This is a genomic window from Pseudogracilibacillus amylolyticus (SeqCode) (assembly GCF_051918545.1).
In the GTDB taxonomy this organism is placed as follows: Bacteria; Bacillota; Bacilli; order Bacillales; family Amphibacillaceae; genus Pseudogracilibacillus.
Genome location: NZ_JBPPZG010000001.1, coordinates 10178 through 67848, shown reverse-complemented (window position 1 = coordinate 67848; position 57671 = coordinate 10178). Strand labels below are relative to the sequence as shown.

At 34.5% G+C, this 57671-nt stretch carries 48 protein-coding genes and 3 pseudogenes (1 of these 51 cut by a window edge); 38 read left to right on the top strand and 13 right to left on the bottom strand.

Annotated elements, in window-relative coordinates:
- From ACPYKA_RS00300 to ACPYKA_RS00270, 7 genes and pseudogenes are all read left to right on the top strand, one after another.
- Positions 1-40, top strand: partial view of an Nramp family divalent metal transporter gene (locus tag ACPYKA_RS00300; RefSeq protein WP_479540416.1) — the 3' portion only. The gene continues 1226 nt to the left of window position 1, outside the view; only the last 40 of its 1266 coding nucleotides appear in the window; the start codon falls outside the window, past its left edge; it ends in the stop codon at positions 38-40.
- 277 nt (positions 41-317) lie between these two features.
- Positions 318-1463, top strand: a complete 1146-nt coding sequence (locus ACPYKA_RS00295) for a M20 family metallopeptidase (RefSeq protein WP_479540415.1) — start codon at positions 318-320, stop codon at positions 1461-1463.
- Between the two features lie 414 nt (positions 1464-1877).
- On the top strand, positions 1878-2618 hold the full coding sequence (gene pxpB, locus ACPYKA_RS00290; protein WP_479540414.1) for a 5-oxoprolinase subunit PxpB: 741 nt from the start codon (positions 1878-1880) through the stop codon (positions 2616-2618).
- Positions 2596-3365: pseudogene (locus tag ACPYKA_RS00285) on the top strand (5-oxoprolinase subunit PxpA). Before pxpB (ACPYKA_RS00290) ends, ACPYKA_RS00285 begins: the two are co-directional and overlap by 23 nt.
- Positions 3352-4311 carry a 5-oxoprolinase subunit C family protein gene (locus ACPYKA_RS00280; protein WP_479540413.1) on the top strand — a complete coding sequence of 320 codons (960 nt, stop codon included), beginning with the start codon at positions 3352-3354 and terminating at the stop codon, positions 4309-4311. Before ACPYKA_RS00285 ends, ACPYKA_RS00280 begins: the two are co-directional and overlap by 14 nt.
- A gap of 163 nt (positions 4312-4474) precedes the next feature.
- A pseudogene (locus ACPYKA_RS00275) lies at positions 4475-5452 on the top strand (homoserine dehydrogenase); the annotation flags it as partial.
- Between the two features lie 179 nt (positions 5453-5631).
- Positions 5632-5811: a class II aldolase/adducin family protein gene (locus ACPYKA_RS00270; RefSeq protein WP_479540430.1), complete on the top strand. Its 180-nt coding sequence runs from the start codon at positions 5632-5634 to the stop codon at positions 5809-5811.
- A 641-nt stretch (positions 5812-6452) separates the two neighbouring features.
- Here the strand turns inward: ACPYKA_RS00270 and ACPYKA_RS00265 are convergent.
- From ACPYKA_RS00265 to ACPYKA_RS00240, 6 genes and pseudogenes are all read right to left on the bottom strand, one after another.
- A pseudogene (locus tag ACPYKA_RS00265) lies at positions 6453-6824 on the bottom strand (fumarylacetoacetate hydrolase family protein).
- A gap of 154 nt (positions 6825-6978) precedes the next feature.
- A complete protein-coding gene (locus ACPYKA_RS00260) occupies positions 6979-8178 on the bottom strand; it encodes a CaiB/BaiF CoA transferase family protein (RefSeq protein ID WP_479540412.1) in 1200 nt (399 codons plus the stop codon).
- The gene (locus ACPYKA_RS00255) at positions 8175-9107 is read right to left on the bottom strand and encodes an HpcH/HpaI aldolase/citrate lyase family protein (RefSeq protein WP_479540411.1); all 933 of its coding nucleotides are present in this window, start codon (positions 9105-9107) and stop codon (positions 8175-8177) included. The genes ACPYKA_RS00260 and ACPYKA_RS00255 overlap by 4 nt, the downstream gene beginning before the upstream one ends.
- Entirely contained in the window at positions 9104-9787 is a 684-nt protein-coding gene (locus ACPYKA_RS00250; protein WP_479540410.1) for a FadR/GntR family transcriptional regulator, read from the bottom strand. The genes ACPYKA_RS00255 and ACPYKA_RS00250 overlap by 4 nt, the downstream gene beginning before the upstream one ends.
- A gap of 53 nt (positions 9788-9840) precedes the next feature.
- Entirely contained in the window at positions 9841-10056 is a 216-nt protein-coding gene (locus ACPYKA_RS00245) for a hypothetical protein (protein ID WP_479540409.1), read from the bottom strand.
- Between the two features lie 76 nt (positions 10057-10132).
- Positions 10133-11485 (bottom strand): TRAP transporter large permease subunit, encoded by a 1353-nt coding sequence (locus tag ACPYKA_RS00240; RefSeq protein WP_479540408.1) that lies wholly within the window; start codon positions 11483-11485, stop codon positions 10133-10135.
- Positions 11486-11822: 337 nt separating this feature from the next.
- Between ACPYKA_RS00240 and ACPYKA_RS00235 the strand changes: the two genes are divergently transcribed.
- From ACPYKA_RS00235 to ACPYKA_RS00180, 12 genes are all read left to right on the top strand, one after another.
- The gene (locus tag ACPYKA_RS00235) at positions 11823-11993 is read left to right on the top strand and encodes a hypothetical protein (protein ID WP_479540429.1); all 171 of its coding nucleotides are present in this window, start codon (positions 11823-11825) and stop codon (positions 11991-11993) included.
- Positions 11994-12624: 631 nt separating this feature from the next.
- Complete coding sequence (locus ACPYKA_RS00230) at positions 12625-13674, top strand: ABC transporter ATP-binding protein (protein WP_479540407.1); 1050 nt, start codon at positions 12625-12627, stop codon at positions 13672-13674.
- The gene (locus ACPYKA_RS00225; protein WP_479540406.1) at positions 13675-14697 is read left to right on the top strand and encodes an ABC transporter ATP-binding protein; all 1023 of its coding nucleotides are present in this window, start codon (positions 13675-13677) and stop codon (positions 14695-14697) included. It begins immediately after the preceding gene.
- Positions 14694-15494, top strand: coding sequence for an IclR family transcriptional regulator (locus tag ACPYKA_RS00220; protein ID WP_479540405.1), 801 nt, complete (start codon positions 14694-14696; stop codon positions 15492-15494). The genes ACPYKA_RS00225 and ACPYKA_RS00220 overlap by 4 nt, the downstream gene beginning before the upstream one ends.
- Positions 15495-15497: 3 nt before the next feature.
- Positions 15498-17078 carry an ABC transporter substrate-binding protein gene (locus tag ACPYKA_RS00215; protein WP_479540404.1) on the top strand — a complete coding sequence of 527 codons (1581 nt, stop codon included), beginning with the start codon at positions 15498-15500 and terminating at the stop codon, positions 17076-17078.
- An 86-nt stretch (positions 17079-17164) separates the two neighbouring features.
- A complete protein-coding gene (gene nikB / locus ACPYKA_RS00210; protein WP_479540403.1) occupies positions 17165-18097 on the top strand; it encodes a nickel ABC transporter permease in 933 nt (310 codons plus the stop codon).
- A gap of 62 nt (positions 18098-18159) precedes the next feature.
- A complete protein-coding gene (locus tag ACPYKA_RS00205) occupies positions 18160-19002 on the top strand; it encodes an ABC transporter permease (protein ID WP_479540428.1) in 843 nt (280 codons plus the stop codon).
- Positions 19003-19010: 8 nt separating this feature from the next.
- The gene (locus tag ACPYKA_RS00200) at positions 19011-22010 is read left to right on the top strand and encodes a M14 family metallopeptidase (RefSeq protein ID WP_479540402.1); all 3000 of its coding nucleotides are present in this window, start codon (positions 19011-19013) and stop codon (positions 22008-22010) included.
- A gap of 3 nt (positions 22011-22013) precedes the next feature.
- On the top strand, positions 22014-22613 hold the full coding sequence (locus ACPYKA_RS00195; protein WP_479540401.1) for a pyroglutamyl-peptidase I: 600 nt from the start codon (positions 22014-22016) through the stop codon (positions 22611-22613).
- Positions 22614-22623: 10 nt separating this feature from the next.
- Positions 22624-23322 (top strand): 5-oxoprolinase subunit PxpB, encoded by a 699-nt coding sequence (gene pxpB, locus ACPYKA_RS00190; RefSeq protein ID WP_479540400.1) that lies wholly within the window; start codon positions 22624-22626, stop codon positions 23320-23322.
- Between the two features lie 19 nt (positions 23323-23341).
- Positions 23342-24103: a LamB/YcsF family protein gene (locus ACPYKA_RS00185; protein ID WP_479540399.1), complete on the top strand. Its 762-nt coding sequence runs from the start codon at positions 23342-23344 to the stop codon at positions 24101-24103.
- Position 24104: 1 nt separating this feature from the next.
- A complete protein-coding gene (locus ACPYKA_RS00180; protein WP_479540398.1) occupies positions 24105-25019 on the top strand; it encodes a 5-oxoprolinase subunit C family protein in 915 nt (304 codons plus the stop codon).
- 616 nt (positions 25020-25635) lie between these two features.
- On the opposite strand, the gene ACPYKA_RS00175 is transcribed toward ACPYKA_RS00180, so the two are convergent.
- On the bottom strand, positions 25636-26958 hold the full coding sequence (locus ACPYKA_RS00175) for an MFS transporter (RefSeq protein WP_479540397.1): 1323 nt from the start codon (positions 26956-26958) through the stop codon (positions 25636-25638).
- Positions 26959-27210: 252 nt separating this feature from the next.
- Here ACPYKA_RS00175 and ACPYKA_RS00170 point away from each other — a divergent pair, with 252 nt between their 5' ends.
- The 4 genes from ACPYKA_RS00170 to ACPYKA_RS00155 are packed head-to-tail and all read left to right on the top strand — an operon-like array spanning position 27211 to position 31288.
- Positions 27211-28158, top strand: a complete 948-nt coding sequence (locus tag ACPYKA_RS00170; RefSeq protein WP_479540396.1) for a sugar-binding transcriptional regulator — start codon at positions 27211-27213, stop codon at positions 28156-28158.
- A gap of 26 nt (positions 28159-28184) precedes the next feature.
- On the top strand, positions 28185-29183 hold the full coding sequence (locus ACPYKA_RS00165) for a 2-hydroxyacid dehydrogenase (protein WP_479540395.1): 999 nt from the start codon (positions 28185-28187) through the stop codon (positions 29181-29183).
- 13 nt (positions 29184-29196) lie between these two features.
- Positions 29197-30669 (top strand): FGGY-family carbohydrate kinase, encoded by a 1473-nt coding sequence (locus ACPYKA_RS00160; protein WP_479540394.1) that lies wholly within the window; start codon positions 29197-29199, stop codon positions 30667-30669.
- Positions 30659-31288, top strand: coding sequence for a class II aldolase/adducin family protein (locus ACPYKA_RS00155; protein ID WP_479540393.1), 630 nt, complete (start codon positions 30659-30661; stop codon positions 31286-31288). Before ACPYKA_RS00160 ends, ACPYKA_RS00155 begins: the two co-directional genes overlap by 11 nt.
- Positions 31289-32181: 893 nt before the next feature.
- Here ACPYKA_RS00155 and ACPYKA_RS00150 read toward each other — a convergent pair.
- Positions 32182-32955: an FGGY-family carbohydrate kinase gene (locus ACPYKA_RS00150; protein ID WP_479540392.1), complete on the bottom strand. Its 774-nt coding sequence runs from the start codon at positions 32953-32955 to the stop codon at positions 32182-32184.
- 52 nt (positions 32956-33007) lie between these two features.
- Positions 33008-33496: a hypothetical protein gene (locus tag ACPYKA_RS00145; RefSeq protein WP_479540391.1), complete on the bottom strand. Its 489-nt coding sequence runs from the start codon at positions 33494-33496 to the stop codon at positions 33008-33010.
- 611 nt (positions 33497-34107) lie between these two features.
- Here ACPYKA_RS00145 and ACPYKA_RS00140 point away from each other — a divergent pair.
- From ACPYKA_RS00140 to ACPYKA_RS00100, 9 genes are all read left to right on the top strand, one after another.
- On the top strand, positions 34108-35757 hold the full coding sequence (locus ACPYKA_RS00140) for an alpha amylase family protein (protein ID WP_479540390.1): 1650 nt from the start codon (positions 34108-34110) through the stop codon (positions 35755-35757).
- A 408-nt stretch (positions 35758-36165) separates the two neighbouring features.
- On the top strand, positions 36166-37503 hold the full coding sequence (locus tag ACPYKA_RS00135; protein ID WP_479540389.1) for an ABC transporter substrate-binding protein: 1338 nt from the start codon (positions 36166-36168) through the stop codon (positions 37501-37503).
- A gap of 316 nt (positions 37504-37819) precedes the next feature.
- Complete coding sequence (locus tag ACPYKA_RS00130) at positions 37820-38728, top strand: carbohydrate ABC transporter permease (protein WP_479540388.1); 909 nt, start codon at positions 37820-37822, stop codon at positions 38726-38728.
- Positions 38729-38740: 12 nt separating this feature from the next.
- Positions 38741-39562 (top strand): carbohydrate ABC transporter permease, encoded by an 822-nt coding sequence (locus tag ACPYKA_RS00125; protein WP_336258463.1) that lies wholly within the window; start codon positions 38741-38743, stop codon positions 39560-39562.
- Positions 39563-39593: 31 nt separating this feature from the next.
- Entirely contained in the window at positions 39594-41282 is a 1689-nt protein-coding gene (locus ACPYKA_RS00120; RefSeq protein WP_479540387.1) for an ROK family protein, read from the top strand.
- Between the two features lie 39 nt (positions 41283-41321).
- Positions 41322-42842: a DUF4127 family protein gene (locus ACPYKA_RS00115; RefSeq protein WP_479540386.1), complete on the top strand. Its 1521-nt coding sequence runs from the start codon at positions 41322-41324 to the stop codon at positions 42840-42842.
- Positions 42843-42888: 46 nt separating this feature from the next.
- Complete coding sequence (locus ACPYKA_RS00110) at positions 42889-43593, top strand: N-acetylmannosamine-6-phosphate 2-epimerase (protein ID WP_479540385.1); 705 nt, start codon at positions 42889-42891, stop codon at positions 43591-43593.
- A complete protein-coding gene (locus ACPYKA_RS00105) occupies positions 43580-45166 on the top strand; it encodes an FAD-dependent oxidoreductase (protein ID WP_479540427.1) in 1587 nt (528 codons plus the stop codon). The genes ACPYKA_RS00110 and ACPYKA_RS00105 overlap by 14 nt, the downstream gene beginning before the upstream one ends.
- A gap of 28 nt (positions 45167-45194) precedes the next feature.
- Positions 45195-45908 carry an alpha/beta hydrolase gene (locus ACPYKA_RS00100; RefSeq protein WP_479540384.1) on the top strand — a complete coding sequence of 238 codons (714 nt, stop codon included), beginning with the start codon at positions 45195-45197 and terminating at the stop codon, positions 45906-45908.
- A gap of 224 nt (positions 45909-46132) precedes the next feature.
- Here the strand turns inward: ACPYKA_RS00100 and ACPYKA_RS00095 are convergent, their stop codons facing one another.
- From ACPYKA_RS00095 to ACPYKA_RS00080, 4 genes are all read right to left on the bottom strand, one after another.
- Entirely contained in the window at positions 46133-47062 is a 930-nt protein-coding gene (locus tag ACPYKA_RS00095) for a PfkB family carbohydrate kinase (protein WP_479540383.1), read from the bottom strand.
- On the bottom strand, positions 47059-48399 hold the full coding sequence (locus ACPYKA_RS00090; RefSeq protein ID WP_479540382.1) for a purine-cytosine permease family protein: 1341 nt from the start codon (positions 48397-48399) through the stop codon (positions 47059-47061). Before ACPYKA_RS00090 ends, ACPYKA_RS00095 begins: the two co-directional genes overlap by 4 nt.
- Positions 48400-48410: 11 nt before the next feature.
- A complete protein-coding gene (locus ACPYKA_RS00085; RefSeq protein WP_479540381.1) occupies positions 48411-49400 on the bottom strand; it encodes an ADP-ribosylglycohydrolase family protein in 990 nt (329 codons plus the stop codon).
- A 164-nt stretch (positions 49401-49564) separates the two neighbouring features.
- Positions 49565-50272, bottom strand: a complete 708-nt coding sequence (locus tag ACPYKA_RS00080) for a GntR family transcriptional regulator (protein WP_479540380.1) — start codon at positions 50270-50272, stop codon at positions 49565-49567.
- 498 nt (positions 50273-50770) lie between these two features.
- Here ACPYKA_RS00080 and ACPYKA_RS00075 point away from each other — a divergent pair, with 498 nt between their 5' ends.
- From ACPYKA_RS00075 to ACPYKA_RS00050, 6 genes are all read left to right on the top strand, one after another.
- A complete protein-coding gene (locus ACPYKA_RS00075) occupies positions 50771-51475 on the top strand; it encodes a DUF5986 family protein (RefSeq protein ID WP_479540379.1) in 705 nt (234 codons plus the stop codon).
- A gap of 20 nt (positions 51476-51495) precedes the next feature.
- Positions 51496-52659, top strand: coding sequence for an XRE family transcriptional regulator (locus tag ACPYKA_RS00070; RefSeq protein WP_479540378.1), 1164 nt, complete (start codon positions 51496-51498; stop codon positions 52657-52659).
- A gap of 512 nt (positions 52660-53171) precedes the next feature.
- Complete coding sequence (locus ACPYKA_RS00065) at positions 53172-54152, top strand: hypothetical protein (protein ID WP_479540377.1); 981 nt, start codon at positions 53172-53174, stop codon at positions 54150-54152.
- Positions 54152-54403, top strand: a complete 252-nt coding sequence (locus tag ACPYKA_RS00060; protein WP_479540426.1) for an ABC-three component system middle component 6 — start codon at positions 54152-54154, stop codon at positions 54401-54403. The genes ACPYKA_RS00065 and ACPYKA_RS00060 overlap by 1 nt, the downstream gene beginning before the upstream one ends.
- On the top strand, positions 54384-56060 hold the full coding sequence (locus ACPYKA_RS00055; protein ID WP_479540376.1) for a DUF2326 domain-containing protein: 1677 nt from the start codon (positions 54384-54386) through the stop codon (positions 56058-56060). The genes ACPYKA_RS00060 and ACPYKA_RS00055 overlap by 20 nt, the downstream gene beginning before the upstream one ends.
- Before the next feature lie 539 nt (positions 56061-56599).
- On the top strand, positions 56600-57671 hold a 1072-nt coding region (locus ACPYKA_RS00050), incomplete at its 3' end, for a DUF763 domain-containing protein (protein ID WP_479540375.1).

Sequence of the window (57671 nt, the reverse complement as noted above, 5' to 3'; positions counted from 1 at the left end):
GGCGGTTCGAGTATTTTTACAACTGTTCGGCATAATTTGAACCCTATAATTTATAACAGGAGAAAAGGTTTTTCTGTTGTCATAACAACCTATGAGCCGCTAAATTTACCAGGGTGTTCGTTCTATGAGATCTAAAGAATTTTAATTTGCTGCCTTTATAAATTCCATAAAATACCAAGTATATTTTCATTTAATATTATTTAATCTTAATGCCTTTATAATGTGAAGCGAAAGCAGGGGAGAAAGGATGTTATTCCTGTAACTATTATAGATATCATTTCAAAATTGTATATACTTTTGGAAGAAGGGGTGCTATTATGCATAATAAAATTATTGAAAGTATTGACAGAGAAGAAATTATTGATTTGTTAAGTTTTTTCGTTAAAACTCCAAGTATAAGTGGAGATGAGGCAAAGCTTGCTGAAATTGTGGCGGAAACTTGTACTAAGCTCGGTCTTGACACGAAAATTGATCGACATGGAAACGTTATTGCTATTTTCAAAGGGAGTAAACCAGGGCCACGCATTGCTTTAAATAGTCATTTGGACACGGTAGGTTATGGTGAAGGATGGATCAAGGATCCATTAGGGGCTGAAATAGAAGGTGATAAATTGTATGGTCGGGGAAGTTGCGATTGTAAGTCTAGTATGGTTTGTCATATACTGGCAATTAAGGCTTTAATAGAATCAGGGGTAGATTTAGCTGGAGAGATCGCCATTACACATGTTATTGAAGAAGAAGTTCAAAATGAAAAACGTAAAGGAACATATAAATTGCTGGAAGATGGATTTACGGCCGATATGGCAATCAATGGAGAAGCAATTGATATGAAGATTGGCCTAGCTTGTGGAGGTATGGCTGAACTAGTGATTAATACTTTGGGAAAGAGAGCTCATGGAGCCACCCCTGAGGCTGGTATAAATGCCATTGATCAAATGGTTAAAGTCATACAGGAGTTAAATAAAATAAAACCAGGCTTTCATAAGTACACAGGGAACGGTTCACTTGTTCCAGGTGTAATAACGGGTGGTGAAAGATCAAGTGTAGTCCCGGATGAATGTTCCTTAAAGGTCTCCCGATTTCTTGTTCCAGGTGAGAGTGGCGAGGAATTTTTAAAAGATGTTAAAAAAATTCTACGTAAGTTAGAATCAGAAGATCAAAATTTTAAAGCAAATGTTGAATTAACATACACATCAAAACCTGCTCTTTCGGATGAAAACGAAAAAATTGTAAAGAGTATGGTTGATGCCTTTGAAACACTAAACATTCCTTGGGAATTCGGGGGAACACCTCAACATGACGATGCAGACTATTTAGTGAACAAAGGAAATATTCCTACTGTTATTTTTGGTCCAGGAAAAATTTTGGTAGGTCATATTCCGGATGAATATGTAGATATAACTGAGGTGGTTACAGCTACAAAAATTTATGCATTAACTTTGTATAATGCATTAAAAGTCTAGACAATACGAATAAACTAAGAGGACAAATTTTTGTATGTACAATGTAACAGTTTCACATCAAGCTTTACCCATTCATAGTTTATCAGAAGTTTAAACTATTAAATTAATTTCCTTCAATGAATTATCAATGAGTAAATACTCAAGTTACAGAATAGATAAGTGGGATATAGTGGTTCCTAATTATTAATTTTACTAAAGTAAAAATACTCGAATTTGATATCCTAACTTTTTGTTTTTAAAATTTAATGCTCGTCCATATCATCTTAATATCTTCCTGTTTGCTATCAATGACCGTGTTTATCAATGTGTCTGACCAAATTCTTGTGGAAATATCATTGCAACCAAGATAGTATCGTCGTTTTTTAACATTCCTATTTAGAGGGATATTAATTTTAAAAAGGGTGTGTGGAATTATTGAATATTGACTTTCAACCATTAGGAGATATGGGAGTTCGTGTTCAGTTTTGTGATAGGGTCTCTCCAGAGTTAAATAGAAAGATTCAAGGTTTTTGTAGGATTCTGGAAAGTGGAAAAGTAAACGGCATCCAAGAGTACGTTCCAGCATACGATTCTGTTACGATTTATTATTCGCCTGAACAGATTAATTATCCCACACTATGTAATGCACTGTTTAATATATCCAATTATGATTTTTCATTGGAGACGGAGCAGAGAAATTTAGTATTTATACCAACATTATATGGAGGAAAATACGGTCCCGATCTTGAAAAAGTTGCCAGCCATAATCAAATAACAGAGCAAGATGTCATTAATATTCATACAAATACGGATTATCTCATTTATATGATGGGATTTCTTCCAGGTTTTCCTTATATGGGAGGATTGTCTGAATCTATTACAACTCCGAGATTTGCAAAACCAAGGATGAAGGTGCCTAGTGGGGCAGTTGGGATTGCTGGAGAGCAAACAGTCATCTATTCAATGGATTCACCCGGGGGAGGAAATTTAATAGGAAGAACACCTGTTAAATTATTCGACATGTCGCATGAAGAACCCTTTTTATTTCAGGCTGGGGATAAGGTTCGTTTCGTGTCTGTTTCTGAAGGTGAATTTCATTCAATTGCAAGAAAAGTAGAAAATCATACGTATAAAGTCAAAAAGGAAGTGTTCAATGTTGGAGAAAAATACAATTGATCTAAACTGTGATTTAGGAGAAGGCTATGGTGTTTATACAATTGGATCGGATGAAGAAATACTAGATGTTGTCACATCTGCGAATATAGCCTGTGGCTTTCATGCTGGAGATTATAATGTAATGTACAAAACCGTTAAGATGGCCAAGGATAAGCAAGTTGGAATTGGGGCACATCCTGGCTTTCCTGATTTACTGGGCTTTGGCAGACGTGTGATGCACATTGACCCTGAAGATATATATCGGCTCACGGCTTATCAAATTGGTGCATTAAATGCCTTTTGTCGAATTCATCATGTTCCTATGCAACATGTTAAAGCACACGGAGCCTTAGCTAATATTGCAGCAAAAGATTCACAGATAGCAGAAGCAATTGCAAAAGCGGTGGGTGAAATTAATAAACATTTGATATTATTCGGTTTGTCTGGAAGTGAATTAATTCGTGCTGGAAAAAATATGGGTTAAAGACAGCCTCGGAAGTATTTGCTGATAGGACATATCAACCTGATGGTTCTCTGACTTCAAGAACGGAGAAGAATGCGATGATTACTGATGCGGATCAAGCGGTGAAACAAGTTCTAAGTATGATAATCGATGGAAAGGTAACCTCGGTGGATGGGACAGATGTTTTAGTTGAGGCAGACACAATTTGTGTACATGGGGATGGCCCCAATGCACTTGAGTTTGCAAAACAGTTAAGAACTCAATTGTCACGGGAAGGAATATTAATCAAACGTGTCGGGGATTAAAGCGGATCGGCAACCATTATTTAAAGTAATAAAACCGGGGCTACTTACAACCATTCAAGATCTTGGAAGATTTGGCTTTCAAAAATACGGAGTTGTAACATCAGGGGCAATGGATCCTTTTGCTATGCAGGTAGCAAATATTTTAGTTGGAAATCAAAGGGATGAGGCATGTATTGAGATAACAATGGTAGGTCCTGAATTTATTGTTATGTCGGATTTTACAATGGCTATTACTGGAGCTGATTTTAATATAAGGGTAAACGGTGAACCAATATCTATGTGGAAATCAATTCAGTTAAAAAAAGGTGATCACCTAGTTTTTGGATCTGCAAGATCTGGGATAAGATCATACTTATCCGTTTCCGGGGGGTTTGATGTTCCCATAGTCATGGGAAGCAAATCAACGTATATTAGAGCAGGAATTGGAAAAGCAATTACAAAGGGTGATAAACTTTTTGGTTTTGTAGCGAAAAGAAAAGCAGGAGTAGGCATATTCTATACGGAGATTCCAACATATCGTAAAGAAGTTGAGGTGCGAGTTGTGAAGGGGCCTCATACGGATAGATTCACCAAGGAAGGACTAAACAATTTTTTTAATGAAATACATACGATTAGTCCACAATCTGATCGGATGGGCTACCAGCTGGAGTCGCAACCTATTACTCACCAGAACGGTGCAGACATATGGTCAGATGCAATCCCTTTTGGTGGTATTCAAGTACCAGCAAGTGGAAAACCTATTATCTTAATGGCCGATAGGCAGACAACTGGAGGATACACCAGAATTGCCACTGTAATTTCGGTTGATATCCCGAAAGTTGCACAGCTTATTCCGGGAGGAAAAATTCAATTTAAAGAGGTTGATGTTGATGAAGCGCAAAATTTGCTTAGTGAAAGAGAAAGTTTTTTAAAATGTATAGAGCATTTTGTAAGAAGCCAATTATAATGTTTGTGAAATTAACTATTTTCCAAAGGGGAAAGGGAAACATTTTAGTTCCTTTATTTTGGGAAATTAATGTTAGGTGGGATAATTATGAATGTAAAGCTTGCTTTATTAGGATGTGGAACTGTAGGTGTCAATTTTCTTAAATTAATTCAAGAAAAAAAAGAATGCATTGAGGAATCGATACAATCTAGAATTATCAATGGTAGGTGTGGCGGATTCTACAGGTATAGCAATGGATGAGCTGGGGCTTGATATAGACCTACTAATAGAAACAAAAGAAAAACAAAATAAAATCGGCTTATATCCAAAAAAGGGTAAGATAGGTGTTTTAGGAAGTGAGATATTAGATAAGGTGAAGGTGGATGTCGTAATAGAAGCAGGGGTAAGCGATGTAGAAACTGGTGGATTGAGTTTAGAATATGCCAAAAAGGCATTAGAGCAAGGCATTCATGTTGTCTTTGTAAGTAAAGGAGCCCTTGTTCACAGTTATCAGGAATTAAATCAATTAGCTTCAGAAAATAATGCAGAAATTAAATTAAGTGGTGCAACAGCGGCCGCACTACCGACTGTAGATGTGGCTTTACAAAGCTTAGCCGGGACCGAAATTGAATTAATTCAAGGTATATTTAATGGAACGACTAATTATATCCTAACGCAAATGGAACAGAATAAAGTGTCTTATCAAGAGGCTTTAAAACAAGCCCAAGAAAAAGGGATTGCTGAACCTGATCCAACTAATGACGTAGAAGGCTTTGATACAGCATCCAAAATTTTAATTTTAGCAAATGCAGTTATGGATGCTGATTTAACCATAGAGGACATTGAGATAAAAGGGATTACTCACATAACTGCGGAACAAATTGAATCCGCAAGGGAAAATGGACAGGTGATTAAATTAATTGGAACGGTTAAAAGGGAAGACAACCAAATAAAGGCAGTCGTAAAACCAGAAAAATTGAGTGCAGAACATCCTTTGGCAAGTGTCAATAATTCAGAGAAAGGAATTTACTTAGTAACAGATACAATGGGTGAACTGACAGTGACCGGTGGTAGATCTGATCCAAAAGCAGCAGCTGCAGCGGCCTTGAAAGATACAATTTTGTTAATGCAAAATCGAATGATTCAAAATTATATAAGTTAAATAGTCTTTTATTGTGATGATAGTAAAATTATTATAAAAGATCTTATGTAGCTAATGATTGGTCTAAATTAGCTATATGTTCAGATTAATCAACAACATCACATTTATTTGTTGAACGTATCTATTGCAGAAATAGAATATGTTGATTGTTATCATCCAGAGAATGAGATGTTAGGGAGATAAATTGGAGAGAAAGCCCAATTATTTTAAGGAATCATGGTATTGTTGTTTTTGATAAGAGCTTTTATGAAGCAATAATACGCTTGGAAACATTGGAAATGACGATCAAGATGAATATTGTTTCTAAGGCATCGGATTATGGAATTAAAGGACGAATGAACGTAATCAAACAGTTTTAAATCATGGGCTAATGGATAGTGGAAAATGTGCCATAGACTATATTTGCAATAGATGAGAAATACAGTGATGCATCATGTGGGGGACGGAAACAAGAATGTCAATAAAAAACTTTGCAGGGGGAATTGCCTCCTACAAAGCTTTTTTATTTGGCTCTAAAATATATGTTAGGGTATAGAGGAAATTTGAAAAATTATGAGGCAATTTAGAATGAATTAACAATCAGTAAAAGTAATCATAAGAAATGCCTTTGGCTTTTGAAGATTTGATTGATTTAGATTGAGAGTCTTATATCATCAATATAAAAATATTTGAGTCGCATAATTAGGAGTGGGCCTAAAATGCTTACTCTAACATTTGACTTAGAACTTTTTATTTTATGTCCACTTTTGATAACTTTCAGGTCTCAATGGTTCCAAAATTGAGCATATTGATTTCAGAGTGATTGGGAGGTAGATAGAAAGTAGACGAGTGTGGATTGGAAATCTCGTCTACTTGAATATTAGATAATAGAATATTATTTAATTTTTATTTTTATTTTACAACCACCTAGTTTTTGTGTTCCCCAATATAACGCCAACTCATCATTGTCATGTAATGCATTAAACCCAGAAGGTGTTCCTGTGAAAAGGATATCTCCTTTTTAAAATCCAAGGTTATTGCCGACAAAATGAATTAATGTTTCTAAATCGAATATCATTTGACTAATATTGCCTTCTTGTACTTTAGAATTGTTGATCAGCAAAGAAAAGTTCTTTTTCCTTGTTTCCATTTCATATTGGAAGGGGATGAATTCTCCTAAGATTGCTGAATTAATAAAACCTTTGGATAATAACCATGGATATCCTTTTACTTTTAGATCCTGTTGCATATCACGAAATGTTAAATCTAGTCCAACAGTCATTTCCTGAATAAGAGTTATCTATCGGTTCCTCAGGGTATAATCTTTTGCAAGTTTAATCACTAGTTCTGATTCGTAATGAATCGTACCTTTATTGGCAGGTAGTTCAATTATCTTATTATCAGCCTTAATAACAGCATGTGTTGGTTTGCTAAATATGACGGGATTCTCTGGATCATATTATTTAACTCTTTTATATGCTCTATATAATTTCGACCAACGCAATAAATATTATTAATTGTATCCATAGATCCTCCATTTTTATATTTTAAATGATGTTATTATTTTGCAGTTCTTTAATTTCTTCGTCAGATAATCCAAATAAATCTTGCAATATCTCTCTATTATGCTCACCTTTATGAGGTCCTGTTGTTCTCACTCTACCTGGAGTTCTCGAGAACTTGGCAAATACGTTAGGAATATTCATCCTACCTAATTCATCGTCTTCAATATTTACAAAGGAACCTCGTTCTTTGTAATGAGGATCTTCATAGATTTGACTAACATCATACATTGGACCAACAACAGCACCACTGTCATTAATAATGGTAACGACCTCTTTCATTTCACGCTGTCCAATCCATTCGCTTAATATCTCATCTAATTCTTTAACATTTTTTAAACGTGATTTATTTGTTTTGAAACGTTCATCCTGGATCAATTCTGGTCTACCAATTGCTTTAAATAAGTTTTCAGCAATCGACTGTGTGCTTGCCGATAATGCAATCCAATTACCATCCTTTGTTTGATAGGCATTTCTAGGCGCTGTTTGTAAACTGCTATTTCCAACCCTTTCAGAAATAATTCCTAATTGATCATAGGCTATTAATTGAGGTTCTAAAAACCGCATTAATGGTTCATATAATGAAATGTCAATACATTGTCCAAGCTGTTTTTCATTTTTAGAACGTTCAAAAAGTGCAATCATAATGGATAACGCACCGAATACACCACTTACTCCATCAGCTAGGGGTATACCTGGTAAAATGGGTGGACCAGATTTTGCGCCATTAATGGATGTGAATCCACTCATCCCCTCAGCTACGGTACCAAAGCCTCGACGATTAGAATAAGGTCCATCTTGTCCAAATCCAGAGGTTCTTAGCATGACTAATTTTGGATTTAATTTTGCAAGTTCTTCATAACTTAAGCCCCAACGTTCCATAGTTCCAGGTCTGAAGTTTTCTATTATAACATCAAATTGATGAATATTATCTTTTATGATTTTTTGCCCCTCAGGTTTTCCTAAATCTAAGGTAATACTCTTTTTATTTCGGTTTAAAGACTTCCAAAGTAATGGAATATTATCTTTTTGTTTACCATATCTTCGTGCATGATCACCATAAACAGGATGCTCTACTTTAATGACCTCGGCGCCAAAATCAGATAAATGTGTTGCAGACCAAGGTGCTGCTAACATCGTAGATATATCGAGTATCTTTACTCCTTCTAAAGGTAATTTGCTCATTCTTTTAATGTCCTTTCTCTCTCTTCCTTTTTTAAATATTCATACTTAGTTACAACATTATGCCTCGCAATGATCTTTTTACTTTGCTCATAGTGAGGATAATCAATCATTTTTCCTTTATAAGAACTAGATGCTCTACCTTTTCGAACGGCATCATCAAATATATTGATAATTTCTTTTGCTTCTTTTATTTCATCCATACTATAGTGAAAAGATTCATTTAACAGTTCTACTTGATTAGGATGTATACAGCTTGACCCAACAAATCCTAATTCAAAAGCTTTTCGTGCATGCTTTTTATAACTTTCTAAATCGGTATAATTCGAGATACTTCCAGCCGTCCCCATTGGTAGAACGTTATTTGCTTTAGCGGCTATCAAAAGTTGCATCCGAAAGAAGTTTAATGCTTCCGTGGTTTGTTCATTGATCATAAAACCCATGTCTGTAGCGAGATCTTCCATTCCTATTGAAACTGTATCAATTCTATTGGAGCTTTGTAATATTTCATTAATATTCTGCATTCCTTTAGCTGTTTCAATAAGAATGCTTAACCTAAATGCACCTTTTTTAAGGTTTCTTTCTATTTCTAATTCTGTTATAAAATCATCAATATTCTTTATCATTTTTTTACTTTCAACTTTAGGTAGAACAATGCCCGTTACCCCTTCAGATACAGATTGTCTGATATCTTTATATAGTAAATCATTGTCTGCATTAACACGGATATAAACTGAGGTAATATACATTGATAATTGCTCAATTGCTTCTGGAATTAAAGAGCGAGCGTATTCCTTTTCGTCTTCTGGTATGCTATCTTCTAAATCTAATACAATTAGATCTGCGTTCCTATAAATGGCCTTTTGGATAAATTTACTTACATTTATAGGAATAATTAATCTAGATCGCATTACTTTTGACTGTAGATTCAATTGTATTGTTTCTCTCCCATTCTTTGTTTGATTTTGGAGAAGTGAGTAGCCATTGCCTGTTTTGCTTTATCTGCATCTCTTGCTATTAATGCATTTAAAATTAATGTATGTTCTTTATGAGCCTCGATGACGTGTTGTTTATTGTTAAAGCTAATTTTTCTAGCTTCTTTAATGAGGTTCAAATTTAATTTCATAAAGTTTACAAGTACATTATTTTTACTAAATTTAGCTAAAGAATAATGAAAAATAAAATCCGTATTTTCGTCTGTTAGTACACCGTTTTTATGCGCCTTTTCAAGAATTGCTTTTAGATCATGTAAATCTTCATCTTCAGCATTTTTACAAACTAAATCAATGATTCCCATTTCAATAATTTCTCTAGCTTCTATTAACTCCAATATTGCCGCTTGTTTTATCTCGGCAAGAAGTCGATTTTCAGTTTCAAAAGTTCGATTGATTTCTTTAACTAATATTCTTCCGCCACCTGGCTTGGTTTCTAAAACCCCTTGTGATTCTAAAATTCTAAAGGCATCTCTTAATGTACCTCTTGAAACATTTAATTCTTTTGCTAATACTCTTTCAGAAGGGAGCTTTTCCCCAATTAAAAACTCACCTTGTTCTATTTTATTTTTAAGAATAGTAATTACTTGTTCGTATAATCTCGTATATTCAATCTTCATAATTATAGTATCCTCCTAGGAACAAATGATACTATAATTATACCAAATCGCTTTTATTCATCCACTTTTAAATAATGCAAAACAAAACCTAAAATAGCAGCTATTGAACTAAGGGTAAATGCAATCGTCGAGAGATATTCGCTACTTTTGATGATTAATGCACTATTTTGAATCATAAGTCCAATCACTTGTCCAAGGACTAATAAAATTCCGATTAGGATAAAGCCCATTAGGCTCAATAAAAAAACTTGTTTAATAATCTTCTGCATTATTTTTACTCCTTTAAAACTTAATTTTATTTGTTAAGAAGCTCTGTACATAATAGTTTTCTAATTAGTTATTATTTTAGTGAGGAATTGGCAACAATCCGATAGCAATTAACCAACCCAATAATGCAACAGGAATGACATAGTAAAAAATCAAAGGGACGAAAGTCTTAACGGGATCAACGCCGGAAATGCCACTAGCAATAAAAATTGGCGCTCCACCTGGAGGAGAAGCTCCTTCAGTTGAAGAAAAGACCAGAATTGCCACAGCTGCAACTACAGGATTAATACCTGCTGCAACAAGTGTACTAAATGCAACTGTACCGATTGCGGTCACTGTTGCCGTCGCTGTTAATGGAGTAGCCACTAGAACAATTAAAACCCCAACTAATAAAGCAACCAACCATTGAGATAGATCGAGAGAGTTCATTAAGTTACCTAATTGTTCAGGTAACCCAAGTTGTTTTAAGATTTCACTCGCAGAAAAGGAAAATAGTAAAATAACTCCTATTACACTGAAACTTTTTGTAGAACCATCTAAAAACTCTAACCAACCTTTGAATGACTTGGGTATTGTTTTCCAACTTACAATAATTGTAATAATACTAATTAAAATTGGTACCCAAATAATGATTGAGATTGCATCGATAGCTTCCTCTCCTAATAAATTAGGGCGAGATAATATTTCGGATAAAGATCCAATCGTTACTAATACAGGTACCAAAATCCCAATGAAAATTAGAAGGGATGTCCAACCTTGTTTAATGGATTGCGAAATATTCATGATGCTTTCTGGTGAAACTGCTATAACATTATCTTGTTTCGAAAACCACCAAACAAGAAATAGTCTATACGCTAATGTGTAAAATCCTGCAAAGAATAGTGAAACATATAATTGTCCTTCTGTAACTAAAGAACTTACCGACGCAGCGCCCAGAAGGATGAACATTGAACTGTTGGGTGGAAATGAAATTCCCATTCCTGCATTTCCTGCTGCAATTGTAGCAGATCTATCTTTTTTCCAACCGGACTTATTCATCCAGGGAATTGTGATAGCACCAACTGTCGCCGTATTTCCAGATCCAGACCCAGAAATCATTCCAAATATTGCCGAAGCAATCGTATCTACATACGCTGCTCCACCCGGTAATCGTCCAACAAGTGAATTTAGAATATTAATTAAATTATTAATTAATCCGGTTCTTTCAATCAAATAAGCCATGAAGACAAAAGACATTGCTGCAAACAATACATTATGTGTGGCTCCAAATATAAAACCGTCCCATAATAATCGAAATACATCTTTTCCACCAAATAAAGCGGTTGCAATGTAACCCACAATCATTGCTTCGCCGATGTTTCTCTTAATAACAACAACCCATGCAATTATAATTAGAATGTAAACCAATAAAGCCCATGTTGCTATACCCAATATATTTTCCTCCTTTAATCTGGATAACTGGATTAACCAGTTTTGTAATAAGAGTATAATTTAAGAAAACTTTAATGTCAATAAAGATTTTCAGTTTTTCTTAATCTCCCTTTTAAACGATATTTTATCGTCATTATGAAAATAAAGATGCAATTTTCACTGAGTTAAAGCAAGAAATGTTAAAAAGTTTTGCTCAAGCAATACGTTATCCTTACAAAAACAAAAATCATCTAGATACACTTTCCATAAACAAGGTCATTTTATTCGATCATATTAAGGATAATGCTGATTTTTATAAACTTTTCAAAAACCACAAGCAGCCTCACAATTTCATCCAATATTTATTAAAACAATTTATCAACTTTTAAAAACAGACATGATTCATATAGTCGATCTGCAAGATGTTGATCCTAATCTATACGTTACTTTACGTACATATGGTGTATGGGGATTAATTATCAATTGGATTGAGGAAGACTTTATGACCCCCAAAAAACAGATGACCTAACAGTTAATCGAAATTTCAAATTGTAAATTATCTAGTATACTTAGGATCGTGTTATCTTAATTTATGTCCAATAAAATGACGAACAGGAATGGACCTTATGCTTGCCACATAATCTGATAAGCTATATATACACTCCCGTTTTTACTAGCCGGTTTAGTATAATATTGTACAATGAACAAATAAGTACTCACAATACTATTTTTCCTTCAAGAGGCTGGGAAATGACTAGCCAAAAATAGTAAAATAAAAAGGTTCCAAGCAATAAAAAAATTTGCTTGGAACCTTTGTTGTGGTTTTTTCCCATCGCTCCAACACCTTAATTTTTATTTACTTGAGTTTTGTCTCATCCTCTTTTTTAAAAGATACAATATTAACGACGGTGATCTTAGATCGTTTCTTTCATAGAAGTCTAATGAATACCAAGAAAGTATCAGAGTGAGATATAGGAGAGCTTTTTGGTCATACGTGGCCGAATAGACTAGTTTTTAAATCTTACTATATATCTATATATCGTATAAATTAATTTGTGAATGAACGATAGCAGTTACTGTTTGCTAGAAAAAGATAGGTAATAACTTGCCATATCACTTTACAAAGTTATGAAAATCATTTATTATATTCACAATAAAATATGGAATGCCATTCCGAAATATGGAATCGGAAAGGGAGTGATAATTTGAATCCGCTTTTAAATGTACATGATCTAGAAGTCTCCTTATCTACTGATGATGGAGATATAACTCTAGTTAATCAAGTATCATTTTCAATAGAAAAAGGGAAAACACTTGGTGTTGTTGGTGAGTCTGGGTGCGGGAAAAGTCTTACGTCCTTATCTTTAATGGGTCTTTTACCGAATAATATAAGTATAGAGAATGGTAGTATCGAATTAGAAGGACGTGAAATTACGACTTTGCCTAGAAATGAACAACGCAAGTTAAGAGGTAAGGATATGGCTATGATCTTCCAAGAACCAATGACTTCTTTAAATCCAGTGTATACGATAGGCAGTCAAATCGTTGAGTTAATCAGAAACCATGAAAAAATAACTAAAAAGAAAGCGCTTCACAGAGCGGTTGAGATGCTTGAATTAGTTGGAATTCCTAGGCCGGATGAAGTAGTTCAAGAATATCCTCATCAGTTATCAGGTGGTATGCGGCAGCGTGTAATGATCGCAATGGCACTTTCGAATAATCCAAGCTTATTGATTGCTGATGAACCGACTACCGCGCTTGATGTAACGATACAAGCTCAAATAATGGAATTAATGCAATCGTTACAAGAAAAAATGCATATGTCGATTTTATTAGTTACTCATGATTTAGGTGTAGTAGCGGAGATGTGTGATACAGTAATTGTTATGTATGCTGGTGAAGTTATCGAGCGGACAACAGTTGATGAATTATTCGAACAGCCTAAACACCCTTATACACAAGGACTATTAGCATCATTACCGAAGCTTGACGAAGAACAGGGAGAACTTTCATCTATATCGGGAACAGTTCCGTCACCTAAAAATATGCCAAAAGGATGCCGCTTTGCTGCAAGATGTCCACTGGCTTTCGACTTGTGCTATAAGCAATCACCCCAAGAATTCAAAATTAATGAAGAGTCTAGTGCAAAATGTTGGTTATTCAAGGATCAAGCCGTTAGACAGAAGGTACCTGAGAAGGAGGAAGTATGATTGAATCAAGAAGTTATTTTAAAAGTTGAAAAATTGAAGAAATACTTCCCGATCAAAGGTGGAGGTCTGCTTGGAAATAAAGTTACCAAGGATGTAAAGGCTGTAGATGATGTATCATTTGAGGTGTATAAAGGTGAGTCATTTGGAATTGTTGGAGAATCTGGATGTGGAAAAAGTACTACGGGAAGAGTGTTGCTTAGATTATTAGATCCAACAAGTGGAACAGTATATTTTGAAGGGAAAAACTTAGCAGATATTCCTGATAAAGAAATGCGTAAACTCCGTAAAGATATCCAAATCGTATTCCAGGATCCATTTGCCTCTTTAAACCCTCGTATGAAAATTAGAAAGGTAATCGAGGAACCTTTACTCAACTTTAATCTTGTAAAAGATAAAAAAGAATTAAATGCGCGTGTTGAAGAAATTATCGAACAAGTTGGTTTAACAAAAGAGCAAATTGACCGCTATCCTCATGAATTTAGTGGGGGGCAAAGACAAAGAATTGGAATTGCTAGAGCACTAGCTTCGAATCCTAAATTAATTATTGCAGATGAACCCGTATCAGCTTTGGATGTTTCCATTCAGTCACAAATATTAAATTTATTAAAAAAGTTGCAAAAAGAATACGGATTTACATATATTTTTATTTCCCATGATTTGAGCGTAGTGAAACATTTCTGTGATCGAATCGGTGTAATGTATTTAGGGCGTTTAGTAGAAGTAGCCGATAAAAACGACTTATATGCAGAGCCGTTACATCCATATGCAAAAGCATTATTATCTGCAATTCCTAAACCGGATCCAAAATCGAAAAAAGATAGAATAGTTCTAAAGGGAGATGTACCGAGTCCTTCAAATCCACCAACTGGTTGTGCTTTTCACCCAAGATGCCCTTTTGCAATGGATGTTTGTCGAGAAGTTCGACCAGAATTAATTCAACGAGAGGGAAAAAGAGATGTGGCATGTCACTTAAATGAGATAAGTTCTTCATCTCAAAATATACCAGAGGAAACATCGATATGAGTAAAACATTGAGAAAAGCATTAAGTATACTAACGTTATTTAGTGAAGATAAGCCCCTTTGGACATTGGATGAAATTGTGGAAGAATTAGAAATTCCTAAAACTACTGTGTTTAGGTTATTGAAACCCTTTGAAGAAACAGGGCTACTTCAAAAGGTGTCTTTTCATCAAAATGGTTACACGATCCAAGGAAATGTATATCAACTAGGAATTCGTTTTTTAGAATTAGGCCATATCGTTAATAGTCAATATGAAGTTAGAAATATTGCTCTACCATATATGAGGAAGCTAAAAGAAAAATTAAAAGAATCTGTCCAGCTAGTTGTAATGGATGCCGATGAGGCGATTTATATTGAAAAAGTTGAAAGCGATAATATGGTAAGGCTGTATACGAAAATTGGAAGGCGCGCACCTTTATATTTAGGCGCATGTCCTCGTATATTGCTCTCGTTTTTACCAGATAAAGAGATTGAAAGAATTATTTCAAATGATCTTAATTTTGAGAAGAAAAGTAAACTATCTTTGGATGAATTATGGGATTCTATCCATACGACTCGTCAAAGAGGATTTACATATAGTACCTCTGAATTAGAGGAAGGTACCGCTGCATTTGGAACACCGATATTTAATGGGCGTGAAGAAATTGAAGCGTCCTTAAGTATAGCAAGCTTTTCGGCCGTATTAAAATTGGACAATTACTCTGAATATATCTACCCGATGTGGGAAGTGTCAGCGGAAATATCAAGAAAACTCGGTTACAGGAAACTGTATCCATATCTAAAAAACATAGGGGGATAACAAATGTTAGCAAAAAGAAAATTGTCAAATACATTATTTTTGGTCTTAATTATTTCAATATTTACATTAGCAGCATGCGGAGGAGGTAGTGGAGGCAAAGGAGCTGATAAAGAAACCAATAGCTCTGCCGAAAGTAAATCAGAAAAAAATGAGATAGCTATTGGTGTACCAGGAGATCCACAAAACTGGGATCCAATTGCCACATTTTTACTTGATTGGAGTACTATTGCTACTTCTGTATTTGAAGGGTTAGTTGATCGAACAAATGACTTAGAAATTCAACCAGGTTTGGCTGAAGAATGGGAGTATATTGACGATAATACGCTACAGTTCAAATTAAGAGAAGGTGTAGAATTCCACAATGGTGAACCATTTAATGCAGAAGCCGTTAAATTTACTTTTGATCGTCTTTTAGGTGAAGAGGGGGCAAAAGGCCCGCAACAAGCAAACTACGAATCAATTGAAAGTGTAGAAGTTGTCGATGACTATACGGTTAACTTTAACTTAAAAGAGAATGATCCAGTATTATTAACGAAACTGGCAGGGTATGGGGCTGTAATTGTTCCACCTAAATATATTGAGGAACATGGTGCTGAGCATTTTAGTATGAACCCAGTAGGAACCGGACCATTTAAAATGACTAGCTATAAACAAGATCAGGAAACGGTTCTTGAAAAGAATGAAAACTACTGGAAAGATGGAATACCAAAACTTGATAAAGTTACATTTCGAATTATTCCTGAAGCTTCAACTCGATTAGCGGAACTTCAAACAGGGGACATCGATATTATGAAGCGTGCGGAAGTAAGTCAGGTTGATGCCATTAAAGGTGATGATAAATTAGAGTTATTAGAAGTGGGAACTCCAACTGCTTATTCTTTACGTTTTGATGTATCAAAAGAACCTGTTGATGATGTTCGTGTCCGGCAAGCAATTAACTATGCTATTGATAAAGAAGCAATCATTGATGAAATTTTACAAGGATATGGAGATTTAATTACTAGTTTCCAAAGTGAACTTTCTTTTGGTTATAACGATGATTTAGAGCCGTATCCTTATGATGTAGAAAAAGCAAAAGAACTAATCAAAGAAGCTGGTGCTGAGGGAAGCACACTTGACCTTTATGTACCTGGTAATGATGGAATATTTAAAGAAATTGCACAAGTTGTTTCATTTTATTTGGAGGAAATTGGATTAACAACGAATATTGAAACTGCAGATAGTAACACATTTAATACAGAACTAATTCCTAATGGAAATGCCGGTCATATGTATCGCATGGGCTGGGGAGGATGGACACTCGACTTCGACAATACGGCATACTTAATGTATAAAGAAGGTGAGTTTTGGAATCCAAGCTTCCAAGATGATAAAGTTGATGAATTACTTGATAAGCAACATACATCAATTAATCAAGAAGAACGTGAGGAAATCTTTAATGAATTAACTGAACGATTACATGAATTAGCAATAGAAGTAAATCTTTACTCAGTTGTTGATTTATATGCTGTAAATAATCATGTAGAAAATTTCCAACCACCACACGATGACCGTATAAGATTAGAGGAAGTAACTACTAAATAATGATAAAGGGATAGGTGGTTAATAACCTATCCCTTCTTATTCATTTATTAAGAAAGTAAATTTAGTTTCTGAAGGGAGGAAGAGCAATGCTTTCATATATTATTCGGAGAATATTTCATAGTGCCATTGTTGTGTTGGTTATTTCACTTATTTTATTTTTCTCAATTAGGTTAACTGGAGACCCTGTATCAGTCATGTTTGCAGCGGGTGAGCCAACAAAAGAAGCTGTGGAAGCTTTACGGACTGAACTTGGTCTGGATAAACCAGTATTTGTACAATATGGAATATTTATGATGGATCTAGTGACTTTTAATCTTGGAGTATCATTTCGAACTGGACAGCCTGTTATAGAAATGATAGGAGATAGACTAGGAGCAACTTTATTGCTTGCAGTTGGTGGTGTGTTGATTGCTATTTTAATTGCATTTCCAGTTGGCATTTTGTCTGCAGTAAAACGAGGTAAAAGTATTGATTTTTTTGGTAGAATTTTTTCTTTAATCGGTCTTTCTTTTCCTAACTTTTGGTTAGGTATTATGTTTATTATTATTTTTGCTGTCCAACTAAACTGGTTTCCTGCTTCAGGGTATGGTGGTTTTAAACATTTAGTATTACCTTCATTTACACTAGGATTAATTTTATCAGGAATCCTAGCAAGACTTGTTCGTTCATCAATGCTAGAAGTTTTAAATCAACAATATATTTACACAGCTCGCTCAAAAGGATTGAAAGAGTGGATTGTTATCATTCGACATGCATTTCGTAATGCATTAATTCCTACCATTACATTCCTTGGAATTCAATTTGGATCATTATTGGGTGGAGCAGTAATTATAGAGCAAGTGTTTTCGTGGCCTGGTGTCGGTCGGATGATTATCGATGCGATTAACCAGAGAGATTATCCGGTAATCCAAGGCGGAGTCATTATCTTGGCGTTGCTAATGGTTTTAATTAATTTAATAGTTGATATTAGTTATAGCTATCTTGATCCACGAATTAAAGTTGGAGGGAGTGATAAATAGTGGCATCTCATGCAGAACAAAGTATAAATACTGTAAAAAAGAAAGATTCAAAATTCAAAAAAATGTTTAAGTTTATAAAGAAAAATCCTACTGGAATTCTAGGGATAATACTTGTTTTTATAAGTGTAACTTGTGCATTATTCGCCACTTGGATTGCACCAATGGATCCAATGGAATCAACATTAACTCATAGACTTAATCCTCCAAGCTGGGTTGGAAGTGGAGAAGATAGCGAATATTTTCTAGGAACGGATCAAATTGGTCGTGATTTATTAAGTAGAATTATCCATGGAGCAACAATTTCATTAAAAGTTGGTGTTTTTGGAGCACTTTTAGCCTTAGTCATTGGAACGATATTGGGTCTATTGGCCGGATTTTTCGGTAAATGGCTAGATGATTTTATTATGCGTGCTGCTGACGTTCAACTTGCTTTTCCGTTTATTCTATTTGCCATTGTCATTATGAGTGTGTTGGGTACAGGGATATGGAAAATTATTATTATTTTAGGATTAACATATTGGGTTGGTTTTGCTAGATTAATTAGAAGCCAGGTTATATCACTAAGAGAGCTTGAATATATTCAAGCGGCTAAATCTGTTGGGGGAACGAATTTCCAAATTATTATGAAACATATTTTACCCAACATAGCCTCATCCATTTTAGTATTAAGTACGTTATATATAGCTGAGTTTATTTTACTTGAAGCATCGTTAACATTCCTAGGCCTAGGAGTAGATCCAACAATTCCGTCTTGGGGTGGTATGTTAGCTGATAGTCGTAATTATATAGAATCTGCTTGGTGGACAGTAACATTTCCCGGACTTGCTATTATGTTTACCGTGCTAGGTTTTAATTTACTGGGAGATTGGCTACGTGACAAATATGATCCTAATCTTAATGTGTAGGTGATATTATGATAGATTTAAGAAAGCTTTGGGAAAATGGTGGACTAATAGCTGACCAGAATAATGATCAAATCTGTGATCAGGTAAATGTACAAATCAAATTAAATGAGGAAGTTTGCCCCAAAGGTTTGATTGACTTTTGTGCAAGACTCGGTTTTGAAACAACTAGTCTGTCCTTTGACTTTTTACATGAGAATGGGCGTTATGAGCATCAATTAACATTTAAAAAAGAGGAAGTAACTGAAGTTAAGTGGAATACGAATGGATTAAATATATCATATGAAAATGAGGAACAACTTTCTGATTTATTACGTTTTCTTGCTGGTAAATGGCATTACCATTTTATTGAAGAAGATACAGCTGTAAAGAAAATTGTACTTCGTAATAAAATAATTTATATATATGACATGAATGATAATGAGTTGAGTAGCTGCACAGCACCGTTTTCTACTAATGTAGATAGTAGTAATAGAAGTTATCAAATTGAGAGTTTAACCGAGATTTGGAATGATGTAGGTTTTTTGCGGGAATCTAAACCAAGTCCTGAGAATAAACAAAGTATTACATTTAACGTTAGTCATGACTTTCATCATGAAGTTTGGAAGGAAATTTATTATGGAGCAGCAAGAATTGGAATGGAGGCTACTTCAATAGATTTTCCGTTGACTGGTGAACATTCTCGAAATGTCATAACATTTTCGTTCCAACTAAATGATTCAGCAGGATCTATTGAATTGTTGGAAAATAATGTTGTTTTCTCTGGTAAAGAAGATGCTTTGACTCGCGCAATCTCGTATTTTTTTAGAGAAAAACACTGGTCATTTGGTGGACATTTTGCATGCTGGGAAAAGAATTTTAATATTTTAACTCATCGTGAGGAAGAACTATTACATTATTCTTGGGAAGATGCAGGAGAGGTTTCAGAGATATATGAACGAATTCAAGATTCTAATGAATCTTTACATAATAAATCGTCTATAGTAATTTATGTTTCGGAATCGAAAAAGAATCGTGACGAGATGAAGAAAATAATATGTGAAAAATATCCCAATGCCGAGATAATAATTCGTTCATCGTTTAAGCCAGGATATTTTTGGATTATTGAAGAAGTTTTACCCAAGATAAAAGCGCTTGATATTGGTTCAATATTAATTAAATGTCAAAAAAGTAAAACGGATAATGGATTAGAACTACCAATTCGTTGGATTCAAGAGTTATATCCAATTGATGAAGTATTAGCAAAAGAATTACTTATCGATAGCGATAATATTCAATTTGAATTATGTGATTCATTGAATTCAACATACAATATAATTGTAAAAGATGTGGACGGTAAAATATTACTTGATGAATCAATTGTTATTCCTGTTTCAAAAGTACCATATGTTGAGAATGGCAAATATAGCTATCCGACAACAAGTTATTTATCTATACAACAAGACGATTTCTTTGTTGAACATTATATTCAGACAGATCGAGAAAGATTTTATACGTATTATTTAGAAGAGATTTTACCTAAGCTATGGGATAAGGTAAAAGATTGTACTGACCATGAATCTGGATTTACAAAACCTCTTTTTGACCGAATCGAAATAGAGGTTGAGATGAGCGAAGAGGAAGTAAAATTACCAGTCGATGAAGAAAGAATTTCATCACTTGAAGCATTACATGAAGATCTGTATTTTAATACGTTAGATTATTTTGCAGAAAAAGGAAAAGAAACGATTGGGAAAGGTTATGAATCACCTGGAGGAGTTTATCCTTTCTTAAAAGTAAAAGAAAAGGGAGAACCGAAAGCAAAAATAACGGCGTATAAGTGGATGGATCAAAATAGAGAAAAGGCTTTAACGAAGAAATTAATATTTGATGACGATAGCAGAACACCTGATGAAGTAATGTACCATTTTGATGATGGAGAAGAAATTCAACTAGTACAAGTTCCAAAAAAATTCCAAATTGATTCAATTCCTGATTATATTCATCAACCTAAAAAAGCACATATTTATCCTTGGTTAACTGACTATTCTTATCGAGGAAAACCAATCTTTGTTTATGAATTTTTTAATCAGATAGTTGATGAATACTACTCAGCAAGTAAACTATCTGCATTTAAGCCGACGGTCTTAATTGAAACAGGGCATCATGCAAACGAAGTTTCAAGTATGCCGGCGATCGTTGAGTTGATGGATGAAATTGTTACGGAACATCCGCAAATTATGAAACATATTAATTTAGTTGTCATTCCATGTGCAAACCCAGATGGTGCGGAACTCCATCATCTTATGACGAAGGATAATCCTGAATGGAAGCATCATGCGGCTAGATACAATGCTGTAGGACTAGAATTTACAGATGTTCGATATAAGGAGAGTGTATTTGGAGAAGCAAATGTTGTTCCAAAAATTATGAGCAGATGGGCACCAGATATTGTTATTGATGACCATGGAATACCTAGTCATGAATGGACGCAACCTTTTGCTGGATATCATATTCCTCCGCGTTTTAATATGTCGTTTTGGATTCCAAATTCATTCATTTATGGAATTGCTCAGAAACTCGATGAAGAGAAATACCCAAAACATGCAGAAGTTTTAAATGAAATAATTGGTTCAATTTATGAGAAAATAAAGTCGACCGATATACATGAGGCAAATAAATACTGGATGAAGCGATATACAAAATATGGTAGACGTTTCATTCCGGAACTTTTCCCGATTGAAGCAGAAAATGACTTTATCTTTTACAAATGGCATACTGAAGTAGATGCGCAGTCTAGAAGGGAAATAGGTCGTTATCCTGAATGGGTAAGCGCTGATATTATTTCGGAAGTAGCGGATGAAACCGTGTATGGAGACGTTTTAGAACAATGTAAAAAGGCTCATCGCCTCTTTGATCTTGGTGCAATAGATTGGATTAAAAAAGATAATCAAAAAATAAAGAAAATCTTCGATGAAGGTAATATTACTATAAATAGAAAGAGACCTTTAAATATAGTAAAGGATGAATGAAGAATGAAAAAATTATTACTAACTGGATTTGAACCATTTTTAGAGTATCCAATAAATCCCACAATAAAAATTATCGAAGAATTAGATGGAAATGTAATAAATAATTACCAAATTATTGGGAGAATACTTTCAGTCGATTTTCGGAAAAGTGGTCAACAATTGCTACATGAAATATCCAATATAAATCCAGATGCAATTATATCTTTAGGTGTAGCAATTGGTCGATTTAAAATTACTCCAGAGAGAATTGCGATTAATTGTAACGATGGTGAACCAGATAACTCCGGTTTTACTCCGAATGGTGAAAAAATTTTTATGGATGGACAAGATGGCATATTTACAACTTTACCGATTGATAGCATGATAGATAGATTAACAGAAGCAGGGTTACCATCAGAAATCTCAAATTCAGCTGGTACCTATTTATGTAATAATGTCATGTATCACGGGTTATACGATAATCTAAAGAGGAAGGCAAATCGTCCTGTAGGTTTTATTCATATACCAGCGTCACATGAATTAGCTATAAAAAATAAAAGGATTCCTAGCTTTTCCCATGACGATTTGGTAACAGCAGTTGAAATATGTATTAAATGTTTGTGAGGCGAATGTTATGAGTGAATTTTCATTGTATCCCAAGGGTGATAGAGCTATTACAATCTCTTTTGGCAATTTAATAAATAAAGAAATACATTTAAGAGTAAAAAAGGCTTTTCACCGTTTAAAGCAGAAAAATGAAGATTCTATCTTAGATATCGTTCCTACCTATACGACAATAACAATCTACTATGATTGGTTAAATACTTCATATTTTGAAATGAAAGAATGGATAGAAGATTGTCTAGTAAATTATGATGCGGATGAAATTGTTTCAGAAGATTTAATTGTTGAAATACCAGTTTGTTACGGGAATAAATTCGGACCAGATTTATCACGTGTTGCAGAACAAAATTATATGACAGAAGAAGATGTGATTGATAAACATTCTTCACCACTTTATTTAATTTATATGATGGGGTTTCTTCCTGGTTTTCCATACTTAGGTGGACTAAAGGAGGAATTAGCAACTCCAAGATTAAAAAAACCGAGAATAAATGTAGAAGCCGGAAGTGTTGGGATTGCTGGTAATCAAACAGGTATATATTCTATTACATCACCAGGTGGTTGGAATATTATTGGTAAAACCCCGATTCAAATATTTGACCAGAATAAGAAAAAACCATTTTTATTAGAACTAGGAAATTATATAAAGTTCGTACCAATTACGATTGATGAGTATTATGCCTTGGTGAGTAAGAGTAAATTTACTTAGATTTGAAAGGAAAGACAGTATGAAAAGAATAGATATTAACGCTGACATGGGAGAAAGTTATGGGGATTTTAAAGTAGGTGATGATGAAAAGTTAATATCTGAAGTTACTTCAGCTAATATCGCATGCGGTTATCACGCGGGTGATCATAGTACAATGGCCAATACAATTAAACTAGCAAAGTCAAACGAGGTAGGTATTGGAGCACATCCCGGATTTAACGATCTCTATGGTTTTGGTAGGCGCTCTTTACATTTATCTTCCGAAGAAATTTACCAACTTATGGTATATCAAATTGGAGCTATCCAAGCATTCTGTAAAATTGAAAACATACCTTTAATTCATGTAAAGCCTCATGGAGCACTCTATAATATCGCAACAGAGAATGCAGAAGTTGCCGAGGCGATTGCAAAAGCAGTATATGATACAGATGCTAATCTAATTTTATTTGGATTATATGATAGTGAATTAATAGCCGCAGGAAAAAGATATGGGTTAAGGGTAGCACGTGAAGCTTTTGCGGATCGCGCCTATACAGAAGATGGAAAACTAGTTTCACGTAAAAGCGCTAAGTCTATTTATTCAGATATTAATGATATAGAAAAACAAGTGTTAAATATTGTGACCAAAGGAGCGGTAACTACTATAAATGGAAAAGAGATTGAAATGAAAGCTGATACTATATGTTTTCATGGGGATAATAATTCCGTTTACAACCATGTGAAATATATTAAGACGCTTTTATTAGAAAAAGGTGTGCATATTAAAAATGTAGGTGAGTAACTTGTCTGAAGTATTATTTAAAGTAGAGAAGCCAGGCCTTTATGCAACGATTCAGGACTTGGGGCGTTTTGGTTATCAACAATATGGTGTTCCAATATCTGGGGCAATTGATCGTTATGCCCATCGAATGGTTAATTATATCTTAGGAAACAATAAAAACTTCGCAACAATTGAAGTGACCCTTTTTGGTACTGAGCTTCTTGCTTTAAAAAACCATACTATTGCTATTGCGGGGGCTGACTTAACCGCATTGATCGATAATGAGAGGGCCCCATTATGGGAAGCCTTTGAAATTCGTAAAGGGCAAAGAATAATATTTAAAAAACCTAATAAGGCTGTAAGAGCTTATTTAGGTGTAGCAGGTGGCATTGCATCTGAGTCTATACTTGGAAGTTGTTCAACATATGAAAGAGGAAAAATGAATAGGCGCTTAAATAAAGGTGATATCATTTTTGCGAAATCAAATAATGCTTCCAATATTGGATTAAAATTATCGTCTGAATGGATACCAAAGTATGAGGAACATATTGAATTAAGGGTTCTGCCGTGTCATAACGAATTATATTTTACAGAAGAATCAATTAAGTTATTTTATGAACAAACATATACTTTTAAAACCGGGGATAGAATGGGATGTATGATAGTTGGTGAACAGCCTCTTGAACATAGAACACAAGCAGATATTGTATCTGAATCTGCCACTTTTGGTACGATTCAAATCCCTTCAACTGGTCAACCAATTATACTTTTAGCTGATAGTCAAACTACGGGAGGATATGCAACTATTGGTACAATAATTACAGTTGACTTGTGGAAAATTGCACAACTCCCTCTTCGTGGAACAATCAACTTTAAAAAAGTAAACTTGGAAGAAGCGCAGTATTTACTAAAGAATTGGTATAAAAAATTGGTGTAAATTTGTATTTTAATAATCCTGCATTTCAAGCCTGTGGATAACTAATATTAATCACAGGCTCTTTTGTGGTTGAAAGACAGATAGTTACAAAAATGGGTGCATGGAAAATTATGGTTAATTCTAATAGGTTGAGAAGGATTTTGATACTTTGTATCGAATGGTCGTTGTAAGGAACTATATAAAAGTGTTGATTTATGCTTATAGTTTCTTTCAATTTTTACGATAAGGGGGAAAATAAATGGGATCGAAGAGAATTGAAATAGGGAAAGAGTATGTAATTATAGCGATGAAATCTGATTGAATACAGCATTTTGGCTCTTACAATAAAGCTTTCTTTGGGATCAAATATTGCTTTACCAACATTCATATTGATTTGAATACATGGAAAGCGTTGAAGGATTAATCAGGTTGATTTTTCCCAGTGCCTCAGTCATTTGCTTTGGTCCAAACAATTGATGAAGTTTTTAAATCAAATGATGCAAGATGATATCTGGAGATAGCGATATCTTAGAAAAGAACAATGCCACCCTTGTTGATGGATGGCATTGGAAGTTATATCACTTTAGCTTTTCAAATTGATTAGTATAATATATTATATGGGTTGGAATGGCAAGGACTATTTGACATCACTACCTACTTCTGGCGGGGTCGGTAAGTGATCTAGTTCTTGTCTTTCCTTTTTATTATCTTCAAGTTCCTTGGAGTCTATCACAAGATAATTCGTTAAGAATGCTCCGAAGAAATAAATTCCTGCCAGTACCCATACGACTCCTACTGTACCTATGAAGCCGATTAGTAAACCGACGATTAAAGGTCCGAGGAAGGTTGGTAAGCCTGCACCTAAGTTGAGGACGGACATTGCTGCGCCTTTTTTATCTTTAACAAGTGATGGGACTAGGGCAGATAGTGGTACATATCCGGCTAAGAATGCTCCTAATAGTATCGTGACGATCACTAATACGGTATGGTTTCCTGGAACTAGGATTGGTACATAGTATAATGCGAGTGCACTTAACCCGGTACCCACACCACCAAACCACATAATTGTATTTCTCCAACCGAGTTTGTCACCGATAAATCCGAATATTAAGTTAAAGATTATATTCGAGGTGAATAATGTCCCCCATATTTGCAACCATTCTGCGGTTGTGTATCCGTGTTCAATCATATACATTGGGATGAATACAGGAAACGCAAATGTAACTAATGAGTTTATTACTCGTACAATTCCTCCAATCATTACTTTTGGTTCTTCTTTCATGATTGTAATTCCTTTGAGTAGTTCTTTGACTTTGCTTTTTTCCTCGTTACTTTCGGAATTAGCAGTCACTTTAATTTTATCCCGATTCATGATGAGAGCGAAAAATGCTCCTACTAATGACCAAGCGACAGAGGTCCATAATGTATTAATATGACCAATTGCCGGGATTAGGAAGCTGGATGAGAATGCTCCCATAGCGAATAATCCGCCGGAAAACACGAACCAAAACCATCCAACTGCTGTTCCCAATTTTTCTTTCGGGCTACTATATGAAATCCATACTAAAAAGGAATATGCAAAGAGTGGATAACCAAACCCTCTAAGAGCGTAAGTCGGAAACATGATTGCTAAATTCATACTAGATATTCCTAAAGATATAAAAGTTATTGTTCCAATTAAATAAACAATCAATCCTATAGTCATTGTTTGTTTTGCGCCGAGCATGTCCACTAATACTCCGGAGAACCAAGCAGCGATTGCCACGGTAATGCCATAGACAGTGAGTAACGATGCAGCTTGTTGAACTGTGAAACCATTTTCAACTAAATAAGGACTGATCCATCCTTGTTCAATTCCATCCCCAAGCATGAAAATCAATACTCCTAAATATCCCCATGCTAAATTGGGCGGGATCCCAATTTTGTAAAGAAAATTGTTTTGTTGGTTTAATGAATTCAATGTTAACCCTCCTATGAATATAATTTAATCGCTTACATAAAGTGAAAGCACTCCTCCTTACTTGGACATTTGTTTAAATTATGATAAAATGTTCTTTATAGACAAATATTATCACCCTTTAAAAACAATATCAAGTATATAATTTTGAAAAAACAAAAAGAAGTAAACTTGATTATTGTGAGGTTTCACCTATGTATTAATAAAAATTTGTTGCAAAAATGAATCAAGCGATTATAATGGAGGTATAACGTTATGGACAAAAGTAATATTACTGATCAAATGTCCAAAAGGGATTTTTTAGAAAGAATAGCTAGGATGTATTATGTTTTGGATATGAATCAACAGACTATAGCCGAACAATTGGATATTGGCCGTTCATCGGTTGCTCGTTTTCTTAATGAAGCCAAAAAGGAGGGTATCGTCCAATTCCACATTACTTCCAAGTCAGATAATTCGAGACGGACTGATCTGGAAAGACAGCTAAAAAGTGAATATAAATTAAAAGATGCGGTCGTAATTAAAGAGAGTAATGAATCTTTATACGAAATGATAGCGGTTAATTATTTAAATAGTATTCTTCCTTATCAAGGTTCTTTAGGTTTAGGTTTGGGGAAAACAGTCTCCAATGTGGGAAGGTATATGAATAATTGTGAAGGTAGACCTGAATTAAAAATTATTCAAATGACTGGTAGTGTTGGCAAAGTTGAAAATGAAATTCCTGCTACCTCTGTTATTCAAAACTGGGCACAAGCATTAGATGCAACCCCACATTTTCTTCCAGCCCCTGCAATAGTGGAGTCGAAAGAAGTGAAGGAAATATTTCTAAACGATAAAAATATTCAAGATAGTCATAAAGAGATGAGAAATATTGATATCGCGATTATGGGGATAGGAACTGCCAGTCCCGATTCGACAATTTTGCAATCTCGTCTTATTCCTGAATTAACGTATGAAGAATTACTGATGAATAGTGTCGGGGATATCATGTTACATTTTTACGATGAAAATGGAAGTTTTTCGTTGGAACACATTTCGGAAAGGGTCCTTGGTACAGAGCCAATCGACTTATTGAGAATTCCTACTCGTATCGCTTTAGCTTATGGAAAGGATAAAGCAAAAGCGATTCAAGGTGCATTGACTGGTAGGTTAATCAACATTTTAATTACAACAGATGAAACCGTTAAATCGTTGCTTACGTAAATTGACATAAAAGGAGAGTACTTCTTATGAAAGTATTAGTGACAGCACCATATAATCAAGAGTGTTTACAAGAGTTGGAAAATGTATTTGGAGAAGTTATTTATCGTTCTTGGAGGGATAATGGTGCAGCTTTTAAGGAAGAAGAAGTTTTATCTTTATTACAAGAACATGATTTCGATGGTTTAATAACAGAAGTAGATGAAGTGAGTGAGTATGTTTTGCGGGAATACTCTAATTTGAAATTTATCGGGGTTTGTCGTGCCAATCCGGTGAATGTGGATGTGCAATTTGCAACAGCAAAAAATATCCCTGTTTTTAACACGCCTGCACGAAATGCACAGGCAGTAGCTGAGTTATTTATCGGTAACATCATTACGTTTATGCGAAATACGATTCCGAGTAATCAATGGTTAAAGGAAAATAATTGGGTCGGTAAAATGCTTGGACCTTATTTACAATTTAAAGGGAATGAGTTGGCAGGTAAAACAGTTGGATTTGTTGGATTCGGAGCGGTTGGACAAACTATTGCGAATATGATTAAACATTTTCCGTGTCATATCCAGTACTATGATCCATTTGTTTCGGAAGTTGATTCAACGTATGCAAGTCTCTCCTTGGAGGAGTTGTTCTCAACGAGTGATATTGTCTCTATTCACTTACCGGTAAATGATGCGACGAAAAATCTCATCGATGAAGATTTACTCAGAATGATGAAATCCGAAGCGATATTCGTCAATACCGCTCGCTCTGCAGTAGTGGATACTGATGCTTTAATTAATATTTTGACTAATGAGAAAATTCGGGGTGCTATTTTGGACGTATTTGATGTGGAACCTCCTTCTGAAAAGGATTATCAATTGATTCAGTTACCCAATGTTTTGGCTACGCCACATATTGCCGGGGCAAGTTATGAAGTGGAAGACCACCATTCCGTTATTTTAAATAATGGATTAATTGAATGGCAGAAGGGCAATATACCGCCGAATCTTTTTAATAAAGATCAACTTATTATTAAAGAAAATTGAGAGGATGGAAGACATGGAAAAAGGTTACTTGATTATTGATATAGGAACCGGGAATGCGAGAGTTGCAGTTGTTACTCCTAGTGGGGAAATCACTTCCATTCAGACGAGTGATGTGCAGTACGATAGAGATCGCAATTTCCCTGATGCTGTTTCTTTTGATGCTGATAGAATGTTAAATGAAATAAGTAATTTGATTGAAAAAGCAATTTCTGAAAGTCCGAATATCGACATTCAAGCAGTACTTTCAACCAGTCAAAGAGAAGGGATTGTATTACTAGATGAAGACGGGACACCGATCATTGGATTGCCGAACGTTGATAACAGGGGAAGAGAATGGGAAAAGGATATTACTAACTTTCAGACTGTTTATGAAAAAGCTGGACGTTGGCCAACAACTGTCTTCTCTGCACTAAAGCTTAAGGGTGTAAAGGAAAGACAACCTGAGTTATGGGGGCGGATTGCCTCTTTTATAAGTATCAGTGATTGGATCGGTTATGAATTCACAAATGAATTAGCGTATGAAAGTTCTCAAGCCTCTGAGACTTTATTATTTGATGTGAAGAAAAATGATTGGTCACCTGAATTATGTGGAATTTTTGGTATTCCTTCCGATTGGCTTCCTAAAATAAGACAGAGTGGAACAATTCTTGGTGCTGTGTCCGAAGCAGCGGCGGAGCGGTTTAATGTAGGGGAAGGGATTCCTTTTATTGTAGGAGGGGCAGACACACAGCTTGCCGCTAAAAAATCTCAATCGGAGATAGATGATATCGTTATCGTGTCTGGTACTACTTCACCTATTGTCAAGGTTCTCGATCAATATCTAGTAGACAGTGAGGCGAGATGCTGGGTAAATCGACACGTTAATGAAAACGAATTCATCATTGAAACGAATGCTGGAGTTTCAGGATTAAATTACCAAAGATTAAAAAAGGTATTTTTCCCTGATAAATCATATGAGGAGATTGAGGACGAGGTGATGGCTTTGGAAGATCCGAAGACAATCGCATCATTTGGTACACTAGTTTTTGACAAAAATTTACCGTTAGAAAAAGGTGGTTTTTTCATGGATGCACCAGCACACCATGAATTGACGGCAGCGGATTTTGTATTTGGTATCATTTTCGATATCGCAAGTGCCATTAAATATAACTTTGATGTCCTATTAGATATATCTCCTACGTCTAAAAATTATGTTTACGGCTGTGGAGGCGGATTTAAAGGGAAAGTGTTACCCCAAATGTTAGCGGACTTATTAAATAAAGAAATTATTATAAAAGAGGGTTATAGCCAAGCTTCGATTGTGGGTGGGGTCATTATTTGTAACGAAGCTCTAGGTGTAGAAAATGAAGTGAGAGACAGTTTAAAAACATTTAAGCCTTCTGGTAATTTAAATTACCTCACATTATATAAAAAGTGGTATAACTACAGAAATCAAATTAACGATCTTACACCAGATAGAAGGAGAGAAAAATTTAATGTCAATTAAATCAGAAGTTGTAAAGTATGCAAAAATGTGTTCAAGTACAGGATTAACCGTCGGTACGTCTGGAAATGTTAGTGTCAGAAAGGGAAACATTATGTATATCACTCCGTCTGCACTTCCTTATGATGAAATGACGGAAGAAGACGTGCTAGAAATAGATTTAAACACAGGTGAAGTTGTTGCCGGGTACCGGAAACCTTCTTCAGAAACACAAATGCATACGAATATGTATAAAAAAAGCGATGCGATTGAAGCGGTCGTCCATACGCATTCCACGTATGCAACAATGTTTGCTTGTGCCCATCTACCGATTCCACCTATCCATTATATGATTGCTGATATTGGTAAAGAAGTACCGGTTGCCCCGTATGCAAGATATGGTTCTGAATTATTGGCGAAATATGCTGTGGAAGCGTTGGATGATGCCAATGGTGTGTTGTTGGCGAATCACGGAGTGGTCACTGTAGGTTCCACGTTGGCGGATGCATACAGAAGAGCAGAGACGGTAGAAGAAGTCGCAAAATTAGCATACGGTACACACCAATTGAATAGTATCAAACCTTTATCTGATGAGCAATTGGATGATGTGCTGGAAGGATTTAAAACGTATGTGAGCCAGTGAGTAGAATTAAAACTGAAGGATAAAAATTAAAATAGATGGATCGAAATATACTGAATATAAACTCCCTCTTTAGACAGACAGGTAAAAAGTAGTTAAAATTCGCGGTGTCATGATAACAGAAGAGGCTTTCAATAAGTTAAACATAATGAAGCTGGGGAAAATATTTGATTCTCCTATTCAAGTCACGTGAAATCCTATAAATGGTTTTCTAAAAACGATAAATGTAAAAGAAAAATATTTACTGAACGTTTACCGTGGATTAGAACGAAATCTCTGTTGAATCTAGTGCCAATATAACATCTAATTATTTTAGAAGAACAGTCAGCGATAGTCTCAGAAAAAAGTAATCATCCTAAGCCTAAGCAGGTACTGCTAGAAGATGATTACTTTTTTGTGGTAAGGATTACTATAACTTTTTCGAGAAAAAGTCTTTTATAGACTTTCTGGTTTTCTTACGAACAAGAATTACTATAATATAAGATACGATTGCAAAGAATATACCTGCTTGAATATAAATCCTAAACAACTTTACTCCCATATCCTTACCATGGAGTGGTCCTACCAAGGATATCAATAATACCTGTTCCGTACTTTCTTAAGTACTAAAGAACCCTATATTGCACATGCAGCTATTCCTACTCCAAGGTATTTTAACAAAGCTTTAAATCTGACATTTTCTCTGTCTTTTTTATATATCCATCAAAAAATATATCGGTACTTCTAAATAATGCATTAATTTGTACCTATAGAGAGCATTTTATAATGAATCCCAAATCACTGGTTTCTAATATTTATTTGAACAGTATTTACGATGACATGAAACATGAGATAATTTATGATAATTACAGATAACCATATAAAAATAATTAATTATAACTATTTTTACAGATTCTTTAATGGATATTTTTAACCTTTTCCATTATATGAGGATGTTTCACCCCAAAAAGATCGTGTATTTGCTTATAGATTTTAAATAATTTGCTATAAATTCTAACATTATCTTCAATAGGTTCATAAATTTTATTAAAAGGTTGTTTCATTTTATTAGATGCTTCGTTAAGATTTCTGAAGAAACCGCTAGCCACTGCTCCCAGAATTGCTGCTCCAATGCCAGAAGCATGATCTGTTGCAGAAACTTGAATTTTTTTATTAAGCACATCAGCATAAATTTGCATTAAAAGATCATTTTTTTGTGGCAAACCACCACAGGCAAATACTTCTTCAACGGCTAAACCTGCTTTTTCATATGTTTCAATAATGACTTTTGCACCAAAAGCGTAAGCTTCCAAAAGTGAGCGATAAATTTCTTCAGGAGTTGTATCCAAGGACATTCCTAAAATCATTCCGCTTAAATCGAAGTTTGAGAGAATAGAACGGTTTCCATTAAACCAATCCAAAGCAATTAAACCATTTTCACCAGGTTGGAGTGTTTTTGCTCTTTCTTCTAACAACTGAAAAGTAGTGATGTTTTTATCAATTGCTTCTTGTGTATAGGCTTCAGGAATTTGCTGGCTGTACCACCAGAATAGATCGCTAACTGCAGATTGTCCCGCTTCATATGCATACAATTCAGGAATAATTGCATCTTTAACTACCCCCGAAATACCAGTTACATACCTTTTCTTTTCATTTAACATTAAATGACAGGTAGATGTCCCCATTACCATAGTTAATTGCTTATCCTCGAAAGCACCAATTCCTAGAAGTGAAGAATGAGCATCAATAATTGAGATTTGATAGAAAATCTTCTGGAAATCCATCTACTTCATTCCAAAATGCTTTAAAGCTAAGTGAGTAATTACTACGAATAACCTCGTCAGTTAAGATTGAAACAATCCAATCACCTGCTTCAATAAATAAATTCACTTCGTCATATAACTCTGGGGCTTTATAGAATGTTTCCAAACATTTAGGTAAAAACCATTCAGCAGATACATGGTTACCATATGATTTAAGCCATTTTTCATCACGACTTATTGCTAGGTTATAAATTTCTTCTGATTCTTTTTGTGCACCATGGTGTTTCCATAACTTTACCCAAGCATGAGGATTATTTTCGTGTTCCTTATATAAGCATAAAGGAATTAAATGGTTATCTACTGCCATCATGGTAGAAGAAGTGAATGTTATTCCGATACCAGCAATATCTTTACTTGATACATTTGAATTTTTAAGAGCTATTGGTATACCTTGATATAGAACATCCAAATAGTTATTTGGATGTTGTAAAGCGAAATCTTTTGGAAGAATTACGTCCTCATTAATAGGTAACTTTTAAAATAGACAAAAAAGAATCCCCTATTACAGATGTAGTCAATCATTTTTTTGAAAACAATTCAAAAAAACTACGAAAAAAATTTCTATTTTATTAATAAAAATAAAAAGAATTTTTAAAATTCATTGATATATTATAACTAATTTTGTAAAATCATTTTAAGAAAGCGTTTTCTTCTAGGGGGATTGCAAGTGAGAAAGGGGTGTATAAAGTCTGTGTAGACAAACCTGAATATATGGGGGAGGTTTTATTTAAATTGAAAATATGCTTATATCGATAATGTTTCTAGTAATTAAAACAATTCGAAAGATAACTTGTTTGGAAGTAACTTCATTTTTTAAAAGATTTTCTAGGCATCCTCTCACTTATAAAGGGAGGTATTTACTAGCTCATATTATTCTTATCAAATAAGTACAAAAAATCGGTTCAAAAACAAATAATGCTTTGGAAAATCCATTAATCTAGTAATTCCCCGTACGCAAAGGAGAGGCTGCGGTAATTAGGGGTATAAGACTATAATCATAAAAATAAGGAGTGTTAACCATTGTTAAAAAGAATATTAATATTTTTTCTGTCTATTGTTATGTTATTTACTTCATTAGGTGGCATTTCATCCATAGAAGCAAAAGCTAACGATAATGCAAAACGAAATTTGATTAAAAATAAAAATATGAAAGCGCGTATTCTCTGGTATGATTTAAGTGCAAACATTGAAAACCTGAATACTCCAGAGAAGGTTGCTAATATTATCTCTAAGACTGCAGATACAAATATTAACACGATTGTATTAGATGTCAAAAGTTCAACTGGTTTTGTGCCTTATCCAAGTGAATATTCACCACATTTAAGTACATCTAAGAATCCCAAATATCAAGGTTATCCAGCTGATTTTGATTTAATTGAAAATGTGGTGCGTGAAGCAAAGAAATATGACTTAGAAGTTCATCTTAATATCAATACATTTGCTGCAGGCAGTAATCAGTACGCTGAAGGTCCTGCTATTGAAAACCCAGAATGGCAGACAATAGTTTACGATGTTACGCGTGTAGTTACTGATAGTGAAGAAAATAAATATTCTATAGCTGGTTTCGATATTACACGAAATAGTGATCAACTTATTATTTACACTCCTGAAAATAATACGATTTCACCCGCTAATCGTTGGGGGATTGAGGTAAAAGTTGAAAATGGAATTGTTACGGAAATTATTGACCGTAATACAATTGGAGAGCAAGAAGTGACTGTTCCTAAAAATGGATACTTGATATCTGCTCATGGAAAAGCTCGTCAGTGGGTACTGGATAATATTCAAATAAATGAAGAAATAGATATTTCACAAGTTCAATCAGATCTACGTCCAACTTCAGAGACAAATGCAACAGAAACCTTTATGAATCCGATTAATCCAGAGGTACAACAGTTTACATGGAATATTATCAGTGAGCTTGTAACCAATTATGATATAGATGGAATAACATTGGATCGTGCTCGGTATAACAATATTTATACAGATTTCAGTGATTTAAGTCGCACGGAATTTGAAAAAGAGATAGGTCAAAAGGTTGTTAACTGGCCAGAAGATATTTTTACAGTAAAATTTGAAGATAATAAGAAAGTGACTGTTCCCGGAAAACATTATAAGGAATGGATTAAGTGGCGTGCAGCTAATATTGAAAATTATTTCAAGGAAACTAGAAAATTGGTTAAATCACAAAATTCGGATGTTTTGTTCAATACTTATGTAGGCTCATGGCATCCCTTGTATTATAGTGAAGGTGTCAACTGGGGAAGCAAGAATTATCAACCAGATTATGAGTGGGCTACTCCAGACTATCACGAAACAGGTTATGCAGATCATTTGGACTTTTTGATGACTGGTCTTTATTATGGTGATGTGACAATCGAGGAATCAGATGCTAAAGGATTACCATATTGGTATAGTGTGGAAGGGGCAGCTGATCTCAGTATGGAAGTAACGAACTACGAAACATTTACTTATGGAAGTTTATACTTACTTGATTATCAGGATCGACCAGAATCATTTAAAGAAGCTATTCGGATGACCGAAAGTAAAACACATGGAGTCATGCTGTTTGACTTGGTTTATATTGAAATGTACGATTGGTGGCCTTTATTAGAAGAAGTATTTACCAAAGAAACAGTTGCACCTCATACGATTCCAGGATTAAACTGATCATCCTAGATATTAGTTAGGGGATACTAACAATTGTAAGGTAACGATAACTTCTGACAATAAATCTCTTGAATACAGTGTTTAATGGTAGTTCCAAGAGAATTCAGCAAATCCTAACATGCTAGAAGTGCAAGTATTTTCATTATTTTACCATAAAAATTTTAAAAAACTTACTTACCACAATACTATTGCTTTCACTAACGTAACGGCGATAAAAAAACTTGTATTACTTAGTTGAAGGAAGGATTTTTTTGGTTTGTTCGGGAAATAATTTTTAAAATTAAAATATAAATAAAAATAATTTTTAAAAATACTTGAAAAGTAATAACGTTTTAAGTAAAATAGATAAAGGAAAACGCTTTCTAATATATAATAAAATTTTTTCAAAAAACAAGGAGGAAGGATTAAATGGGGAAAAGGGGAAAAATAACATTACTTAGTTTACTAATTGGGATCCTAGCGATTGGATTGATAGGTTGTGGCGGTAAAAAAGAAAACAGTAATGATAATACTCAAGAAGCGGATTCATCTGGTGAACTCTCTGGTGAGGTCGTAATGTGGACAGCTTCTTTAGCGGGAGAACCGTTTGATAGTTATTTTGCAGATATTAAGAAAGAGTTTGAAGATCTTCATCCAAATGTGGATGTCATTATAGAAGACATTCCGCAAAACGAGATAGAACAGAAAGTATTAACTTCATTATCCGGGGATGATGTTCCAGATGTAGTTAACTTGGCTCCACGTTACATGGTAAACATTGCTTCCCAAGGCGGATTATTAGAGTTGTCGGATTTAGTTACTGACGAAGTAAAAGATTCATACTTAGAAGGACCTTTTGATGCAGGGTATTTCGAAGACGGTCTTTATTCTTTACCTTGGTATTTGACAACAACTGTTAGCTGGTATAACAACGATCATTTTGAACAAGCTGGTATTACAGAAGTTCCATCAAACACACAAGAAATCTATGAAACTGCAAAATCGATAACAGAAAAAACAGGAAAACCTTCTTTTTTCCAGATTATTAACGAAGGGGATACTGTAATGGAAAAGATGCTTACCCTTGCAGACGGAGAACCAATTGTTAAAGATGGGAAAACGGTTCTACAAGATAATGAAGATATAGTTGAATTCTTTTCGTTAACGCAAAAAATGTATCAAGAAGGAATTATGCCTCAGGAAAATGCAGAAGGTACTTTCTCAACTGCTCAAGAGCTATTTATGGCTGGTAATATCTCATTAACGGAATCGGGTGTAACGTTTTTAGGACCGATTGAATCTGGAGCACCTGACATTTATGAAGTTTCTAAAGCAGCTCAACCATTGAATGACTTAGATGCAAGGATGAATGTTGCGGTTATGAATTTTTCAATTCCGGCAAAATCAGACAATCAAAATGCAGCAATAGCGTTAGCTGAATTTGTCACAAATGCAGAAAATCAACTTGAATTTGCTAAGATTGCTGGTACCGTTTTACCATCAACAAAAGCTTCATTGGAAGATGCGTATTTTACAGATCCAGGAGACTCTCCGAAAGCATTAGGAATGCTTGAAGCAGCTAAGTCCTTAGAGCGTGCTGAATCACTCATTCCACCAATTGAAAATAGTGCAGAACTTCGGGAAGTTGTAAAAAATACTTATGTAGAAAACTTACAAGGTAAGTTAACTCCTGAAGAAGCACTACAAAAAATAGCAGAAAAATGGGACGAATCTTTTGAGAAGACAGATATTCAGCCAACATTTTAATATAAAGTAATGGGACTGGAACAAAATTAAAATGATCAAATCTAATGACGAACAATGCACAAGAATAAGCCGAGGAAATAGGTAGAGTCCTGCGAGAGGAAAGGCATTGGTAGACCCTTTAGTTCGCCTGTATGAGGTTGGTGACAATCGTCACTTCCTTTGATGTCATCGACCCTAGATGCCGGGAGCGTAGGAGGCTTTCCAGCTACCTTTGGATGTGAGAAGTATATTTTTGGAGCGGATTATTTGCAGTTGTTCAAGTTTTATTTGATGAAACATTTTGTTCCAGTCTCTCTAATCTTACAGGGGGGATAAGGTGAGTAAAATTTCTTTCACACAAACTAAGAGAAAAATGATCCGACATTTAACACCTTGGCTTTTCTTACTCCCGTCCATCATAGTATTGATGACTTTTCTAATTATACCGATTATTGAAGCGTTCCGCTGGAGTGTGTTGGATTATAAAATTATTGCCGATACGAGTGAATTTGTTGGTTTAGATAATTTTAAAGAAATATTTTCAGATGATATGTTTTGGAAAGCCTTTGTGAATACAATCCTGTTTGTCGTTATTGTGCTTCCAATGAATATTTTTCTACCAATGATTTTGGCGGTTCTTGTCAATCAAAAACTTAGGACGGTTGGATTATTTCGTGTTTTATATTATGTTCCAGTCGTTACACCAATTGTTGTTACAGCATTAATGTGGAAAATGCTCTATTCACAAGAAAGTCTTCTGTCGACAATAATAGTTAAACTTGGGATTGTTGATTCGCCAATGAACTTTCTTACCAATTCTACAACCGCCTTGATTGCTGTTGCATTCATTACCGCCTGGAAAGGGTTAGGTTATTATATGATTATGTATTTAGCTAACCTTCAATCAATACCAAATCAATTGTATGAGTCAGCTAGTATAGATGGTGCAAATGGCATCCAGCAGTTTACTAAAATCACGATGCCGATGCTAATACCTTCCATAACATTAGTATCCGTCCTTACAATCGTTAATGGATTAAAGGTTTTTGAAGAAATTGCATTGACGACAAATGGTGGTCCTGCTGGAGCAACTACTACGTTAGTCATGTATATATATGATAAGTTTGTCAATTTGGACGTTAGTATTGCATCTGCGGCAGGAATCGTTTTATTGGCATTAGCAATCATAGGATCTTTGATACAAATGAAGCTGACGAGTAAACGTGAAGATGATTTGCGGGCTTAAGGAGTTGAAAAAATGAAAACAAAGGCAGGTAAAAAAATATTCATCTATGTCGTAATGATTGGTATTACGTTGGTAACCGTGGGTCCTTTTATGTATACTTTGTTTATTGCTTTGAAGGCCCCAAGTCAAGGGATTTATGACGGTTTATTACCAACGGATCCAACTATAACGAATTTTATTGATGCATTTAATAAGGCAAATTTCGGAACGTTTTTATGGAATACAATTATCGTAACAGGAATTGCAGTTCCGTTAAATATTTTGTTTAGTAGTCTTGCTGGGTATGCACTTTCTAGAATTGAATTTAAAGGAAGAGGCATTGTTTTAACCATCATCATTTCTACGATGACAGTACCCTTTCAACTTTATATGGCTCCGCTTTTTCAAATCGCTGGGGATCTTGGACTGCGAAATACACACCTCGGTCTAACAGTCTTACAAATTTCCACTGCATTTGGAATTTACTTTATGCGTCAAGCGTTTTTAAATATACCAAAGGAATTAGAGGAATCTGCCTACTTGGATGGTGCAAATCGTTTTCAAGTTTGGTTTAAAGTGGCTATGCCTCTCGTTAAACCTACGATTATTTCGTTAGCTATTTATACGTTTACGTTTACTTGGGGAGATTATTTGTGGCCTTTAATCAATACAACAGAAAGTAGCATGTATACGTTGTCGATCGGGTTAGCACAAATGTCACAAAATTTTGATGGCGGAAACTTAAAATTGATTAGTGCTGCTTCAATTTTAACGACGATTCCAAGTTTGTTAATTTTCATTTGGTTACAAAAGCACTTTATATCTGGTGTAACAGAAGGAGCAGTAAAAGGGTAATGATATTCAGACCTAAGGGGAGTTTTGTTCAATGAGAAAATTTATAGCATTTGATATAGGAGGTACGTTAATAAAATATGGAGTACTTACTGATAAAGGTAATTTTTTAGAAAGAAATGAAACAGCTACTCAAGCAGAATTTGGAGGCCCAGAGGTTTTAAGGAAGGTAAAAGAGATCGGTGATGGGCTTATAAAGCGTTATTCGATCGGTGGGATTTGTATTAGTACTGCTGGACAGGTTGATTCTAAAAAAGGGGAAATTTTGTATGCATCCTCGCTCATACCTGAATATACTGGTACCCCAATAAAAAAAGAGTTAGAAGCTTATTTCCGATTACCTGTTGAAGTGGAAAATGATGTTAATTGTGCAGGTTTAGCTGAATCTTGGATTGGAAAAGGAAGAGATGCAAAAAGTTTATTTTGTTTAACCGTAGGCACCGGAATTGGTGGAAGTTATATCATTGATAATAAATTACACACTGGTCACAGTTATAGTGGTGGTGAAATCGGATATATACCAATTGAAGGGGACCAATTTCAAGAATTAGCATCCACTAGAATATTAATAAAGAATGTGGCAAGAAGAAAAGAGGTCGCCGAAGAAAGTATTGACGGAAAAATCATTTTTGAGAATGCACGTAAAGGTGACGTCATTTGTATAGAAGAAATAGACAGGATGGTTTACTATCTTTCAAAAGGAATTGCAACAATTGCCTATATGATGAATCCAGAAATGATTGTCATTGGCGGTGGAATTACCAATCAAAGAGACTATTTATATCCGTTAATTAAGAAACAATTGAAGAAAGATATCATTCCAGCAATTTTAAAGAAAACAAAAATAGAAATTGCCGGAAACTTGAATGATGCTGGTATGATTGGAGCGTTACGCTTTTTCTTGTTACAGGAATCTATGCAGCCTTTTAATAAAATTACCACATTGATTGAATCGAACAGGCATAAATTGACAAAAGGTGAAAGAACGATTGCAACCTATATCATGAAAAATATGAATGATGTTCCTAATAACACCATTTCAGAAATGGCACAAAAGATCGACGTATCCGAATCGATGATTACAAGATTTTGCAAAAAGTTAGACATTGGGTCTTATAGTAAACTCCGTCTAATGGCAAAAGAGACGATTATTGGTACTCGTATACATGATAAAGCAGATACAAGTACCTTGGTGGAAGTAAAACAAGGTTATGTTGATATATTAAATAGATTGGAAACATTGAATAATACATTAGATATTGCAACGTTAAAGGATCAATTTGCCTTATCAGATAGACTTTTTCTGTATGGTACAGGCGAGATGGAATATGTGAATCAATTGACCAAATATAAACTGATGCAATACGGTATCTCGGTAGATGCTTTTTCAAGTAAATATGAAATGGACATGTCTAAGTTTATTCTAAAGCCTCAAACGATTGTTGTAGGGTTAAGTTTATCAGGATATGATAAAAGGATTATGGAGATGTTGAAATTCGCAAGTGAACTAGGATGCATGACGGTTGGAATAACTAGTCAGCAAGATTCACCAATAGCCAATATATCCGATTTATCCTTGCTACTACCATCTAAAGATGATGTTGAAAATTTTAAGGGTTCCATTAGTGAAGCCTCTATTTTATTTTTGTTAGAAGTTTTATTCAAGGAGCTACAAAATAATAATTATAAAAAAATTCGTGAATCTAGTATCGCTAAAACTTAATATGTGACTTGGAATATTAGATTCAGGAGGAAGAATAGCATGAAAATTCTTTATGTACCCATTGATGAAAGACCATGTAATACCCATATCGTTGAGAGAATTGCAAATACATCTGAAGATATAGAGTTACTTTTACCACCAAATGAATTCTTTGGAAATAAAAAAACCCCTTCGGACACGGAAAAAATATGGGAATGGATTGATAACGAGGCAACTCGATCTGATGCGATTATACTTAGTATTGACATGCTCATATATGGAGGTTTAATCCCTTCACGGTTACATAATTTAACAGAAGAGAAAGCAATTATGTGGATGAACCGTTTAAGGGATTTACGTAAAAAGAATTCCGATCTACCTATCTATGCATCGAACATGATTATGCGTACACCTAGATATAGCTCCAGTGATGAGGAACCAGATTACTATGAAGATTGGGGAAAGGAAATATATTTACAAGCTTATTTAAAGGATAAAAGCAGACGTGTCCAACTGTCTGCAAAAGAAAAAGATCAATTAGCTGAAATTCAAAATACGTTACCTCAAAACTTTGTAGAAGACTATGAGAAAAGAAGACATTTCAATTCCAAGGTGAACGAATATGTCCTTGATTTAGTGAAGGAAGAGGTAATCTCTTTTCTAGTTATTCCTCAAGATGATAGTGCGGAATTTGGTTATACAGCAATGGATCAAAAGGTAGTTGTTTCTAAACGTGAACAATTGCGTTTGTATAAACAGGTATTAATTTATCCAGGTGCAGACGAGGTAGGAGCAACATTGCTTGCTCGTCTTTATAACGAGATGAAAGGTTATCAACCAAAAATTTATCCAATTTGGAGCAGTACACTTGGACCTACACTTATTCCAATGTACGAGGATCGACCTTTTGCTGAAAGTATGAAGTCTCATATTTATGCTGCAGGATGTCGATTGGCAGAACGTCCAGAAGATGCTGATTTGATTCTAGCCTACAACGTTCCTGGACGAGTAATGCAGGAAGCTTGGGATCAGACTGAAAGAGATGTAACTTATTCAAGCTTTCGAAATATGTTGATATTTGTTGAGCAAATAAAAAAATATATTGAACAAGAAAAGCATGTAATCGTCGCAGATTCTGCTTTTGCTAACGGTGGCGATTATGAATTAATTAGGTTGATGGATAACGAGGGAATTCTAAGTAAACTGCTATCTTATAAGGGATGGAATACGAACTGTAATACATTAGGTACAACCATTTCTCAAGGTGTCATTGGTCAATTTGGCCATTTAAATAAAATACAAGAAAATATTATCTATCATTTATTAGATGACTTTTTATATCAAACTGAAATACGTATGCAGATGGTTTCTGATTTTTTATCAAAACATGACCTGAATTATTTTGATCTGAAAAGGAAGGCAGATATTGTCAATCAAGAGAGAGATAAACGATTACAAAACTCTTTTAATAAGGAATTTGGTCGTTCTTTTCACCATGTAAAAATAGAACAATTAAAAACATATGCCCCTTGGAATCGAATGTTTGAATGTGGGATCGACTTAAAAGTGAATTTTGGCTAATCTCCATTCTCACCGTATAAAAAAGTATGGGCAAGGAGAAGTAAGTATGAAAAAAAATAGTTTCTTAAATGAGATATATCACCATTTAATCGTATCTTGTCAGGCGCTTGAAGATGAACCATTACATGGAGCTGAAATCATGGCAAAAATGGCTCAAGCCGCAAAAGAAGGTGGAGCAAAAGCGATTAGATGCAACTCTGTATCAGATTGTATAGCCATTAAAAAACAAACAAATCTTCCAGTAATTGCAATTATTAAGCGTGATTATACTAATAGCGAAATATATATTACACCAACTATGAAAGAAATTAAAGAGTTGCTTACTGCACGTCCAGAAGTTATCGCTTTAGATGCAACGAAACGAACACGACCTCATCGAGAGGAATTAAAAGACTTGGTTGATTACATTCATGAAAATAGTGACACACTTGTTATGGGAGACATTGCGACACTTGAAGATGCAAAGTATGCTTATGAATGTAATGTGGACATTCTTTCTTCTACGCTTTCTGGTTATACAAAAGAAACAGAACAAAAGGATGGTCCGGATTTTGCTCTAGTGGAAGAACTTTGTAAAACATATACTATTCCGGTTATTGCAGAAGGAAAAATTAATACTCCTAATGAAGCAGAGAAAATGCTTGAATTAGGAGCTTGGTCAGTGGTTGTAGGAAGTGCTATTACAAGACCACAGTTAATTACGAAATCTTTTGTACAAGTAATAGAAAAAAAGGGTGATGGTTTTGCATAGGGAAAAAAGAGCAGATGTCATCGTTTTAGGTGGTGGTCTTGGTGGATGTATGGCATCTTTATCGGCAGCAAAAATGGGATTAAACGTGATTTTGACAGAGGAAACCGATTGGATTGGTGGTCAACTTACGAGCCAAGGTGTCCCTCTAGATGAACATCCATGGATTGAGCAATTCGGTTGTACAGCTACATATCGAGAATTTCGAAATAGAGTACGTGAATATTATAAAACAAATTATCCTTTAACTGATGCAGCAAAAAAGGATGATTTTTTAAATCCTGGAAACGCATGGGTTAGTCGCTTGTCTCATGAGCCGAAAGTAGCTTTAAAAGTGTTAGAAGACATGCTTGCACCTTATTTAAATAGTGGAAGAATTCAAGTCTACTATCACTACAAACCCGATTCCGCCAGTACAGACGGTGATTTTGTCACAACTGTAACGGTTCGTCATCTATTGAAAGGTGATAAAATAACGCTATTTGGTAAGTATTTCATTGATGCAACTGAAGTCGGTGATGTTTTACCACTTGCGAACGTGGAATATGTAACTGGAGCTGAATCAAAGGAAACAACAGGAGAACCACATGCCTTGGACCAAGAAGACCCACTTGATATGCAATCTATTACATATGTGTTTGCAGTAGATTATTTAGAAGGTAAAGATTTTACCATTGAAAAACCTGAGCAATATGAGTTTTGGAAGCAATTTATTCCTAGTTATTCAACATATCCTTTATTGAGTTGGTACGCAGTGAATAGCGAAGATACCTCTACGTTAAAGGAGTTTACATTATTCCCAAATGATAAGGACATTCCTTCTCTATTTACTTATCGTCGTGCATTAGCTGTCGATAATCTAAGTGATGACATATATGAAGGGGATGTATCATTAATCAACTGGCCACAAAATGATTATTTTTTAGGCGCAATTGTTGATGTGTCAGAAGAAGAAAGACAAAAAAATCTACATGGTGCAAAACAGTTAAGTTTATCTTTATTATATTGGCTCCAGACTGAAGCACCAAGGCTTGATGGCGGCAAAGGCTATCCAGGTCTACGGCTTAGAAAAGATGTACTTGGCACCGAGGATGGACTTGCAAAATACCCATATATAAGAGAGTCAAGAAGGATTAAATCCGTTTATACTATTACGGAAATGGATGTTAATAAACAATTTAGAGGGGAGAAAGGAATTCGCAAATATAAAGATAGTATTGGAGTAGGGAGCTACCATCTTGATTTGCATCACACCGTTCACTCTAATCGAACCTTTTATCTGTCAAGTTACCCGTACGAAATTCCTTTAGGTGCTGTATTACCAATAAGAATGAAAAATATATTGCCGGCTTGTAAAAATATTGGTACGACACAAATGACCAATGGTTGTTATCGTGTACATCCTACAGAGTGGAATATTGGGGAATCTGTCGGTTTTTTGGCTGCATATGCCATTTTAAATAATATTACTGTTCATGATGTGCGTGATAATCAAGATCATTTATTATCCTACCAGAAGATGTTGGATAAAAATGGTATTCAGCTACATTGGCCTGAAAATATTGATTTAGCCTAATTCTTTGAGGGAAGGAAATTGTGTTTTAATGAAGAACTCAAGAATATTTTCCAGTAAAACATTAAAAATAAACTATGAATATATTATGTTAAAATCAGTAGAAAATATAAAAGAAGCTTATGTTTTGTATGTGCAAGATGGAAAAGACTATTTAAGATTAGGTGGAATGGAAAAAACGTTTAAAAAACTTCTTGCAAGTAATCCACATCTAGCAAACAAAATGATAATTGTTCTAATTCATCCGGGAAGTTCATTGGAAAGATGGCATTCTTATAATAGAAGAGGAAATCGCTTTAAAAAATATATTCAATTTATGACAGATGAATTTATTCCTTCAATAGAAAAAGAAATAGAAACGTTTAATATAAATATTGTAAAACGTGGGTATCTTGGAGACTCATTGGCTGGTAATTTATCTTTTAATCTGGCTATGACAAATCCCGAAAAATGTACCCATTTATTGCTTCAATCAGCAGCCATTTCTAAAGAAGACATCCAATTGTTAGAAAGTGTTGACCATTTAAATTGGAACGTTTATCAAACAGTTGGTATATATGAGGATGATTTTATCTCCCCAATTACAAATGAAAAGATGAATATTCTATCGTATAATCGAGAATTAAATGATATGCTTACTAAAAAAGGTGCAACGATTCAATATATAGAACTAGAAGAAAACCACGAATGGGCTATTTGGAAAAGAGATTTGCCGAATGTATTAAATTATTTTATGACGAATTAAATTTATTGCTCAATTTTTACAGAGTCAGATTGACGGAGTTGAAAAAGTTGCAAGAAGCAGTGACGGAAAGAGTGGAAAAGAAACTAAAAGTATAAGTTATTAAAAAACCTGAATGGAAGTAATATCTTCCAATTCAGGTTTTTTAACGTAAGTATTAAAGATCTTCAACGTATTTTTTTGAGAATTTAATTGGTGTAAATTTTTTTCTTCTCAATAGTAAGTACTTATATCTCGTCCTCAAAAAGTTCCACATTCGCTCCCTGTACCTGAACAACTTTAGCAGCGGCATCATTTCCCCATATACAAGCCGTTTCTATAGATTGCTCATCAAGTAAGGCTCCGATAAAAGCAGCTGTATGCGTATCACCGGCACCGATTGTATCTACTAAAGGCACATTTCTGCCTGGACAAAGTTTTGATGTACCATTGTCTACATATAATGTTCCTTCACTACCAAGCGTAACTACTACTGGTTTATTCGTTTTTCTATTCATTGCTTTTGCAGCAGTTTCGATATCGTCCTGCTCGCTTAATGCTAAAAGTTCGTCTCGGTTGCAATGCAGAATGGTTCCTAATTCCAAGAGTTCGTTCAAGTGAGTTTTATTCATTTTACTGACTCGCGGAGATGGATCAAAGATAATATCTGTTTCCTCTTTTTTGTTTTGCAGTTGATTCAGCAACACTTTTGCTGATTCTCCTTCAAAAGAGTATCCCGATAAATATATATAATCATATTCTCGAAGGTTTACTTGTTCGAACCAGTCTTCCTGCCAGTCATTCTCTATCCCGGGAACAGTTATAAATGTCCGTTCTCCATTTTCTTCTACTATACATAAGCACCAACCGTTGTCTCCGTTTAAATCACTTAGCATTTGATCATGACCGTCTAGTGCAATCTGTTTTTTGATATGCATAGCATTGGGGCCATTTCCAATTGGGATCATCAAATCATAGGATGCATTTAGCTGTTTAAGGATATTACCAACATTATATGCACAGCCTCCTACAATGACGTCCTGACTACCGGCAAACACATCATCACCAGTTTTCGGAAGTGCTGGTATGGTTACGATAACATCAATGACAGCACTGCCCAATATCAATGCTTTCTTCTTACTGTTTATTTTATGAAAGCTTAGTTTATGTCCAGTCATGAAATTTCCTCCTGATACTGATCGGTTTTACGGAGAACATTCGTGATATAATAAAGTCCTCCACTTATTACAAACGTGATAAGCAGATCGAAGCTTGTAGAAGCAAAGAAAGTAAGAAGTAATCCGACAATAACGCCAGCAAACCAGCTTACCACACCGCCTAGATTTACTTTATTATACTCCGCATCTTCTAGCAATCTGGAATCATAGCCTTGATTTCTTCGTAAAAATATATAGTCAATGATGAAGATGGAAACCCAAGCGGCCAATCCGATACCTAGAAGCCCTAAAAATGCTTCAAAATAGCCAAGGAAATCTCTTGATACTACCAGTACATAAAGAGGTATCAATGTAATAATAATTGCATGTATCGTAATTGCAGTAGAATCCTTCATCTGTATATTAAAGGTTCCCATAATCAATCTGGAAGACTTTAAGCCGATAAAGCACATAGGAGTAAGACCTCCAAGTGCAGCGAAAAGATAAATGACGGTCATCCATTCTGGTAGTATTTCACTGATAAGTAAGATAGGGTTTTCTGCACTGGATAACTCTGGTGCGGACGTGGCTAACAGGATTCCTGTACCAATGATAAAAAATAACGGAATGAATGCACCTATTGTTACATTACCGATAATGGCTGAAGATTTGTTGTTTCTTTTTTGAAAACGGCTATAATCTGCAGATGCATTTGTCCAAGTTAAGCCAGTCCCGACGATAACAAACGCAAGTGCAGGTAAGAAACCAGTCAACCAGGGACCGCTGCTCATGGAAAAGAGCGTATTCCAATCTGTTTTAGGTATCAGCATAGCAAGAACAAGTAAAGTTAGTCCGCCGAACACATACGTGAAAAATGTTTGAATCGATACAAGCGTTTCATGTGAAAAAAAACTGGACGTAATAACCAGACCTGCAAAAATAGCCAAGCTGATCACGATTAATAAGGTGTTAGTACTTATTCCAAAAGCGCTGAATAGAGCCAAAAGGGTTAATGTACCTGTTGAAACGTTAACAGATAACCAGCCAACTTGTCCAGCCCAGCCAATAAAGGCAGGAATATGATTTCCTTTAAAGCCATATGCAGCTCTGGAAAGCATAAATGTGACAGCTCCACTATCTCTTCCAGCAAGGCTTGCATAACCGACAAGTGCAAAAGACAATGGTCCAAGAATTGCAACGAGGATCGATTGTAGGAAACTTAAGCCATATCCTATAATGATTGCTCCATATACAATACCGAGTATTCCCATATTAGCAGCAAACCAAATGAAAAAGAGATCTCTTGGCTTACCCGTTTTCTCTTCATCCGTCAGAAATATTTTCTCTTTATTTTCCATGTGAATCCCTCCTATTTTAGCCTTTCTTTTTCCAACATCTCAGCATAATCGTGTAACTGCACATCGTTATTTTGATCTATCATATTAATCCAATCTTTGTTAATTGTTTTATATCCAGACTTTGCTCCGCAAATAGCAGTGGCCATAGCACCAATTGTATCAGTATCTCCCCCGATATTTGCACAGAAAAGGGCACAATCATGGGGATCCTTGCAATAATAAGCAATTGCTAATGCAGCTGGAACTGATTCACTTGTTAAGGTGCCACAGCCTATTACATCATAAATCCGCTGTGCAAAAACTTCCTCATTATCTTTGTATGTTTCGGCAAATTCCATACCTAACTTTAGTCGCTCAGGAATAGATGCAGAAAATGTTTCTTCACCTTCTTTAACAGCTATATCAAAAATACTAATAGTTGATTCCATTATTTCATTCCAGGATTTATCTTCTATTGCCAAGCTAACCGCATGTGCAATCATACTAGCACCAGCAATTGCTACGTCACTGGCATGTGTTGGTTGGCTGACTTTACGCACATAATTTACTAATTCAGCTTGTTGTGTGCTGGAAAAAAGCGTGCCAATCGGAGCAATTCTCATGGCAGCTCCATTTGTCAACGCTTTCTTTGTGTGCACAGATGGATCTTCACCGACCTTAATAGCGTTTAAAGCTGCCTTAGAACTTGGTCCAAGAATATTATTGTCAAAAGCGTTTGTGTCATTTGCCCAATTAATTAAAGCCTCTGCAATAAGTTTGTCAGATGGCTTAAAGTTATTTTTATTAAGTGCATCAAGTATAAGTAATGCTTGGGCTGTGTCGTCGGTAAATTGTCCTTTTGTAAAGTTACACGCAACTTCATTCTCTACAGGACCATCCAAGAAAGTAGTGATTCTGCCAAAAAATTCTTTTACCTTTCGCCTGCTCCATAATTCAGATGGCATGCCAAATGCATCACCAATTGCTAAACCATATAACGTTCCTAGAATCTTATCTTTCATTTATACATCCTCCTAACTTGTCCACTCATACGTATGAGTTAATTAAAGTATAAATCGCTCCTAGGATATTGTCAATCATGTTAGATTAAAGTTTATAACTCTTTAAGTTGGTTTTTAGCTTTAATCTAACATGCTTGAAAGGGGCTTTATTGTAAAAGTAATATTTATGAATGGATGTATTGAGAAAGTTTGAACTTAAAATTTGGACTATAAATAATTTCGAGGCGTTCTATTTCAATGTTACTCTCCGTTAGAACAATGCCGGAACTTTTTAATAAAGGTTGTTCTTTTTGTAACTCTAATCTTTCACATATTAGTGGTGTACTCATTATTGGTTCTAAGTTCAAATTTGTGTAGTGTGGGTGAATGTTATAGGTTTCCCGCATTAATTCATAGAGTGATACGGAGGAAAAGTCATTTGATTCCAGATTGGGAAATATTTTTAAAGGTAGGTGGGAAGTATCAATGGTCATCCAAGTTGTTGTTTCCTCCGATTTTAACCCTCGTAAACGAACCAGCTTTAAAAAATAATCTCCATCTTTAGAATAGGTTTTCTTTTCCAATACTTTGGTAATTGGTATTTGGTTGTGTCTTCGAGCTAAATCCGAAAACCCTTGGAAATTCCATACTGTATCCTTTGTCTCACGAAGTCTAACGTATGTTCCCTTGCCATGTACCTGTTGAACAAGCCCTTCTTTATTGAGTTCAGCTATTGCTTTACGGATGGTTGTTCTAGTGATTTGATATTCCTTCATGAGTTGAGTTTCGGATGGAAGCAGATCCATCTCCTTAAAAACGCCATTTAGGATTTGGGATCGAAGTATTCGTTTTAATTGAACATATAGTGGAATAACATCATTTTTATTTAGCATAATGGTCTCCTGTAACATCTTTGAAAGTAATGATTTAAGTATTGATCACTATTTTCGATATACCAGTCATTTTTTTAAAAGTATGATCCTGATTTTTGAAAAACAAATAAAAAGTATTAGAAATCTGTACAACTGGGTTTATTCAAGAATGATATAAACGAGAATGTGATACTTGTAGTCTATAATTATAACATATTTTATCACTATTTTTTAGAGTGTTTTGAGTTAAAGTAGCCAGTATGTAAACATTTGTCACTTGATGGTACATTTTAATGGCTGTAATCATATAGTGTGTTCTAATTGTTTCTTCAAATGAATCAATACAGCAATTTTATTACAAACCATTGTTGTAGAATGATCCATATGTGAATTGTGATATTTTTAAGCAATCATTTTACTAACTAATTCATCTAAAATCATTATAAAACCATCAAAAGTTGACTTTTATATAAAAATATCTAAAATAGGATATATAGTAAATTTGCGGGAGGGCTTATAATGATAGATATTAACGAGGAAATTTTTGAAAAATTTGTTAATGCTTTAGTTTACAAAGATGATGAAGCAGAAGAATATTTTCAGCGTTCCATCAATAATAAGTCAGGCAGAGGAACGCAAAACGGGAAACATCAGGTTCGTTGGTCTCGTAAATATAATTCAATTATGGAAATTGCTGAAGGAAATGGCCTGAATGCTTATAAGATAAATCGTGTTATATGGGAAGCTGTTATTGTTCAAGATGAAAATGGTAGTATTTATTTGTTTTTTAGAGATAGAAATATAAAAAATATAATGAAAAAAGGTAAAGAAACTCATTATGCAAAACTAATTATTCGTGCTGTAAATGAGGCTTTTGATGAATTAAGTCCACTACATAGTCAAGGAACTTTTTCATTTTCAGAAGAAGAAGCGGAACCTATGTATCCTGATGAATATCTTATGGAGCTTGCACAAAAAATCAAAAGTATATTTGAAAAAGAACCGGAAAAAGCCGTAATAATAACATTTGATTCTAAACATAGCCATGATATTGCACATGCATATATATATAATACGAGGTATGAAGTTGTCTGGGATAAAGATTTGACACACCTTATTGATACAGATTATAATCCTGTGTTAGAGCGTGACGATGTAAAACCTGAAAAGCAAGAAAGTAGTAGAAAAGCAATTCCAAAACGTATTGTGAAGTTAAAACAATAGTAAAGTATGGTGATGTAATTATGAGTCGGGTTTTTAATGGAAGTCGTTTAAAAGAGGCTCGATTGTATAATCAGCTAACAATTACTAAATTAGCTAAAGAATTAGATATTAGTAAACAGATGATTTCAAAGTACGAAAACGGGAAATCAGAACCAAGCTTTGAAAAATCTCTTCTACTGACTTCGATTTTAAATTATCCTAGAGAGTTTTTTTACTCAAAAGACCCCGTAGAAATAAAGAATGAAGGTATATTTTTTAGATCACGTTTAACAGCAACTCAAAGATCAAAAAAACCAGCAGCAATTGCTTTGAAATATTCGGTAATGGTGAGAGATTTTTTAGAACAGTACATAGATTTCCCTATATTACGAAGAAGAGATCATTATAACGATATTGAGGATATTGAAGAAGTAGCTTTACAAATTAGATCTGAAATGGGATTAGGTCTAGAGCCTATTGAAGATATAGTCGAAGTAGCTGAACTAATGGGATTCACCGTTATAAATTTGCCCTATCCAGGAGAAAAGGTTGATGCATTTAGCAGTATGTATACTGTTGATGATAAAGAATATTTTGTTATTGTTACAGGTGATTCGGGATCTTTCTATAGACAACAATTTAGCATTGCACATGAAATTGGGCATTGGGTATTACATCAGGGAATCGATCCACAAGATTTAGACAAGGATGAATACAAATTAATTGAAGAAGAATCAAACAAATTCAGTTCATGCTTCTTACTTCCAGCTGAAACTTTTGGCGAAGAGCTAAAATTAAAGATTTTAGATGATATTGATACATATTATCACATGAAGAGAAAATGGAAAGTATCGATTGCCGCTATGATAAAGCGGGCTCGGGACTTGGAAATTATTTCAGTTGAACAAGAAATAAAGCTTTATAAACAAATGCATTATCGAAATTGGAGAAATCCAGAACCATTTGATTTAGAGACAATAGTTACTGAACCAGTAGCATTTAAGCAATCATTGGAATTGTTAATTGATGAGAATATATTACAGGGGCATGAAATTAAAAGTAAAATTGCACTAGAGTATAATTTATATATTACTGATAACATGCTAGCTCAAATATGCGGGGTAGACAAAGCAATTTTTAGTAATAATAATGAATCAAAGGTAGTTCTAAAACTTAAAGATTATAGAAAAAGAGAGGCTCATTAGCAACAAAGGTAACGCATGAGCCTTTTTGAGCTGTTTCATCACAAAATCAAGACGGAGTTGAGTTACTCGATTTAAGCACTAGGGTGATCATGTAGAAATATAGTCATGCAGCTTAGGTGACATTGTTCATTTGTTGCGAGTCTTATTTATGAAACAGTTATTCTGCAACCCGTTAGAATGATACCATGAACAAAAGTTAAGATATAATTTAGTTGTGGTTTCGAAAGACTTAAGCCTAGGGCAAAAATAAAAGTGACGATATACGAATAAAAAGTTTGAATGTCCTTTTTTTTTAGTTCATTAGATAAAGGTACCTAAAATATGGACCTTGTTGACAAAATCTTGTACGACATTTTTTGCAAGAGTCTAGTCATAAAGAGATCTTGTGACTTACAAATATGTTACAATACAAATTAATAAGCTTTAAAACAGAATAACGATTATTAAACATAAATCAACCTAGATAAACATAAAACGCTAACAATCAATAATGTTTGGAAATGGAGAAAGATATGAAAAAGAACGAGATTATCGAGTTGATTTGTATCAAATTACAAAGTCTAACGAAACTTAATTTTCAAATTAATTTAGGTTATGTATTGAAAGAATTTTATGTGTATAAAGGATTGACATATGAAATGCCATCCGCAAGTGGTGGTGATGATAAAAATGACGGCTGGGTTGAGGAAGAGAAAAAGTTTTATCAAATCTATGCTCCGGCACAGATCCGATCAAGCTTTGCAAAAGATATTAAAGATAAATTTGAAGAGGATTTATCTGGACTGTTAGAAAAGCTTTCTGAAGGCAAGTGGAACGGAGACATCAATTATTATATTTTTATTGTTAATACGTTTGATGATCATTTGCCCAAAGACCCAGATAGATTTTTTGAAAAAACAGTTGTAAAATTACAGGAGAAATCTGGTTATAGATTTGAATATGAGGTTATTAATTTACAGTACATAAAAAGAATGTTACGTGAAGTTAAAGATATACAAGTACTTGAAAACATGTTAGGTAGTATTAATTTGACTATGGACATCCCAATTGGAACCATTACTGACAAGGCAATGTATGATTTCTTAACAAATTTAGGGAATCAAATAATGACTTCCACATATGCAGATAATAAGAGTAAGAACTATATTAGAATTTCAAATGAGAATAAAATAAGTATTAACAAATTAGATAGTAAAAAAGAAGAAATTAATAGAATAATAGAAAACTTATACATAGTAGAAAATGCTGTTTCTATGCTTCACCAGAATATTGATACAAGTGATTTATTTGATAAAATAAAGGGATATGTCATTAATTTATATCAATTATTATCAGCTGATTTTCAAGGTCAGGAATTGCTTGAGGAAATGTATAAAGGAATAAGTAAGTTAAGTTCGCATAATTTATTGGTAGAGGTACCATCAAAGTATTTAATTATTTATATATTTGATCATTGTGATATTTTTGAAAAAGAGGAGGAAAAGGAGTGTTAATGCCTAATAAGTATATTACTTTAGTGGAGAGTTGTATAGGCATTAGTGGATTACTTTTAGATTGTTTAGGTAGAAATAAAATGACGATAGATGAATTATGGGCGGAGTTTTCAAAGAAAAATAAGGATGCGGATAATATTAGGTTTCCTTCTTATGAGAAGTTCATATATTCAATTGATTTTATGTATTTAACAAATATGATTGAATATACGGATCAAGGAGAGATTTATAATGAAAATATTAGAAATTAAAATAATGTCTCCTACTGAGGAACCTGTTAGAAAAGTAAAATTTAAGAAAAATGGATTAACTTTTATTTACGGGGATATCAAACGCCCGGAAAACAGAACTTCAACTATAAACAGTTTAGGAAAAACATTACTTTTAAAAATGATTGATTATTTGTTAGGAGCAAATAATGATTCAGCCATCATGAAAGAAGCGATACATGGCTATTATTTGGATGCAAAGGTACAATTTAATAATGATATTTACAACGTAAAAAGAATTATTGGAACAACTGATCCATCTATCTTTATTAATGGTGCAGAGAAAAGTGTTACTGAATATAGAGACTTTTTTGGAATCAAAAGGCAGGATTATGATAAGCAGGTGATTTTAACACCAAAATCAAGTTTGGTTTCGTTAAGACAGAATCCATCAATTTCGGATTTTGAAACAATACTTCGAATGCTATCATTTGATGATTTAAATAAAGAAATTAAAAACATTTACAAGACGCAAGATGACATAAAACGTTTCAAGAAAAATAAGCAAGACCTTATTTCGTCATTTGAAAACAATTTGAAAAAGAACAATGAAACAATAGAACAAAGAATATATTTAATTGATAAAAAAGCAGAAGAGTACAAAAAAGTAATTGAAGATATGGCAAAGAAAATTAAATCATTAGAAATAACAAATTATAAACAATCAAGTATTAAAGAGTATGAAAATATCAATATAAAATATAAGCGATTACGAGGTACTATCGAACGATTGTATATAGAAAAAACTAGGTTTTCTAACTATATGAAGGAAGTGGAAAGTACCGACGTTACAAATGCTCAGTTGCTAACACTGTTTGAAAAAGCTAAAGTTGAAATACCATCTATGGTTGTTCGACAATTGAGCGATGTGGAGAAATTTCATCAAAGTGTTGTAAAGGATCGTAAAGAAACAATCAAAAAAAGAATAAATGAATTGGAAAATACGATAGATAAATATAACGAGGAAGCTGAATTGTTGGCAAATCAGTTATCTGAGCTGGGAAGATTAATTGCGGAAAACAGAGTGTATCAGGAAGCGATAGAAATATACGAAAAATATACAAATAAATTACGTGATATAACATATGAACAAGGACAATTGTCACGTATAAAGGAAATTGATGAAGATATAGATGATAAAGATTCTAATTTAGTATACCAATTTGATCGTGCAAAACAATCTCTTGATGAAAACCTTATTAAAGAATACCGGGATTTTGTTTATGAGTTTGTAAAAGATATTTATGATGAACAAGTTGAAACATTTTTTGATTTAAACATCAAGGAAAAACACCAAGTTCATCGTCCAATTGAATTTGTATTAAAGATGACTGGAGATACTGGTGAAGGTATTACAGAGGTACAAAAAAATATTATTGATTATCTATTGTTTAAATATAATCGGGATTTAGAATTAATGATTCAAGACTCGTCCTGTTATAATGGGATAGATCCTCGCCAGGTGTCTAATATGTTACTATATCTAAATGAAATAGCAGTTATACAAGAAAAACAAGCGATTGTTTCTATCAATAAATATCAACTTAGTCCAGGACACGAAATTTTTGAATTAATAAATGATGATGAAACAGGAGTTACATTATCGGAAAATGAAAAGTTATTAAAGTTTAATTTTTAATGGAGCAAGTAGAACTGAATTTTCTGTTTAATGATATTAAGTTAGCGACCAGAGAAAGAGACACTAAAAAAAGTGACTGTATAATAGAGTCATGTTTGTATGCATATTTAAGGTTTTCTATTTACCCTACTGGCACCGTGGCCCGTCGAAAATGGCTTTATATTTACGCACTATTGACTTGCTCAAAAGTCCGTAGAAGTGGCTCAATTTATATGGAATAATCAGGTCTATGTTGTTTAATGTAGTAACTCAAGCTGCAGAAGAATTTGACTTGCAAGCTAAAAAGCATTTATATTAATTGTTTTGATCCTAGTTTGTGGAGTAGGGATTTATAGTTTTATGGATTTAGCTATTTCTATGGCTAGTCCTTGGGAAGTTCGTATCCATCTGGGTACGAACTTTTTACTGTAAATTCAATTAAATTGATATGAAATCCTTAATTTGAGGATTCAGTTTATCAAAGACTTATCATCAACTTACATATCAACTTACATACTCCCTTTCAGCATGGTAAAATAGAAGCAGTGAGGTGAAACAACATGAAAACGGGTCTAGCGAATGTGCCGCTCCATGGTGGATTCTGTCCGCCGTGGTTATTTAAAAAAATGCGAGACCTTGGTGCAACGATTATTGAAGTAATTGTAATGGAATATGGTACACAAGAAGTTTTGAGAAGGCTGTCGGATCCTGTTTGGTTTCAGTCGTTTGGTAGTGTGCTAGGGTTTGATTGGCATTCATCAGGACTAACAACGGTCGTATGCGGGGCTCTTAAAGAAGGGCTTAAAGATGCTCAAGGGGAATTAGGTTTATTTCTTGTTGGGGGAAAAGGGAAAGCGTCAAGGAAAACCCCAACCGAAATTATCGAAACAGGAGATAAATATGGTTTATCCAATGATTTATTCGCTTTACAGCAAACGAGCCGAACAGTGGCAAAAGTAGATTCCGCAGCGGTGCAGGATGGATATCAGCTATATCATCATTTCCTTGTATTTGATCGGGATGGAAATTGGGCAGTCATCCAACAAGGAATGAACAGTAAAAATCGTTATGCTCGCAGGTACCACTGGTTAAATGAAGACCTCACTGATTTCACAAGAGATCCACATAAAGCAGTGTGTGGAACGACGGAAAAACATGTACTAAATTTAGTTGCTGGGAAAAATGAGGCGACTAGGCTTGCTTCGGTGGAAATTTGCCAAGAAAAGCCGGAAGAAATTAAAAAAGTATATCATGCGATCGTGGAACATAATGGTAAAACAAAACAAGAACCTGAGCAATTAAGCCTTTTTGAAGATCCTGATGATAGTCGTTTAACGAGCGAACAAGCCCGTTCGATTATTACGATGCCTCCAGAGCATCCAATTCCGTCTCCGCGTTATTTGGACAAAATGTTATATGAAATGTATGACCGTCCACCGGAAACATATCAACAGTTATTGGAGCGAAAAGGGGTCGGCCCAAGTACATTGCGCGCGTTAGCAATGGTTGCAGAAGTGACGCATGGTGCTCAACCGACGTTTCATGACCCAGTTCGGTATGCCTTTGCGCACGGTGGTAAGGATAATTTTCCGTTTCCAGTCTCCCGTGAGGACGTGGATCATTCCCTGTCTG

Bases quoted from the DNA above. Each gene is read 5' to 3' on its own strand.
- ACPYKA_RS00295 (WP_479540415.1), top strand. From the start codon at position 318: ATGCATAATAAAATTATTGAAAGTATTGACAGAGAAGAAATTATTGAT.
- ACPYKA_RS00260 (WP_479540412.1), bottom strand. From the start codon at position 8,178: ATGAGCAAATTACCTTTAGAAGGAGTAAAGATACTCGATATATCTACG.
- ACPYKA_RS00250 (WP_479540410.1), bottom strand. From the start codon at position 9,787: ATGAAGATTGAATATACGAGATTATACGAACAAGTAATTACTATTCTT.
- ACPYKA_RS00245 (WP_479540409.1), bottom strand. From the start codon at position 10,056: ATGCAGAAGATTATTAAACAAGTTTTTTTATTGAGCCTAATGGGCTTT.
- ACPYKA_RS00230 (WP_479540407.1), top strand. From the start codon at position 12,625: ATGGAATGCCATTCCGAAATATGGAATCGGAAAGGGAGTGATAATTTG.
- ACPYKA_RS00220 (WP_479540405.1), top strand. From the start codon at position 14,694: ATGAGTAAAACATTGAGAAAAGCATTAAGTATACTAACGTTATTTAGT.
- ACPYKA_RS00215 (WP_479540404.1), top strand. From the start codon at position 15,498: ATGTTAGCAAAAAGAAAATTGTCAAATACATTATTTTTGGTCTTAATT.
- nikB (WP_479540403.1), top strand. From the start codon at position 17,165: ATGCTTTCATATATTATTCGGAGAATATTTCATAGTGCCATTGTTGTG.
- ACPYKA_RS00205 (WP_479540428.1), top strand. From the start codon at position 18,160: ATGTTTAAGTTTATAAAGAAAAATCCTACTGGAATTCTAGGGATAATA.
- ACPYKA_RS00200 (WP_479540402.1), top strand. From the start codon at position 19,011: ATGATAGATTTAAGAAAGCTTTGGGAAAATGGTGGACTAATAGCTGAC.
- ACPYKA_RS00195 (WP_479540401.1), top strand. From the start codon at position 22,014: ATGAAAAAATTATTACTAACTGGATTTGAACCATTTTTAGAGTATCCA.
- pxpB (WP_479540400.1), top strand. From the start codon at position 22,624: ATGAGTGAATTTTCATTGTATCCCAAGGGTGATAGAGCTATTACAATC.
- ACPYKA_RS00185 (WP_479540399.1), top strand. From the start codon at position 23,342: ATGAAAAGAATAGATATTAACGCTGACATGGGAGAAAGTTATGGGGAT.
- ACPYKA_RS00170 (WP_479540396.1), top strand. From the start codon at position 27,211: ATGGACAAAAGTAATATTACTGATCAAATGTCCAAAAGGGATTTTTTA.
- ACPYKA_RS00165 (WP_479540395.1), top strand. From the start codon at position 28,185: ATGAAAGTATTAGTGACAGCACCATATAATCAAGAGTGTTTACAAGAG.
- ACPYKA_RS00160 (WP_479540394.1), top strand. From the start codon at position 29,197: ATGGAAAAAGGTTACTTGATTATTGATATAGGAACCGGGAATGCGAGA.
- ACPYKA_RS00155 (WP_479540393.1), top strand. From the start codon at position 30,659: ATGTCAATTAAATCAGAAGTTGTAAAGTATGCAAAAATGTGTTCAAGT.
- ACPYKA_RS00150 (WP_479540392.1), bottom strand. From the start codon at position 32,955: ATGGTAATGGGGACATCTACCTGTCATTTAATGTTAAATGAAAAGAAA.
- ACPYKA_RS00135 (WP_479540389.1), top strand. From the start codon at position 36,166: ATGGGGAAAAGGGGAAAAATAACATTACTTAGTTTACTAATTGGGATC.
- ACPYKA_RS00125 (WP_336258463.1), top strand. From the start codon at position 38,741: ATGAAAACAAAGGCAGGTAAAAAAATATTCATCTATGTCGTAATGATT.
- ACPYKA_RS00120 (WP_479540387.1), top strand. From the start codon at position 39,594: ATGAGAAAATTTATAGCATTTGATATAGGAGGTACGTTAATAAAATAT.
- ACPYKA_RS00115 (WP_479540386.1), top strand. From the start codon at position 41,322: ATGAAAATTCTTTATGTACCCATTGATGAAAGACCATGTAATACCCAT.
- ACPYKA_RS00110 (WP_479540385.1), top strand. From the start codon at position 42,889: ATGAAAAAAAATAGTTTCTTAAATGAGATATATCACCATTTAATCGTA.
- ACPYKA_RS00105 (WP_479540427.1), top strand. From the start codon at position 43,580: ATGGTTTTGCATAGGGAAAAAAGAGCAGATGTCATCGTTTTAGGTGGT.
- ACPYKA_RS00100 (WP_479540384.1), top strand. From the start codon at position 45,195: ATGAAGAACTCAAGAATATTTTCCAGTAAAACATTAAAAATAAACTAT.
- ACPYKA_RS00095 (WP_479540383.1), bottom strand. From the start codon at position 47,062: ATGACTGGACATAAACTAAGCTTTCATAAAATAAACAGTAAGAAGAAA.
- ACPYKA_RS00090 (WP_479540382.1), bottom strand. From the start codon at position 48,399: ATGGAAAATAAAGAGAAAATATTTCTGACGGATGAAGAGAAAACGGGT.
- ACPYKA_RS00085 (WP_479540381.1), bottom strand. From the start codon at position 49,400: ATGAAAGATAAGATTCTAGGAACGTTATATGGTTTAGCAATTGGTGAT.
- ACPYKA_RS00080 (WP_479540380.1), bottom strand. From the start codon at position 50,272: ATGCTAAATAAAAATGATGTTATTCCACTATATGTTCAATTAAAACGA.
- ACPYKA_RS00075 (WP_479540379.1), top strand. From the start codon at position 50,771: ATGATAGATATTAACGAGGAAATTTTTGAAAAATTTGTTAATGCTTTA.
- ACPYKA_RS00070 (WP_479540378.1), top strand. From the start codon at position 51,496: ATGAGTCGGGTTTTTAATGGAAGTCGTTTAAAAGAGGCTCGATTGTAT.
- ACPYKA_RS00065 (WP_479540377.1), top strand. From the start codon at position 53,172: ATGAAAAAGAACGAGATTATCGAGTTGATTTGTATCAAATTACAAAGT.
- ACPYKA_RS00060 (WP_479540426.1), top strand. From the start codon at position 54,152: ATGCCTAATAAGTATATTACTTTAGTGGAGAGTTGTATAGGCATTAGT.
- ACPYKA_RS00055 (WP_479540376.1), top strand. From the start codon at position 54,384: ATGAAAATATTAGAAATTAAAATAATGTCTCCTACTGAGGAACCTGTT.